This is a genomic window from Allobosea sp. RCC_152_1, from assembly GCF_041360765.1.
Lineage (GTDB): Bacteria > Pseudomonadota > Alphaproteobacteria > Rhizobiales > Beijerinckiaceae > Allobosea > Allobosea spartocytisi.
Window position 1 is genome coordinate 282572 of sequence record NZ_JBFUPU010000004.1, and the last position, 55804, is coordinate 338375.

Below are 55804 nucleotides of genomic sequence, written 5' to 3' on the forward strand. Positions count from 1 at the left end.
CACATAGACGATGACCGCAATGGCGACGCAGACACCCTGGATGACATAGGTCAGCGCCCGCACCCGCCCGACATGGACGCCGGAATAGCGCGCGACATCCTCGTTCGAGCCGACCGCGATGACATGGCGACCGAAGGCCGTGCGGTAGAGGATGAAGGCGCCGACGAGCCCGACCACCGCCATGATCAGGACCGGCACGGGCAGGCCGAAGACAGTGCCGGTATAGATCGGCCGTAGCAGCCCACGGACGTCCGGGGATTTGACGGCGATCGAGCCGCCATCGGCGAGCCAGGTCGTGACCGAGCGGAAGATCGCCATGGTGCCGAGCGTGACGATGAAGGGTTCTATCCGCCCGAGCACCGTTACCGCGCCGTTGGCGAAGCCCGCCAGGCCACCGACGAGGATCGCGACGCCCATCGCCGCGCCGATCAGCAGCGTGCCACCATCGAGCCCGCCGCCATTCAGGAACAGGATCATGATGCCGGCGACCAGCGCCGCCGACGAGCCGACGGAGAGATCGAGCCCGCCGGCCGAGATCACGAAGGTCGCGCCCACCGCGATGATCGCGATGAAGGAGGAGCGCGTCAGCACGTTCATCAGGTTGTTTGTGGTGAGGAAATTCGGGTTGAGCAGCGCGCCAAGCAGGAGCAGGGCGGCGAGCGCGATGAAGGGCGCGACCGCCGCCATGTCGATCTCGCCGAAGAATCGGGCCAGGCCGCTGCGGCCGCCATCCTTGTCGAGGTCGAGTGGCCGGGCTTCGTCGGTCATGGCTGGGCTGCCCTCATGGATGCGTCACCCGCCATGGCGTTGACGCCGGTGGCATGGACGACGATTTCGTCCTCGGTCATCGCCTCGCCCGCGACCTCGCCGACGAGGCGGCCGGCGCGCATCACCAGGACGCGGTGGCAGATGCCGATCAGTTCCTGCATCTCCGAGGAGATGACGATGACCGCCTTCCCCTCCGCCGCCAGCTTTGCGATGAAGCGATAGATCTGCTGCTTGGTGCCGATGTCGATGCCGCGCGTCGGCTCGTCGATGATGACGATCTCGGGCGCGAGCAGCATCATCTTGGCGAGCAGCAGCTTCTGCTGGTTGCCGCCCGAGAGCTGGCCGGCGAGCATCTCCTTGCGCCTCGCCCGGATATCGAAGGCACCGATGGCGGCGTCGAGCTCGCGCTCTTCGGCCTGCCGGTCGATGAAGCCATGGCGCAGGAAGCGGCGCAGCGCCGCGAGCGTCAGGTTGACCCGCAGGTTCTGGCCGAGCAGCAGGCCCTTTCCCTTCCGGTCCTCGCTCAGATAGACGACGCCGGCCCGCATGCTCTCGCGCACCGATCCCAGGCGGATCGGCCTGCCTTCAACCGAGACCGCGCCGTGAGCGGGACGCAAGCCGGTGACGCCCTCGATCAGCTCGGTGCGGCCGGCGCCGATCAACCCGGCGAAGCCGAGGATCTCGCCCTTGCGCAAGGTGAAGGAGATATCGGCCGCGAAGCCGGGCACGGAGAGATCGCGAACCTCCAGGGCGATAGCGCCGGGCGGCGCCTCGCTGCGCTGGGGATAGAGCTGCGCCATGTCCCGGCCGACCATCAACCGGGCCATCTCGACGGGTGAGAGGGTGTCCGCGTCGCGCGTCGCGATCAGCCGGCCGTCGCGCAGCACGGTGATGCGGTCTGCGATGGCGGCGACCTCGGGCAGGCGATGGGAGATGTAGAGGATGGCGACGCCGCGCGCCTTCAGAGCGCGGATGACCTTGAGCAGCGCCTCGGTCTCGATGGGGGTCAGCGACGCCGTCGGCTCGTCGAAGATGACGACACGGTGGGGCACCGCGAGCGCGCGAGCGATCTGAACGAGCTGGCGCCGGGCGATGGAGAGGCGGGACACCAGCGCCCTCGGGTCGATCTCGACGCCGAGCTGGCGCAGCGCCGCGGCGGCCTGCGCGTTCATGGCGCGGTCGTCGACCATCAGGCCGCGCTTCAATTCGCGGCCGAGAAAGATGTTCTGCGCCACGGTGAGATGCGGCGCGAGCAGGATTTCCTGATGCACCAGCACGATGCCGCGGCTCTCGGCATCGACGGGGCCGGCGAAATGCACGGCCTCGCCGTCGATCTCAATCGCCCCGCGCGTCGGCGCGAGATGGCCGGAAATCAGCTTCATCAGCGTCGATTTGCCGGCTCCGTTTTCGCCGATGACGGCATGGACCTCGCCGGTCGCCAGCGCGAGCCCGACATCGGTCAGCACCTCGACCGGGCCGAAGGCCTTGGCAACGCCCCGCGCCGCCAGCACGGGCGGGCTGGCGCCCGGCGGTGCGCCACCGTGATGGATCAGAGGCTCGTCCATCGCCCGCCCGCCCTGGAGGAGGCGACCGCCGCCTCGATGAAGGCCATGCCGGCAAGCCCGTCCTCGACCGTCGGATAGGTCACGGCCGGATCGGGCTTGGCGCCGCCACGCGCGGCGATGATCGCGTCGGCCGCTTCGCTGTAGATCGTCGCGAAGCCTTCGAGATAGCCTTCCGGATGGCCACTCGGGATACGCGTCACCCGCGCGGCTTCGGAGAGGGCGCCGGCGCCGCCGCGCGTCAGCAGGCGCTTGGGCTCGCCAAAGGGCGTGAACCAGAGCTGGTTCGGGTTCTCCTGCGCCCATTCGAGGCCGCCCTTGCTGCCATAGACGCGCAGCTTCAGCCCGTTCTCGTTGCCGGGCGCGACCTGGCTCGCCCAGAGCGCGCCCTTGGCCCCGCCCTCGAAGCGCAAGAGGATCTGGACATCGTCATCGAGCGCGCGGCCCTCGACGAAGCTCGTCAGCTCCGCGCAGAGCTCCTTGAGCTTCAGCCCTGTGACGAAGCTCGCGAGATTATAGGCGTGGGTGCCGATATCGCCGAGCGCGCCACCAGCGCCGGCCTGTTTCGGATCGGTGCGCCAGGCGGCCTGCTTCTGGCCGGTCGCCTCGGTCTTCTCGGTCAGCCAGTCCTGGGCGTATTCGACCTGGACCAGACGGAGCGTGCCGAGCGCGCCGCTCGCGACCAGCGCGCGCGCCTGCCGCACCAGCGGATAGCCGGTGTAGTTGTGGGTGACCACGAAGAGCCTGCCGCTCTCGCGCACAAGGGCGGCGAGATCGCGCGCCTCCGCCAGCATCGTCGTCAGCGGCTTGTCGCAGATGACGTGGATGCCGGCCTTCAGGAAGGCACGCGCAACCGGCGCATGCATGTGATTGGGCGTGACGATCGAGACGGCCTCGATGCCGTCCGGCCGCGCCGCCTCGGCCTTGGCCATCTCCTCATAGGAACCATAGGCGCGCTCTTCCGCGAGGCCGAGCTCGCGCGCCGAGGCCTTCGCCCGCTCCGGCTCCGAGGAGAGCGCCCCAGCAACCAGCTCATAGCGGTCGTCGAGCCTTGCGGCGATGCGATGCACCCCGCCGATAAAAGCGCCCTGCCCGCCGCCGACCATGCCGAGGCGGATGCGGTGGCCGTGGCCCGTCTGCCTGCCTGCTTCGATGACCATGCGCGCCTCCTCAGCCGATGCCCAGCAGGCGGCGATTAGCGGCCTCGTCGGTGCCGGCACCGGCGAAATCGTCGAAGGCGCGCTCGGTGACGCGGATGATGTGGCTGCGGATGAACTCCGAACCCTCGCGCGCGCCGTCCTCCGGGTGCTTCAGCGCGCATTCCCATTCGAGCACGGCCCAGCCGGCGAAGTCGTTCGCCGCCATCTTCGAGAAGATCGACCCGAAATCGACCTGCCCGTCGCCGAGCGAGCGGAAGCGCCCGGCCCGGTCGACCCAGTTGGCATAGCCGGAATAGACGCCCTGGCGGCCGGTCGGGTTGAACTCGGCATCCTTCACATGGAAGGCCTTGATGCGCTCACGGTAGATATCGATGAAGGCGAGATAGTCGAGCTGCTGCAGCACGAAATGGCTGGGGTCGTAGAGGATGTTGGCGCGGGGATGCTGCCCGACATGGTCGAGGAACATCTCGAAGGTCGTGCCGTCGAACAGGTCCTCGCCCGGATGCAGTTCGAAGCAGGCATCGACGCCGTTCTCGTCGAAGACGTCGAGGATCGGCCGCCAGCGCTTGCCGAGCTCGGCGAAGGCGGTCTCGATCAGCCCGGCCGGGCGCTGCGGGAAAGGGTAGAGGAAGGGCCAGGCGAGCGCGCCGGAGAAGGTCGCATGGGCGTCCAGGCCGAGATGGCGCGAGGCGCGGGCGGCGCGCTTCAACTGGTCGACCGCCCAGGCCTGCCGCACCTTGGGATTGCCGCGCACCTCCGGGGCCGCGAAACCGTCGAGCATCTCGTCATAGACCGGATGGGCGGCGACGAGCTGGCCCTGCAGATGGGTCGAAAGCTCGGTGATGGCCAAGCCGTGGGAGCGGGCGATGCCGGCGATCTCGTCGCAATAGTCCTTGGAGTCCGAAGCCTTCTTCAGATCGAAGAGGCGCCCGTCCCAGCTCGGGATCTGCACGCCCTCATAGCCGAGCGATCCGGCCCAGGCGCAGATCGCCTCGAACGAGTCGAACGGAGCGGCGTCGCCCGCGAACTGGGCGAGAAAAATCGCCGGTCCCTTGATCGTTTTCATCCCTCGTCTCCTCCCGTCGGCCTTTCGGAAACTGCCGTTCCGCTCAGCCGTCACAGCACCTGCCCGCCTCTCGGTCTTATCGCCGGCTTTGCGGTGCGCACCTCAGATTGCCATGCTCAAGGCAAGTTGTCTCGCAAAAACACGTCAATGCGGATTCGCTCCTGCCCCGGCACGATCGGCGCGCCTTCGCGGGCCGATTGCAGCACGCGCGCGACGCTGCGGGCCATGTGACCGGCATCCTGGTTGATGATCGCGTCGATGGTGCCGCGCACCAGATGGCGCCGCGCAAGAGGCGTCAATTCATGGGCGATGAAGACGACCTCCCGCGCCCGGCCCGAGGCTTCGAGCGCCGCGACGACGCCGGACTGGCCGCCGCCGGCGCTGTAGATCGCGACGAGATCGGGATGGTCGGCCAGTAGGGCGCGGGCGGCGCTTTCGACGCGACTGTTGTCGTCTCGCCCTTCACGCAGCGGCAGCACCTGCAGATTCGGATATTCGCGGGCGATGACCTGCTCGAAGCCATATTGCCGCTCGATATGGTCACGCAGCGCCAGCGAGCCGGCGATCAGCCCGACCTTGCCCGACCCATGCACGAAACGGCCGATCAGATTGGCGGCGGTGCGCCCGGCCGCGACATTGTCGATACCGACGAAATGGCTGCGCCGGCTCGACGGCAGATCGGAAACCAGCGTCAGCACCGTGACACCCGCCGCGACCAGATTGTTGATCGCCTCGACGACGGCGGGATGATCGAGCGCCACCACGGCAAAACCGTCGATCGTCGCGGGCAATTCCTCGATGGCGGCGGCCAGCAGGGGGCCGTCGAAGACGTCGACCTGCTGCACGGAGAGCTTGATCCGCTCATGCCGCAGCCGCGCGCCGGTCTCGCGCAACTCGCCCTCCAGCATCTTCATGAAGTCGTTTTCGCCGGTGGGCAGGATGATCCGGAAATCGTAGTCGCGGCCACGAGCCAGCCGCGAGGCGTGGCGATCCGGATGAAAATCGAGCGCCTTCACCGCCGCCTGGACGCGCTCGACGGTGCGGGCATGGACGCCGGAACGGCCGTTCATCACGCGGTCGACCGTGGCGAGGCTGACCCCTGCCTCGCTCGCGACATCCTGCAGCGTGGTCCGCGCCATGCGCCACCCTCCCCTTCCCAAAGCGATAAAGACGGGATTAGATGTGCGCAACTCAAAATGATGGGTCATACCTGAAATATCGAGGCATTTCTCCAAGCCTCGCAGGTGAAGGCCCGAGCTTCCAAGCCGAGGGAACGCCATGAGCTATTTCACCGATCTGCCCGCGATCCGTTTCGAGGGACCGGAGAGCCGCAACCCACTGGCCTATCGCTACTACGAGCCCGATCGCCTCGTGCTGGGTCAGCCGATGGCGGAGATCCTGCGCCCTTGCGTGGCCTATTGGCACAGCTTCTGCTGGCCCGGCAGCGACGTCTTCGGCAGCGGCACCTTCGAACGGCCCTGGCTCGGCGGGCCCGATACGCTCGCCATGGCGGAGGCGAAGGCCGATGCCGCCTTCGACTTCTTCGCCAAGCTTGGCGCACCCTATTTCGCCTTCCACGATGTCGATGCCGTACCGCTGGGTCACAGCATCCGCGAAGGCTGGTCCAATCTCGATGCCATCGCCGACCGCTTCGCCGGGCATATGGAGCGGACGGGGGTGAAACTGCTCTGGGGCACGGCCAATCTGTTCTCGCATCCGCGCTATGCCGCGGGCGCCGCGACCAATCCCGACCCGCATATCTTCGCCCATGCCGCCGCGCAGGTGCGCGCCGTGCTCGATGTGACGAAGCGGCTCGGGGGCACGAACTACGTGCTCTGGGGCGGACGCGAGGGTTATGAGACGCTGCTCAACACCGATCTGAAGCGCGAACTCGACCAGCTTGGCCGCTTCCTCGCACTGGTCGTCGAGCACAAGCACAGGATCGGCTTCACCGGCACGATCCTGATCGAGCCCAAGCCCTGCGAGCCGACCAAGCACCAGTATGATTTCGACGCCGCGACGGTACACGGTTTCCTCTCGCGCTACGATCTCGTCGGCGAGGTGAAGCTCAATATCGAGGCCAACCACGCGACGCTCGCCGGCCACAGCTTCGAGCATGAGATCGCCTATGCGCTGGCGCATGATCTGCTCGGCAGTCTCGACATCAATCGCGGCGACCCGCAGAACGGCTGGGACACCGACCAGTTCCCGAACGACCTCAACGAGATGACGCTGGTGCTCTACCGCATCCTGCAGGCGGGGGGCTTGAAGACCGGCGGCTTCAATTTCGACGCCAAGGTGCGGCGCCAGTCGATCGATGCCATCGACCTGCTGCATGCCCATGTCGGCGGGTTTGATTTGCTGGCGCGAGCGCTGCTCAACGCCGAGAGGCTGATCGTGGATGGCGGCCTCGCCGATTTCGTCTCGCGCCGCTATGCCGGCTGGGACGGCGGCTTCGGACAGGACATCCTCGCCGGGCGGCTCTCGCTCGCGGAGATCGCCGAGAAGGCGGCTGCTGGACCGGAGCCGCATCCCGTGTCGGGGCGGCAGGAGATGCTGGAGAACCTCGTGCAGCGCTTCATCTGAGGCGCGGCGATGTTCCTAGGCATCGATCTCGGCACCTCATCCCTCAAGGCCGTGCTTGTCGACACGGACGAGCGCGTCGTCGCGGAGGCGAGCGAGCCGCTCACCGTCTCGCGGCCGCAGCCGCTCTGGTCCGAACAGAGCCCCGAGGATTGGTGGCAGGCGCTCGACCGGGCGCTCACGCGGCTCAAGGCCGGATGGCCGGCGGAGATGGCGGGGGTGCGCGGTCTCGGCCTCAGCGGCCAGATGCATGGCGCGGTGCTGCTCGATGCGCAGGAGCGGGTCCTGCGCCCGGCCATTCTCTGGAATGACGGGCGCAGCGGCGCCGAGTGCCGGTTGCTGGAGGAGCGCGAACCGCGCTCACGCGCGATCACCGGCAACCTCGCCATGCCCGGCTTCACCGCGCCGAAGCTGGTCTGGGTGCAGCGGCACGAGCCCGAGATTTTCGCCGGCATCGCCAAGGTGCTGCTGCCGAAGGATTATCTGCGGCTGCGCCTGACCGGCGAGCCGATCTCCGACATGTCGGACAGCGCCGGCACGCTCTGGCTCGACGTCGCCGCCCGGCGCTGGTCGCAAGCGATGCTCGACGCGACCAGGCTCTCCGAGACGGCGATGCCGCGCCTCGTCGAGGGCAGCGAGCCCGGCGGCGTACTGCGCGATACGCTCGCAACAGAATGGGGGCTGCCTAAGGGCGTCGTTGTCGCGGGCGGGGCGGGCGACAATGCGGCCGGAGCGATCGGAATCGGCGCAATCACGCCGGGACAGGGTTTTCTGTCGCTCGGTACCTCCGGCGTGATCTTCGTGACCAGCGCCGCCTATTCGGCCAATCCCGCGCAGGCGGTGCACAGCTTCTGCCATGCCCTGCCCGGCCTCTGGCACCAGATGGCGGTGATGCTGAGCGCCGCTTCGAGCCTGAGCTGGGTCAGCGGCGTGACCGGCACGACGGAAGCGGCACTGCTGGATGAGATTGCCAACGAGACCGACCAGCCGGGCGAGGTCGTCTTCCTGCCCTATCTCTCGGGCGAGCGGACGCCGCATAACGACCCGCAGGCGACCGGACTCTTCGCCGGGCTGACCCATGGCACGCGGCGCAGCGAGCTCGGCCGGGCCGTGCTCGAAGGTGTCGGCTTCAGCTTCGCCGACGGGCTTGCCGCGCTCGAAGCAGACGGGCCGCGCATCGAGACGCTGAGCGTGATCGGCGGCGGTGCCCGCTCGGCGCTCTGGGGCGAGATTCTGGCTGCGATTCTCGACCGGCCGCTGGAATACCGCGCCGGCGGCGAAAGAGGCGGTGCCTTCGGGGCGGCGCGATTGGCGCGGCTCGCCGTCACCGGCGAGGCGCCGGAGGCGCTGTGCAAGCCGCCCGCGCTGGAGAGGGTGGTCACGCCGCGCGCCGAGTGGAGCGAGGCTTATCAGCGGCTTTATGCGCGCTACCGCGCGGCCTATCGGCGCGAGAGCGTCTGACGCTTCCAGTCAACACCAGACCTCCGCGTCATCCCGGGCTTGACCCGGGATCCATGCCAGAGCGCTTGAGATAAAGCTTCAGGCATCGATCCCGGATCTCCGCTTCGCTGCGTCCGGGATGACGGTCGAGTTTTTGCTGGGAACGGCGAGCGCTACGCGCTCAATCGTCCATCTTGAGGGCGGCGATGAAGGCTTCCTGCGGGATTTCGACCTTGCCGAACTGCCGCATCTTCTTCTTGCCCTCCTTCTGCTTCTCCAGAAGCTTGCGCTTGCGGGTGGCGTCGCCGCCATAGCACTTGGCGGTGACGTCCTTGCGCAGCGCGCGGATGGTCTCGCGGGCGATGATCTTGCCGCCGATCGCCGCCTGCACCGGAATCTGGAACATATGCGGCGGGATCAGCTCCTTGAGCTTCTCGCACATGGCGCGGCCGCGCGCATCGGCGCGCGAGCGATGGACCAGCATCGAGAGCGCATCGACAGGCTCGGCATTGACCAGGATCGACATGCGCACGAGGTCGCCCTCGCGATAGTCGGTGATGGCGTAGTCGAAGGAGGCATAGCCCTTCGAGATCGACTTCAAGCGGTCGTAGAAGTCGAAGACGACCTCGTTCAGCGGCAGGTCGTAGACCACCTTGGCGCGCGAGCCGACATAGGAGAGGTCGGTCTGGATGCCGCGGCGATCCTGACAGAGCTTCAGCACCGAGCCGAGATATTCGTCGGGCGTGAAGATCGTCGCCTTGATCCAGGGCTCCTCGATGAATTCGATCTTCATCACGTCCGGCATGTCGGCCGGGTTGTGGAGCTCGATCGACGTGCCGTCGCGCAGCTTGAGGCGATAGACGACCGATGGCGCCGTCGAGATCAGGTTGAGGTTGAACTCGCGTTCGAGCCGCTCCTGGATGATCTCCAGATGCAGCAGCCCGAGGAAGCCGCAGCGGAAGCCGAAGCCGAGCGCGGCGGAGGTTTCCATCTCGTAGGAGAACGAGGCGTCGTTCAGGCGCAACCGGCTCATGGCGGCGCGCAGCACCTCGAAATCGGCGGCATCGACCGGGAAGATGCCGCAAAACACCACCGGCTGCACCGGCTTGAAGCCCGGCAGCGGCTCGGCGATCGGCCGTTTGTCGTCGGTGATGGTGTCGCCGACGGCGGTGTCCGCGACTTCCTTGATCGAGGCGGTGAAGAAGCCAACCTCGCCAGGGCCGAGTTCCTTGACCTCCAGCATCTTCGGCTTGAACACGCCGACGCGGTCGACGCCGTAGGACGCCTTGGCCCGCATCATGCGGATGGTCATGTTCTTCTTGAGCACGCCGTCGATGACGCGCACGAGAACGACGACGCCGAGATAGGCGTCATACCACGAATCGACCAGCAGGCATTTCAGCGGCGCGTCGGGGTCGCCCTTCGGCGCGGGCAGCTTCTGGACAATGGCTTCCAGCACGCCCTCGATGTTGAGCCCGGTCTTGGCCGAGATCGGCACGGCTTCCGAGGCATCGAGCCCGATCACGTCCTCGATCTGCTGCTTGATCCGCTCCGGCTCGGCGGCCGGCAGGTCGATCTTGTTGAGGACGGTAACGATCTCGTGGTTGGCGTCGAGCGCCTGATAGACGTTGGCGAGCGTCTGCGCCTCGACGCCCTGCGAGGCGTCGACCACCAGCAGCGAGCCCTCGCAGGCCGCGAGCGAGCGCGAGACCTCATAGGCGAAATCGACATGGCCGGGGGTATCCATCAGGTTCAGGATGTAGGTCTTGCCATCCTTCGCTTGATAGTCGAGCCGCACCGTCTGCGCCTTGATGGTGATGCCGCGCTCCTTCTCGATATCCATCGAGTCGAGGATCTGCTCGCTCATGTCGCGTGCGGCGACCGTGCCGGTCTGCTGGATCAGCCGGTCAGCCAGCGTCGACTTGCCGTGGTCGATATGGGCCACGATCGAGAAGTTGCGGATGTTGTCGATGGTACGGGTGCTCATGCGCGCGCCATAGCAGTGAAGCCGCGTTGCGCCAAGCGGTTGCGCGATTCAGGCGGCATCAAAGCCATGTGCTGGCGCGAGAACCACACCGGTCATCCCGGACAAGCCGCAAAGCGGGCCGATCCGGGATCCATCCCTGAACCGTCATCGGAAACGCCCCGGCATGGACCCCGGGGTCTCCCTTCGGTCGACCGGGATGACGGCGGAGGTTTTGGAGACTTAAGAAAGCATCTTGCCAATTCTAATATGTAAGAATTATTCTCACATTCATGGAATTCGAGAGCGACACCGATATCGACCGCCGGCTGGGTGAACGACTCAAGGCCGCCCGGCAGCGCCACGGCCTGACGCTGGACGAGCTTGCCCAGCGCACCGGCGTCAGCCGCGCCATGATTTCGCGGATCGAGCGCGGCGAATCGAGTCCGACCGCGACGGTGCTGGTCCGGCTCGGCTCCGGGCTCGGGCTGTCGCTCTCCGCCCTGCTGGAGGACGAGGCCGGCACCGGGCCGCTGTCGCGCCGCGCGTCGCAACCGGTCTGGCGCGATCCGGCAAGCGGCTATCTGCGCCGCAACGTCTCGCCGCGCGGAACCGGCTCCAGCTTCGAGATCGTCGAGGTGGAATTGCCGGGGGGTACTGAGGTTCGGCTCGACAGCGCTGCCGGGGCGCCGGCGCTGGACCAGCAGATCTGGGTGCTGCGCGGCCGGCTCGACCTGACGGTCGAAGGCACAAGTCACGCTCTCGCCGAAGGCGATTGCCTGCAGATGCATCTGCGCGGCCCGATCACTTACCGCAATCCGGGCGTCGAGCCCGTGCGCTACGCCGTCATCCTCACCGCGGGCAGCGGTACTTTTCCGGGACATGCCGCATGAACGCTCTCCCCACGACCACCGACATCGCCATCGACATCCTCGACGCTCCGGCCGCCGAAGCGGCCTTGCCGGCGCTGGCAGACATCCTGCGCGACTGCGTCGCCAACGGCGCCTCCGTCGGCTTCATGAACTGGAATACGGCCGCCGATTACGAGCGCTTCTGGCGCGATGTCGCGGCTGGCGTCGCGGGAGGACAGATCGTGCTGTTCGTCGCCCGCAATGCGGACGGGATCGTCGGCACGGCGCAGCTTCATCTGATCGGCAAGCCCAACCAGCCGCATCGCGCCGAGATCGCCAAGGTGCTGGTGCATTCCCGTGCGCGCCGGCAGGGGATCGGCGAGGCGCTGATGAGCCGGGCCGAGGCCATCGCCCGAGAAAGGGGACGCAACCTGCTGGTGCTCGACACGGATGAGAACGGTGCCGCGCGAAGGCTCTACAACCGGCTGGGCTGGACGGAGCTCGGCACCATCCCGCGCTTCGCGCTGATGCCGGACGGGGCCGAATGCGGCTCGACGTTTTTCTACAAGGATCTCGTCTGAGGACAGGCGTCATGCTCGGGCTAGACCCGAGCATCTCACGCCCGGAAGAGGCTCCGGCGTCCTCTGGGAGAGTTTCTCGGGTCACCGCTGCGCGCCCGCCCGAGAATGAAAGGCGGTCGCTCGGGCTGCCTCAGCCTTCCTTGGCCTCGCCGCGCACATAGGGCTCGACCGGGCCCTTGAGGGTGATCGTCATCGGCCGGCCGAAGCGGTCCTTGGCGGCGCCGGCCGCGACCTTCACCCAGCCTTCCGAGACGCAATACTCCTCGACATTGGTCTTCTCGACGCCCTTGAAGCGAATGCCGATGTCGCGTGCCAGCACGTCAGCATCATAGAAGGGGCTGTCCGGATTGACGGAGAGACGGTCGGGAAGCTGGTCGGACATGGCGGAACCTGCAATGCGGAAACGGTTGCTTTCCGCGCTCGATAGCCGCTTCCGCCCTCAAAGCCAACTCAGCGCTTCGCCCGGCCGCCCGCCTGCTCGATCAATTCAGCCACGGCTGCCTGTCCCCTCGCGCGAGCATGGGCAAGCGGCGTCAGGCCGTCGCGATCGGCGAGGTTCGGATCGGCGCCTGCGGCGAGGACGAGCCTCGCCACCTCCTGATGGCGCGGGCCGCCATCGCCGAGGATTACGATTTCCAAAAGGCAGGTCCAGCCGAGATCGTTGACGTGATTGACGTCGATGCCGCTGGTCAGGAGCAGCTTCACGGTCTCGACATGGGCGCGCTCGCAGGCCGGGATCAGCGCATTGCCGCCATAGCGGTTGCGCAAGCGCAGATCGGGCTTCAGCGGCAACATCGCCGCGATGATGTCCGTGCGGCCGGAGGCACCGGCGAGCAGCCAGGGCGTGTCGCGGTTGGCGGCCTGCGTGTTGGGGCTCGCACCGGCGGCGAGCAGGGCCCTGGCCATTTCGACATGGTTGCCGGCGACAGCGAGGAGGAGCGCCGTGCGGCCTTGCGAGTCGCGCATTTCGAGATCGGCTCCCTTCGCGATCAGGGCCTCCACCTCGGCCGTTCTTCCGGATTCGGCAGCGGCGAGCAGATCGGAGGCGGCATGAGCGGCAGCGGTCGTCATCAGGCAAGCTCCAAGGGCTAAAGCCCGCAGCCAGCGCGTCACCGGCTGCCGTCCAGCAGGCGGCCGACGACCTTGGCGGTATAGTCGACCATCGGGACGATGCGGGCATAGTTCAGCCGCGTCGGGCCGATGATGCCGACGACGCCGACGATGCGCTGCTCGGCATCGCGGAAGGGCGCCGCCACCATCGAGGAACCGGACATCGAGAACAGCTTATTCTCCGAGCCGATGAAGATGCGGACGCCGTCGCCTTCCTCGGCGCGGGAGAGCAGGTCGATCACGTCGGTCTGGGTCTCGAGATCGCCGAAGAGCATGCGGATGCGCTCCAGATCCTCCTGCGCCCTGAGATCGTCGAGCAGATTGGCCTGGCCGCGCACGATCAGGTGGCGATCGCCGCTCGGGCCCGAGGAGGTGGCGATGCCGCTTTCGACGAGGCGGGCGGTGAGCGCGTCGAGCTCACGCTCCATCAGCGCGCGCTGCGCCCCGATCTCGCCACGCACTTCGCCGAGCGTCTTGCCGAGGATGCGCGCGTTGAGGAAGTTCGCGGCTTCCGTCAGGGCCGAGGCGGGCAGGCCCGGCGGCAGGGCGAGCAGGCGGTTTTCGACCGCGCCGTCTTCCGAAACCAGCACCACCAGGGCACGGGCAGGATCGAGCCGGACGAATTCGATGTGCTTCAGCCGCGGATCGGCCTTGGTGGTGACGACGACGCCGGCGCCGCGCGAGAGGCCTGACAGCAGCGCGGAAGCCTCCGTCAGGGTCTGGTCGAGGCTGTGATGGCTCGCCGCCGCCCGGATCTGGGCCTCGATCCGCTTGCGCTCGTCGGATGTGAGGTTGCCGACCTCCATCATCGCATCGACGAAGAAGCGCAGCCCCCGTTCGGTGGGCAGGCGCCCCGCCGAGGTGTGCGGCGCATAAATCAGCCCGGCAAGCTCGAGGTCGGTCATGACGTTGCGCACCGTCGCGGGCGAGAGCGCCATCGGCAGCAGGCGGGCGATGTTGCGGGAGCCGAGCGGCTCGCCGGTCGTCAGGTAGCCGTCGACGATCTGGCGAAAGATCTCGCGCGAGCGCTGGTCGATCTCGACCAGGCTGCTCGTCGTCTCCGGGCGGGTTGTATGAGCGCTCATGAACCTCGGCTGCGAAATCGCGCACGTGCCCTATTGTCGGCATGGCGGGCGCGCGGATCAAGAGGGCTATATGGCTCGCCCTGCCTTGCCCGGTGACGTGGGAGAGCCTACAAGCCGCCTCTCCCCGCAAGACAGGATCATTTCATGCGACCCTCCAAACGCGCCGCCGACGAGATGCGCAAGGTCACGCTCGAACGCGGCGTGGTGCGCTATGCCGAGGGCTCCTGCATGGTGACGTTCGGCGAGACCAAGGTGCTTTGCGCCGCGACCGTCGAGGAAAAGGGTCCGCCCTGGCTGCGCGGCACCGGCAAGGGCTGGGTCACCGCCGAATATTCGATGCTGCCGCGCGCCACGCATGAGCGCACGCGCCGCGAGGTCACCTCCGGCAAGCCCTCCGGCCGTACCCAGGAAATCCAGCGCCTCGTCGGCCGTTCGCTCCGCGCCGTGGTCGACCTGACCGCGATCGGCGAGCGCCAGATCGTCGTCGATTGCGACGTGATCCAGGCCGATGGTGGCACCCGCACGGCCTCGATCACCGGCGCCTGGGTCGCGCTGCACGATGCGCTGAAATGGATGGAAGGCCGCAACCTGCTCAAGGGCACCAATCCGCTGAAGGACCATGTCGCCGCCGTCTCCTGCGGTATCGTCGCCGGGCAGCCCGTGATCGATCTCGACTACGTCGAGGATTCCGGCGCGCAGACCGACGCGAATTTCGTCATCACCGGCTCCGGCGGCCTCGTCGAGGTGCAGGGCACGGCCGAGGGCGCACCGTTCTCGGAAGAAGAACTGCTCGCGCTGCTCAAGCTCGCCAAGGGCGGCGTTTCCAAGCTCGTCGCGCTGCAGAAGGCCGCGGTGGCCTGACGATGACCACCCACCGCCTCCTCACCGGCAAGGTCGTGATCGCGACCCATAACCAGGGCAAGCTGCGCGAAATGCGCGACTTGCTGGCGCCTTACGGCATCGAACTGGTCTCGGCTGGGGAGCTCGGCCTGCCCGAGCCGGTCGAGGATGGCTACATGTTCTCAGAGAATGCGGCGATCAAGGCGGTCGCCGCGACCAAGGCGAGTGGATTGCCCGCGCTCTCCGACGATTCCGGCGTCTGCATCGACGCGCTCGACGGCGCGCCCGGGCTGTTCTCGGCCAACTGGGCCGGGCCGGGCAAGGATTTCGCCCCGGCGATCGCCCGCGTCCAGATGGAACTCGCCAAGCGCGGCGCCCATGCGCCCGAGCAGCGCAAGGCGCATTTCGTCTCGGCGCTGGTCATCGCCTGGCCGGACGGGCACCAGGAATTGTTCGAGGGCCGCGTCTACGGCACGATCACCGAGCGGGTCCGGGGCGCGGGCGGCTTCGGCTACGATCCGATCTTCCTGCCTGATGGCCATGACAAGACCTTCGGCGAGATGACGGCTGAGGAGAAGCACGGCGTCCCGGCCGACGGTTCGCCCGGCCTGTCGCACCGCGCGCGCGCCTTCCATGCGCTCGCCGCCGCCTGCCTGAGGAAGCCGGCGTGAGCGCCGGGGCCGCCCTTTCCCAGCGGCCACCGCTCCTGCATCCGACTGCGGATGCGGGCTTCGCCGTCTATGTGCACTGGCCCTTCTGCCTGGCGAAGTGCCCCTATTGCGACTTCAACAGCCATGTCCGGCTGCAGCCACCCGACCAAGCCCGCTACATCGCCGCCTTCCGTCGCGAGATCGCGCATCGGGCCGCGCTGGTGCCGGGCCGCACGGTGTCCTCGATCTTTTTCGGCGGCGGCACGCCCTCGCTGATGGAGGGCCGCACCGTCGGCGCGATCCTCGACGCCATCGGCGAGCATTGGGCGGTCGATACCAACTGCGAAGTGTCCCTCGAAGCCAATCCGACCAGCGTCGAGGCCGGGCGCTTCCGCGATTTCCGGGCGGCCGGCGTCAACCGCGTCTCGCTCGGCGTGCAGGCGCTGAACGATGCCGATCTCAAGGCGCTCGGCCGGATGCATTCGGCTGAGGAAGCGCTGGCGGCGGTGGCGATCGCGCACCAATATTTCGAGCGCTATTCCTTCGACCTGATCTATGCCCGCTCGCCCTTGCAGACTCCGGCCCTTTGGCGCGCCGAGCTGGAACTGGCGATCAGCCATGCGGCCGAGCATCTCTCGCTCTATCAGCTCACGATCGAGCCTGGCACGGCGTTCGAGCGATTGTTCCGGGCCGGCAAGCTCGCCATTCCCGACCACGATGCCGGTGCCGCGCTTTACGAGACGACGCAGGAGATCACGGCCAAGCACGGCCTGCCGGTCTATGAGATCTCCAACCATGCCCGGCCGGGTGCGGAATGCCGGCACAACCTCGTCTACTGGCACTATGGCGAATATGCCGGCATCGGCCCCGGCGCCCATGGCAGGCTGGTGACGGCGGAAGGCCGCATGGCGCATTCGACCGAGAAGCGGCCGGAAATCTGGCTTGAACGGGTCGAGGCCGAAGGCCATGCGCTGGTCGAGGACGAGCGCTTGAGCGAAGAGGCGCAGGGCGACGAATACCTGCTGATGGGGCTTCGCCTCGTCGAGGGGATCGATCCCACGGTGTTCAAGGCGCTGTCAGGACGCGAACTCAACGCCAAGCGCATCGCCAGCCTGATCGACGAGAAGCTGCTGATGCACCGGCAAGGCGGCCGGCTTGCGGCAACGCCGGACGGCGCATTGCTGCTCGATGCGCTGGTGGCCGATCTGGCGGCCTAAAACAGGGCATCATTCTCGGGCGGAGCGCAGCGCAGACCCGAGAAGCTCAGGCAGGACGAGACTCCGGAACCTCCGCGTCATGAGATGCTCGGGTCAAGCCCGAGCATGACGGCTGTGCCGCGCTCAGTCCTTCCCCAGCCGCACGCCCGTCTTCGGATCGAAGACATGGACCTTGCCGGGATCGACCGTGATCCAGAGTCGGCCTTCCTGCGCCGGGACGTCGCCCGTCGCCGCCTGCATCACGAAGGGCTGGCCTGCGAGCTTGCCGTGGAAGAGCTGGGTCGCACCGAGCTCCTCGATGAACTCGACGTCGAAGGGCAGCGAACCGGCATCATCGTCGGAGACGATCTCGATATCCTCCGGCCGCAGGCCGACCTCGACCGGCATCTGCGGCGGCAGGTCGTCGCGCAAATCATGCACCTGCAACACCGTGTCGCCCAGCGCGACGATGCCGTGGCCGTCGACGAGGCCCGGCAGGATGTTCATCGGCGGCGAGCCGATGAAGGTGGCGACGAACTTGCTCGCCGGCTTGCGATAGACATCCGCCGGCACGCCGATCTGCTCGACCCGGCCGGCATTCATCACCACGAGCTTGTCGGAGAGCGTCATCGCCTCGACCTGGTCGTGGGTGACGTAGATCGAGGTCACGCCGAGCGCGCGCTGCAGCTTCTTGATCTCGACGCGCATCTGCACGCGCAGCTTGGCGTCGAGGTTGGAGAGCGGCTCGTCGAAGAGGAAGACCTGCGGCTTGCGCACGATGGCGCGGCCCATGGCGACGCGCTGGCGCTGGCCGCCGGAGAGCTGGCGCGGCCGGCGCTCCAGGAAGGGCTCGATCGCGAGGATGCGCGCGGCTTCCCGCACGCGCTTGTCGATCTCCTCCTTCGGCGTGCCGCGGTTGCGCAGGCCGTAGGCCATGTTGTCGTAGATGTTCATATGCGGGTAGAGCGCATAGTTCTGGAACACCATGGCGATGTCGCGGTCGGCCGGCTCGATCTGGTTGACGACGCGCTCGCCGATCGCGACCTCGCCCGACGAGATCGTCTCCAGCCCGGCGACCATGCGCAGAAGCGTAGACTTGCCGCAGCCGGAGGGGCCGACGAGCACGCAGAAGCCGCCATCGGGGATGTCGAGGGAGACGCCCTTCACGGCCTCGACGCCGCCGGCATAGACCTTCTTGACGTTGCTGAGAGTGACCTGAGCCATTCGCGGATTACTTCTCGGTTTCCACGAGACCCTTCACGAAGAGCCTCTGCATGGCGATGACGACGAAGACGGGTGGCAGCATTGCCAGCATGGCGGTGGCCATGGCGAGCTGCCACTCCGTCAGGGCGTCGGCGGTGACGATCATCTTCTTGATGGCGATGACGATGGTCTGCATCGAGTCCTTCGTCGTCACCAGAAGCGGCCAGAGATACTGGTTCCAGCCATAGATGAACTGGATGACGAAGAGCGCCGCGATCGTGGTGATCGAGAGCGGCAGCAGCGTGTCCTTGAAGAACTTGAAGGGGCCCGCGCCGTCGATCTTGGAGGCTTCGAGCAATTCGTCGGGAATCGTCATGAAGAACTGACGGAAGAGCAGCGTGCCGGTCGCAGAGGCGATCAGCGGGATGGCGAGGCCCTGATAGGTGTCGAGCATGTTCAGATCGGAGACGATCTTGAAGGTCGGGAAGATGCGGACCTCGACCGGCAGCATCAACGTGACGAAGATGATCCAGAACGCCGTCATGCGGAACGGGAAGCGGTAATAAACCACCGCATAGGCCGAGAGCACGGAGATGAAGATCTTCCCCAGCGCGATCGCCATCGCCATGATGAAGGAGTTCAGCAGCATGTGCACCACCGGCTCGCGCGTCGTGCTGGACGTGCCGATGAACAGGATGCGGTTGTAGTTCTCGAAGAAATAGGGCCCGGGATAGAGCGGCATATGGCCGTTGATCACGGTCGAGGCGTCCCAGGTCGAGGCGACGAAGGTCAGCCAGACCGGGAAGGCGACGATCAGCACACCGATCGTCAGGATGATGTAGGCGAGCATGTCGCCCAGGCGGCGGTCCTCGACCATCAGGCGGCCCTCCCCATCTCGCGCAAGAGCCCGGCCAGCGCCTCGGCGCAGGCATCGAGGCAGGCCCGGCCCTTTTCCACGCTCGCACGGCGGGCATCGCCGATCACGCCGGTCTCGGTCATCTCACGGAAAGAACGGTGGCGCGACACGGTCGGGCGGCCGGGCGCGCCGTCTCGCGCGCCGTGAGCCTCGCCCAGCCTGTCGTCGCGGACCGAGCCTGGCGCCAGCACCATCATCATCGAGGTCTCGACCTCGCAGGCGTGCTGCACCCCCTGCTGGTCTTCCAGCAGCGACGGGAGCGCGTCCTGCGCCAGCAGGAAATAGGTGGTCGCCTCGACATGCAGCCGCGTCTCGCGGGCGAAGTCGGGCAGGAAGGCGGTGAGCGCGGCGATGTTGCCGCCATGGCCGTTGACGATCAGCACGCGGTGGAAGCCATGGCGCTCGATGCTCTTCAGTAGGGACAGGAGCACCGCGCGATAGGTCGGGATGTCGAAGGTGAAGGTGCCGCCGAAGGCCATGTGGTGCTCGGCCATGCCGCACCAGAGCGTCGGCGCGACGACGAGCTCGACATCATCAGCGCGCTCGGCCGCCGCCTTGCAGACGCCGCCGCAGAGCACCGTGTCGACGCCGACGGGCAGATGCGGGCCGTGCTGTTCGATCGAGGCGACCGGCAGGACGACGACGGCATCGACCGCCGCCTTGGCCCGCAACTCCTCGGCGGTCAGGTCCATCCAGAGCACGGAGGCCATCAGTAGCTCACCTTGCGCTCGATGAACTTGAACTGGACCGCCGTCATCGCGATGACCATGACCAGCAGCACCACGGACTGCGCCGCCGAGCCGCCGAGATTGGAGCCGCCCTTGCCGTCGGCGAAGACCTTGTAGACCAGCGTCTCGGTCGCGCCCGAGGGGCCGCCGCCGGTGACGGAGTCGATGATGCCGAAGGTGTCGAAGAAGACGTAGACGATGTTGACGGTGAGCAGGAAGAAGGTCGTCGGCGAGAGCAGCGGGAAGACGATGGTCCAGAAGCGGCGCATCGGCTTGGCGCCGTCGATCACCGCCGCCTCGATCACGCTCTTCGGGATCGACTGCAGGCCGGCGAGGAAGAACAGGAAATTGTAGCTGATCTGCTTCCAGGTGGCGGCCAGGATCACCAGCAGCATGGCGTGGTTGCCGTTGAGCCGCGGATTCCACGCAATGCCCAGGGATTGCAGGCCTCGCCCGAGCATGCCGAGCGAGGGATCGAACATGAAGAGCCAGAGCACGCCGGCGATGGCGGGCGCCACCGCATAAGGCCAGATCAGCAGGGTCTTGTAGATTTCGGCGCCGCGGATCTGTCGGTCGGCCATCACCGCGAAGAGCAGGGCGATCGACAGCGAGAACACGCAGACGAAGGTCGAGAAGATGAGCGTGTTGAAGAAGGCCCTGAGATAGCCGGGGTCGGCGAAGAGGGTCTGGTAGTTCTCGAACCAGACGAATTGCGTCGCGGTGCCGAAGGCGTCCTCGAGCAGGAAGCTCTGCCAGACCGCCTGGGTCGCCGGCCAGTAGAAGAACACGATGGTGATCGCGAGCTGCGGCAGAAGCAGCAGGAAGGGGATCGTCAGCCCCTTGAAGTATGCGTTCTTCTGCATCGGCTTCCCTGGAACGAGACGGCCATCCCGGACGGAATCGGTCCGGGATGGCCTTGGATATGCAAGCGCCGACCGCTCAGCGGGCCGCGGTCCGCTCGAACTGGCGCAGCATCTGGTTGCCGCGTTCGGCAGCCGCGTCAAGCGCCGCCTGCGGCGACTTCTGACCGTTCAGCGCCGCCTCCAGCTCCTCCGACCAGATGTCGCGGATCTGCACGAGGCTGCCATAGCGCAGGCCCTTCGAGTTGTCGGTCGGGGTCTTGTTGGTCAGCTCGAGGATCGGGGTCTCGAGATAGGGCTTGTCCTTGTAGAAGCCGGACGCCTTGACCTTCTCATAAGCGGCCTTGGTGATCGGCAGATAGCCCGACTCGGTGTGCAGCTTCGCCTGGCGGTCGACGTCGGAGAGGAAGGTGAAGAACTTGGCGACGCCCTTGTACTCGTTCGCCGACTTTCCGCCCATCACCCACAGCGAGGCGCCGCCGATGATCGAGTTCTGCGGCGCGCCCTGCACATCGGGGTAGTACGGCATCGGGGCGTTGCCCCAGTCGAACTTCGCATTGGCGACGACGTTGCCATAGAAGCCCGAGGAGGTCAGGAAGATCGGGCATTCGCCCGAGGTGAAGCGGCCTTCGCCATTGTTGGTGCGGCCGGAATAGTCATAGGTCTTGTCCTTCTGCATCTCGACCAGATTGGTCCAGTGCTTGAGGAAGACCGGGTCCTTGTTGAAGGTCATCACCGCATCGGTGCCGGCCATGCCGTTGACCTTGGTCGACAGCGCAATGTTGTGCCAGGCGCCGAACTGCTCGATATTGGCCCAGGTCGCCCAGGCGTTCGAGAAGCCGCATTTATCGTAACCGGCGGCCTTGAGCTTCTTGGCGTCCGCGAACACCTCCGGCCAGGTCTTCGGCGGCTTGGCGGGGTCGAGGCCGGCCTTCTTGAAGGCGTCCTTGTTGTACCACATCACCATCGAGGACGAGTTGAACGGCATCGAGAGCATCTCGCCCTTCGCCGTCGAATAATAGCCGCTGATCGCCGGGAGATAGGCGTTCGGATCGAATTTTTCGCCGGCTTCCTTCATCATCTCATGGACCGGCTTGATCGCGCCCTTGGCCGACATCATCGTGCCGGTGCCGACCTCGAAGACCTGCAGGATGTGCGGCGCCTGGCCGGCGCGGAAGGCGGCGATGCCGGCGTTCAACGCATCGGGATAGGAGCCCTTATAGGCCGGAACGACCTTGTATTCCTTCTGCGAGGCATTGAAATCATTGGCGAGCTTGACGACGACGTCGTTGTTGGCGCCGGTCAGCGCGTGCCACCACTGGATCTCGGTCTGGGCAAAAGCCGGCGAAGCACCGGCGAGCGCGAACGCCGCCGCGCTCATCAGGATACGGGATTTGATGCTCATGGGTCGATCTCCCTTCCGCGGGCGGACCCCGCCGCGGTTCTTGTCGTTGGTGCGCAAGCTAGCATGAAGCGCGGGCGACATTTCAATGACAAATCGATGACGCCCGGCGCAATCCACCTATGGTCGCGAACCGGCTTGCGCATTTGCGCATAAGCGGCTGTTCTCCGGCTACCGAACGATTTCTCTCCTGGACGACGCCATGCCCGATCTCCACCTCTCCGTCGCAGCGACCCTGCCGCAGGATGCCGCAACCGCCGTCCTGGCCGGCCGGGTCTGGCGGCCCGATCTCGGCGGCCCGGCGGTGGTCACCGTCCGCAACGGGCGGGTGATCGACGTCAGCGCCCATTTCCCGACCAGCCGCGATCTATGCGAATCGACCGATCCGGCCAAGGCGCTGCGCGCGGTCGAGGGCGAGGCGATCGCCTCGCTCGCCGACATCCTGGCTAACACGCCCGTGGATAGGCGCGACCCCTCGAAGCCCTGGTTGCTCTCGCCGCTCGACCTGCAGGCGGTCAAGGCCGCCGGCGTCACCTTCGCCGTCTCGATGCTGGAGCGCGTGATCGAGGAGAAGGCCCGCGGCAACCCGGCCGCCGCCGCGACGATCCGCGAGGAGATCGGCAAGCTCATCGGCGACGACCTGTCCAAGCTGAAGCCCGGATCGCCCGAGGCGATGCATCTCAAGGAGGTGCTGATCAAGCAGGGCGCCTGGAGCCAGTATCTCGAGGTCGGCATCGGTCCGGACGCCGAGATCTTCACCAAGGCGCCGGCGATGTCGACCGTCGGGACCGGCGTCGATGCCGGCCTGCATCCGGCCTCGAGCTGGAACAATCCGGAGCCGGAGATCGTGCTGATCGTCGCCTCGACCGGCACGATCGTCGGCGCGACGCTCGGCAACGACGTCAATCTGCGCGATGTCGAGGGCCGCTCGGCGCTGCTGCTCGGCAAGGCCAAGGACAACAATGCCGCGGCCGCGGTCGGCCCCTTCATCCGCTTCTTCGACGCGGGCTTCACGCTCGACCACGTCCGCAGGACGACCGTGACGCTGACCGTCGCGGGCGAGGACGGCTTCACGCTCGAAGGCTCCTCCTCGATCGCCAAGATCAGCCGCGACCCGGCCGATCTGGCGGCGCAGATGATCGGCCCGCATCACCAGTATCCGGACGGGGCGGCGCTCTATCTCGGCACCATGTTCGCGCCGATCAAGGATCGCGGTGCGCCGGGCGGCGGCTTCACCCATAAATACGGGGATATCGTCACCATCGCGGCGCCCGAGCTCGGCAGCCTCGTCAACCGGATGAAGCGCACGGATGAATGCGAGCCCTGGACCTATGGCGCCTCGCATCTGATGCGCCATCTCGCGAAGCGCGGGCTGCTTTGAGGCCATAACCTCGGGCGGCAGGGGGCCGTGTCGGCAACCGCGTCAGCTTGCTGGTAAGGTTTTTCTGTCAGAGAGCGCGCGACCAGGAGGTTGGCGTTGGCGGTGGGCGACATCAGGACCGGGCTCCCCCGCGGCGAGGGCGGCAACCTCGCCGGGCGCCTGTTGCGCAACCCTCTCGTCTGGATCGCGGCCTTCGTCGTCGCGGTCATCGCCGCCCTAAGCCTGCCGCTCAGGCTGCCGCTCGGCCCGAATGCCTGGGACACGGTCGTCTATCTCGACGCGATCCAGCGCATCCATGTCGGGCAGGCGCCGGGGCTGGACTTCTTCGCGCCGGTCGGGCCGCTCGGCTATTATCTCGCCGCCGGGCTCGATGCGCTCTTTCCGGCCGCGCAGCCGATGCTGCTGGTCAGCTGGGCGCTGCTGCCGGTGCTGCTGCCGCTCACCGCGCTGCTGATGGTCGATCTCGCGCCAAGGGCGCGCGGACAGGCGCTCGCACTGCTCCTGCCGCTGCTGATGTTCGCCGCGCTGCCGATCAACCTGCACGCGCTCTACCCGTCGCCCGGCTTCGACGGCTACGGTTATTACAACCGCCATGTCAGCCTGCTGCTCTATCTGCTGATCGCGACGCTGCTCTTCGCGCGCCATCGCGCCTTGCGGATCGGCCTCGTCGCCGCGCTGATGCTGAGCCTCTTCCTCGTGAAGATCACCGGCGCGGTGACGGGCACGCTCATCGTCGGCTATGCGCTGATCGCCGGGCGAATGCGCCTGCTCGACGTCGCCATCGCCGCCGGCCTCGTCATCGCGGCCTTGGCCGGGCTCGAGCTGGCGACGGGCATCGTCTCAGCCTATCTCGCCGACATCCTGCAATTGCTCGGCCTCAACACCGGCGCGTTGCTGCCGCGCTTCCTCACCGTCGCTTCGGTCAAGTTCAACGTGGTCGGCCCGGTGCTGCTGCTGCTCGGAGCGCTCGCCCTCGCATCCTGGCGGAGCGGCCTCCCCGCCTCCCTCGCCGGCTGGCGGGCGCTGGCCGACAGCCCCCTCGGCTGGCTCGCAGCGGGATTCGCGGCGCTGACGTTCTTCGAAACACAGAACACCGGCTCGCTCGAATTCATCGGGCTCTGGCCGATCCTGCTCAGCCTGCTCCGCGACTGGTGGCAGCGTCGCGACGACCCGATGCGCCCGCTGGTACTGGTGCTGGCGCTCGCCGTGAGCCTGCCGACGGCGGTGATCTATGTCGAGCGCAGCATGCGGGCCTTGCTGGGCGCGCCAAGCTATGCCGCGCTCGACCTGCCCGAACTCGGCCCGCTCGGGCGCGTCAGCGTGAAGCCGGACATCAAGGCGCGAGCCGTGGCCATGCTCGATCACTACGCGACCCATCAGGCGACCTATGACGATCTCGTCCGGCGCGACCTGCCGCCGTCCTATATCCTCTATTCCGAGATCGATTATCAGGCGACCTGGCTGCTGGAAGTGCAGCAGGCCGTGCGCGCCATCCGGAGCTGGGAGGCGGCGAACCGGCGCAAGCTCAACGGCTTCTTCACCCTCGACTTCGTCGATCCGATGAACCGCCTGCTCGACCGCACACCACCGCGCGCCGTGCCGGTCGGTGCCGATCCCGGTCGCAGCACGCCCGAACTCGACTCCGATACGCTCGCGGAACTCGCACGCACGGACGCCATCCTGGCGCCGAAATGCCCGCCGACCACGGCCCGCGCCATGCTGCGCGAGCATTTCGGCAAGGCGCTCGAAGGGCGCGAACGCATCGCGCTCGCGCCCTGCTGGGACATGTATCTGCGCAAGTAGCGCGGCTCAGCCGGCGGCGGCTTGCCCCGCCTCCCAGCCGAGGATGGCGCGCTTGCGCGTCAGCCCCCAGTGATAGCCGGTGAGCGCACCGGACTTGCCGATGACGCGGTGGCAGGGCACGACGAAGGAGATCGGGTTCTTGCCGACCGCCATGCCGACTGCGCGCGCCGCGCTCGGCTTGCCGATATGGCTGGCGACATCGCCATAGGTGGTGGCGCAGCCGACCGGGATCCTGAGCAGCGTCTCCCAGACCCGCACCTCGAAATCCGTGCCGATCAGCACGACGCGTAGCGGCGTCTCGGCCGCCCAGGCCTTGGGATCGAAGATGCGGCCGGCATAGGGCGCCGTCAGCGCGGGGTCGTAATGGTAATCGGCATGGGGCCAGCGCCGCATCATGTCGGCCAGAGCCTCGGCCCGGCCGCCGACGACCTTGCCGCCATCGACGCTGTTGGAGACCCAACCCAGACCCGCAAGGCCGCGATCCGTGACCACGATCAGCGCTTCGCCGAACGGCGAGGCATGGAAGCCGTAGGACAGCTTCAGCCCGTCGCCGCCGAGCTTCCACTCGCCGGGCGACATCGCCTCATGGGTGACGAAGAGATCGTGCAGCCGGCCGGGTCCGGAGAGCCCGACTTCCAGCGCCGTGTCGAGAACGCTGGCGGAGGAGGCGAGCAAGCCCTTGGCATGGTCGAGCGTGATCGCCTGCAAAAAGGCCTTGGGAGTGAGGCCGCACCAGCGCCGGAAGAGATGGTGGACATCGGTCGGCGTTGCGCCCGCCGCATCCGCGATCGCCTCGATCGTCGGCTGCTCGCGCCAGTTATGGGTGATGAAGGAGAGAATGCGCCGGACGGTGTCGTAGTCCGAGCCCGGTGCCGCGGCGGGGAAATCCGCCTCGTTGGGCATGGCTTCGGCCGCGCGGGACAGCACCGCATTGGAGAAGCGCGTCGGGGTCATCGCCGTTTTCATCGGAGCCTGGGCGTTCATGGCTAAATCCTCGCATCTGTCATCTTGATGCGAATCTAGGGCGCCAACCATGCCGCTCCCACCCGAAAGCTGACAAGGCCCGGCAGCCGAACCTCACCGAGGCGGATCATATTCCGGCCCGCGCCGCGCCCGCGCCAGCGCCGCGCCGAGCGCATCGGCGAAGCCCGCCCGCTCCTGCGGCGAGAGCGCGGCGGCGACCGGGACGCTGCGCCCGCGCGAGACGAGCGTGAGGCCGAGCAGGCCGTAATCCTCGTCGGCCTGTTTTTCGAGCCGGGTCCAGGCCGGATTGGAGCGCCAGACCGCCTCGCGGCCATGATGCGAGACCTTGCGCAGGAAGACCTCGAGCGGCGTCACGACGATGCGCTCGAAGGCGCGGGCATGACGGAAATTGACGTGGAAGGCGATGAACAGCGCGAGAACGTCGATGCCGAAGAAGCCGGCGACCGGCCAGGCGCCGAGCACGACGAAGGGAATCGAGGAGACCACACTCGCCAGACAGACCAGCGTCATCACGATGCGGAAGCCGTGCTGGCCGAGCGAGCGGTGCGGCGTGATGGTCGCGTCGAAGACCGGGCGCCGGGCGGCGTCGCGGCTGTCGTCGACGAGGCTCTTGTCGAGGTCCATCGGCGGATTATAACGCGGGCATGGATCAGCAGAACAGGCCCTTGCGCAAGGCCGCGCCCGCAAAGCGCATCACGTTACCGCGCGCCCGCAAGCCGGCCGAGATCCGCGAGATCTTCGAGCGTTTCCGGGCGGCCAATCCCGAGCCCAAGGGCGAGCTGGAATCGGTGAACGCCTTCACGCTGCTGGTCGCGGTGGTGCTCTCGGCACAGGCGACCGACGCCGGCGTCAACAAGGCGACGCGCAAGCTCTTCGCCATCGCCGACACGCCGGAAAAGATGCTGGCGCTGGGCGAGGAGACGGTGCGCGAGCATATCCGGACGATCGGGCTCTATCGCAACAAGGCGAAGAACGTGATCGCGCTCAGCGAGAAGCTGATCGCCGAATTCGGCGGCGAGGTGCCGACCACGCGCGAGGCGCTCGAAAGCCTGCCCGGCGTCGGCCGCAAGACGGCCAATGTGGTGCTCAACATCGCCTTCGGCGAGACCACCCATGCCGTCGACACCCATGTCTTCCGCGTCGCGAACCGGCTGCGGATCGCGCCGGGAAAGAACGTGCTGCAGGTCGAGCTCGGGCTGGAGAAGGCGGTGCCGCCGGAATTCGGCCGCCACGCCCATCACTGGCTGATCCTGCACGGGCGCTACACCTGCAAGGCGCTGAGGCCCGAATGCGGGCGCTGCATCCAGAACGACCTCTGCGACTCCGCGGACAAGCGCGTCACCTGACGCTTCGTCAGACCTCCCTTAGTCTGCTTGACAGCCCATCGGCGCTGGGCTGAGCTTCATGGGCCGGACGCCCTGGAGGCTCGGAGAAGCCTGAGAGTCTGCGGCAGAGGAAGCTCAGGAGGTCAGTGATGAAGCGTTTCGTCCTTGCGGCGAGCATCGCCGTTGCCGCCATGTCCATTCACGCAGGCGCCTTCGCGCAATCGAAAGGCCCCGTCGTCGGGGTCAGCTGGTCGAATTTCCAGGAAGAACGTTGGAAGACCGACGAGGCCGCGATCAAGGCCGCGATCGAGAAGGTCGGCGGCACCTATCTTTCCGCCGACGCGCAATCCTCCCCCGCCAAGCAGCTCACCGATGTCGAAAGCCTGATTTCCCGCGGCGCCAAGGCGCTGATCATCCTGGCGCAGGACGCGCAGGCCATCCGTCCCGCCGTCGAGAAGGCGGTGAACGAGGGCATCAGCGTCGTCGGCTATGACCGGCTGATCGAGATCCCGCAGGTCTTCTACCTGACCTTCGACAATGTCGAGGTCGGCCGGATGATGGCGCGCGAGATCCAGAAGGCGAAGCCCGCGGGCAATTACGTCTTCATCAAGGGCTCGAGCCAGGACCCGAATGCCGGCTTCCTCTACCAGGGCTCGGTCGAGGTGCTGAAGCCCGCCATCGATAGCGGCAAGATCAAGAATGTCGGCGAAGCCTTCACCGATGGCTGGCTGCCCGCCAATGCCCAGCGCAACATGGAGCAGATCCTGACGCGCAACCAGAACAAGGTCGATGCGGTGATCGCCGCCAATGACGGCACGGCGGGCGGCGCCATCGCGGCGATGGACGCGCAGGGGCTCGCCGGCTCGGTGCCGGTCTCCGGCCAGGATGCGGATCGCGCCGCGCTCAACCGCGTCGCTTTGGGCACCCAGACCGTGACGATCTGGAAGGATGCGCGCGAGCTTGGCCGCAACGCCGCCGAGATCGCAATCAAGCTCGCTGGCGGCAGCAAGCTTTCCGAGATTCCGAAATCGATGAGCTGGGACCAGGGACCGTCCAAGCAGAAGATGACCGCGCTGTTCCTGACGCCCGTGCCGGTGACGAAGGAAAACCTCAACGTCGTGATCGACGCCGGCTGGGCGCCGAAATCCGCGGTCTGCCAGGGCGTCGCGCCCGGCAAGGTCAAGGCCTGTGACTGAAGCCACCCCGGCGCCGGCAAACCCGGCGCAGGAGCGCCGCAGCCTTTCCGACCATCTGCGCGAGATCGAGTTCGATCCGCGCATGATCGGCATGGTCGCGGCGCTCGCCGTGATCTGGCTCGGCTTCAACTGGCTCTCGGACGGCGCCTTCCTGACCGCGCGCAATCTCTGGAATCTCCTGGTCCAGACCTCCTCCATCGCCGTGATGGCCTGCGGCATGGTGCTGGTCATCGTGACCCGCAACATCGACCTCTCGGTCGGCTCCATGCTCGGCTTCGTCAGCATGGTGGTCGGGCTGGTGCAGGTCAGGCTCCTGCCCGGCCTCTGGGGCTTCGAGCATCCGCTGACCTGGCTGGTCAGCCTGATCGTCGCCATCTGCCTCGGCGGCATGGTCGGGCTGCTGCAGGGAGCGCTGATCGCCTATCTCGCCATCCCCTCCTTCATCGTGACGCTGGGCGGGCTGCTGATCTGGCGCGGCGCGGCCTGGTGGGTGACACAGGGGCAGACCATCGCCCCGATGGATTCGCGCTTCCGCCCGCTCGGCGGCGGCGTCGAAGGCGCCATCGGCACCAGCGCCTCCTGGGCGATCGGCATCGTGGCCTGCATCGCGATCTGCGTCGCCGCCGCGCTGATCCGGCGCCGGCGCAAGCGCTTCGGCTTCACGCTGCGCCCGCTCTGGGCGGAAGCCCTGATCGCCGCCCTCGGCTGCGGCGCGGTGATCGCGACCGTGACGATGGCGAATTCCTACGCGCTGCCGGCGGGCATCGCGCGCCGCCTCGTCGAGGCGAAGGGCGGCATCTGGCCGGAGGGCGGGCTCACCATCGGCCATGGCCTCGCCGTGCCGGTGCTGGTCGCGCTCGGCGTCGGCATCGCCATGACCTTCGTCGCCAACCGTCTGCGCTTCGGCCGCTATGTCTTCGCCATCGGCGGCAATCCGGAGGCGGCGCAGCTCTCGGGCGTCAACACCCGCAAGGTGCTGATGCTGGTCTTCGGCCTGATGGGCGCGCTGGTCGGCATCTCCGCCTGCATTTCCACGGCCCGGCTGAACGCCGCGACAAATGCCGCCGGCTCGCTCGACGAACTCTATGTCATCGCCGCGGCGGTGATCGGCGGCACCTCGCTCGCCGGCGGCGTCGGCACCATCGTGGGCGCGATGCTCGGCGCGCTGGTGATGCAGTCGCTGCAATCAGGCATGGTGCTGATCGGCGTCGACGCGCCCTTGCAGAACATCGTCGTCGGCATCGTCCTGGTCATCGCGGTCTGGCTCGACGGGCTCTATCGCAAGCGTTTGGGGTGAGGAGGCGCCGATGAGCATCGCAGAGCCGGCCGATCTCGCCGACACCCATCCTGGCCAGGGCATCCCTCTCATCGAGATGCGCGACGTCTCGATCGCCTTCGGCGGGATCAAGGCGGTCGACGGCGCCAGCATCGACCTGATGCCGGGCGAGGTCGTCGGGCTGCTCGGCCATAACGGCGCCGGCAAGTCGACGCTGATCAAGATCCTGTCCGGTGCCTACCGGGCCGATGCCGGCACGATCCGGGTGAATGGCGAGGAGGTGACGGTCGCGAGCCCGCGCGACGCCAAGCGCCACGGCATCGAGACGATCTACCAGACGCTGGCGCTCGCCGACAATGTCGATGCCGCCGCCAATATCTTCCTCGGCCGGGAATTGCTGACCGGCTGGGGCACGCTCGACGACGCGACGATGGAATCCGAGACCCGCAAGGTGATGGGCCGGCTCAACCCGCATTTCCGGCGCTTCAAGGAGCCGGTGAAGGCGCTTTCCGGCGGCCAGCGCCAATCGGTCGCGATTGCCCGCGCGATCTATTTCAACGCCCGTGTGCTGATCATGGACGAGCCCACCGCCGCGCTCGGCCCGGCCGAGACGAAGCAAGTGGCCGAGCTGATCCTGCAGCTCAAGAAACAGGGCATCGGCATCTTCCTGATCAGCCACGATCTGCACGATGTCTTCGACCTCGCCGACCGCGTCACGGTGATGAAGAACGGCAAGGTCGTCGGGACGGCCCGCACGGCGGACGTCACCCAGGACGAGGTGCTGGGCATGATCATCTCGGGCAAATGCCCGCCGGCGGCGGTAGCCGGCCCCGGCGCGCTGCGGAATTAGACCGCGCGGGGGCCAGTTCCGCCAGGAAGAGCGCGAAGCTCCTCAGGCCGTTGCGTGCGGCTCGTGATGGTAATCCCAGACCGCCCAGGCCGAAACCGCCGCGGTCAGCAAACCGAGGACGATATGGGTCCGGAAGGCGGCGGGATTGCCGGTGAAGCCGAGCATCCAGGGCGAGGCCACCAGCCAGAGCCCGAGTGCCAGGTTCAGCCATTCCTCCCACTCGGCGAAGGCCGTGAGCGCGGCGACCGCGACCAGGGCGAGCACCACGGCGACGATCCAGGCATTGCGCGTCGGCATGAAGTCGCCGACAAAGCCCATGAACCAGGGTGAGAAGAACAGCAGCGCGGCAAGGATCAGGTTTAGCCAGTCCTGCGACCGTCTGATGTTCGTATTCGCGGTCAACATGATCACCTCCATCGGTGAAGATCATCCAACCACTACGCCTCGCGCACGAGGCGCTTGGTCGATTTATTATACGCCGAGCCGGCAATATTTCAAGAACAGACGAGGAACGACCGCGCCGACCCCGCGCACTGCGGTGCCGGCGCAGGCACGATCTCACTTCGCGTCGAGCAGATCCTTCACCGACAGCAGGACGAGTTCGTTGTCGTCGGCCTTCTTCGGGTCGCGCGAGGAGGAGAAGGGCAGGTTGTTGTCGTTGCCGACGACGATCACGCCATTCGCCCGGTCGACCACGTCGACGTTCTCGATGGTGAAGAACGGGAAGGTGAAGACACCGCCCTTCGTGCCCTGCTTCGCCTTGCCGTCGGGATCGGCGATCTTCATCAGGTCGATATAGCCGATACGGCGCACGGGCTTGCCGACATTGGCGTCGGTCATCTCGATCTTGACGATCCGCTTGTGCTTGGCGATGTCGTGGAAGCAGTCCGGGCCGCGGCTTCCCGGCGCGCAGGCCTTGTCGGCGGTGCCCTCGCCGTTGTCGCGCTCGATGATCAGGCCCGTCGTGGCATCGATCATGTTGAAGTCGCCAATGGCGAGACCCTTGGCTTCGAGCGGGAAGAACCAGGAACGGCCGGTCCACTTCTCGTTCTGGACGTCGAATTCGAGGATGCGGAGGACTTCCTTGCCGTCGACTTCCTCGTTGCCCTTGGTTTCCGCGTTCCAGAGCGGGCCTTCGAGCAGCGGGTAGAGGAAGCGGCCATCCGGCGACTGGGCCATGCCCTCGAAGCCCTTCGAGCGGCGGACATTGAACTCGACCGGCAGGTTCGGCGCGGCCGGGGTGGTGACGGCGTAGTGATCGGGCGAGCGGGCCGGCTTGCCGTCGACCAGCGTCTCGAACACGGCCTCGACCTTGCCATTGGCGTCGACGCGGATGAGATAGGGGCCGAACTCCTCGCCGATCCAGTATTTGCCACCGATCGGCTGGATCGATTCCGGATCGAAATCGGCGCCGGTCAGGTAGCGCTTCTCGGTGCCCTCATGGACGATGCGGAAGGGGACCTTCTTGTCGGGATCGTGCAGGAAGGTGGTCGAGACACGTTCGAGCGCGCCCTTGCCGAAATCGGCCTTCAGGCGATGAAAGAACAGCATCGCGTCGGGCGAGTTCACCTTGGCGCCGAAGCCGTTATCGGTCAGCACGAGGAACTCGTTGTTGCCCAGCGAACGGATGCCGGAGAAGCCCTGGACCGGCTGGCCGGCGAAGGGGGTCGAGAGCCCCGTCGGGCGCCCGCCCGAGGTGCCCATCACCGTGCTGACGGCCTCGACGCGCTTGCCCGGCGTGACGAACTTGCCGGAAACCTTGAGATCGGCCGGCGCATCGGCGGGGGCGGGGATGATCGTCTCGGCCGGCAGCAGCGCCTGGCTCAGAAGCTTCGCGGGAAATTCCTTCGGAGACTCCTGCGCTCCGGCGAGCATGGTGGACGACAGAAGCAGGATAATGGCGAGCGACGAGCGCATGAAATTCTCCGGGCTGAAAAGGACCAGCCGGCTTCGCGCGCCCGGATGGCACCCCGACAACAACGGGGTGACGGTTCGGTGAAGGCGCCAGATGGCGCTACGGCATCGGCCGCTTCCGAAAACCGGATTCGACTTTTCGGGCCAGTGCTCAGTAGCCCCGGGCCGGATCGACGGCATGCAGCAGCGGCTCGCCCGCCTCCAGCCGCCTGATCTGCGCCGCGACCAGCGTGGCGATCGCCTCCGGCTCGGACATCGCCGCGTTATGCGGGGTGACGGTCACGCCCGGATGGCTCCACAGCGGCGACTCCACCGGCAGCGGCTCGGTCTCGAACACGTCGAGCGTCGCACCCTTGAGCGTGCCGGCATCGAGCGCGGCGATGATGTCATCGGCAACCTGAAGGCCGCCGCGGCCCGGATTGATCAGGAAGGGCCCGCCGAGCCGGCCGTCCTGCGCGAGCCCCGCAAAAAGCCCGGCGTTGAGGATGCCGCGCGTCTCGGGCGTCAGCGGCACCAGGCTGACGAGGATGTCGGTCCGCGCCAGGAAATCCTTCATGCCATCCTCGCCGGAGAAGGTCTGCAGCCCTTCGACGCTCTTCGGCGAGCGGCTCCAGCCGGCCACGTCGAAGCCGATGATCTTGAGCTTGGCCACAGCATCGAGGCCGAGTTCGCCGAGCCCCATGATGCCGACACGGACGGAACGGGCCGCCGGCTGGTTGCGGTCGTCTTCCCAGAGCTTCGCCTGCTGCTGGCGCATGTAGCGATGCTGCTGGCGCAGATACATCAGGCAATGCAGCACGACATATTCGCTCATCCGCGTCGTCAGGTCGGGGTCGACCACGCGTGCGATCGGCACTTCCGGCAATTTGTCGTCGGCGAAGAGGAAATCGACGCCGGCACCGAGCGAGAAGATCGCCGCGAGGTTCGGCAGGCCGGTCAGGCTGCCGGCCGGATGCTTCCAACTCGCAACATAATGCACGGCGCGGCGGTCGAAGGGCTCGCCCGGCACCACGATCGGCATCTCCGGCAGCAGCGCCTGGAAGCGCGCCCGCCAGTCCTCGACATGCCAGCCCGTCATGGCCAGAAGCAAACTCATGCCCGTGTTCTCTCCGTGATCCGTCCGGCGACCAGCTCGCCCTGCGCCGCACCCTCTCCGATCCGATAGGCCTTGCGCAAGCGCTCGCTTGCCGCAAGGAAAGCGTCCTCGCCGCGCGCATGGACGATGGCGAGCGGACGGTCCGGCCCGAGCGTCGCGCCGATGCCGGCCATATCGGTGAGGCCGACCGCATGGTCGATGCCGTCCTGCGGCCGCAACCGGCCGCCGCCCAGCGCCACGACCGCGAGGCCGACGGCGCGGGTATCGATGCCCGAGACCATCCCGGCCGTCTCGGCGAAGACCGGCTTCACGACCGGCGCCGCGGCGAGATGCTTTGCCGGCGCTTCGAGCAGATCGGCAGGGCCGCCCAGCGCCACCACCATCCTGGCGAAGCGCTCGGCCGCGGCACCCGAGGCGAAGGCATCCTCGATCCTGCCACGCGCTTCGTCGAGGTTCGCCGCCAGACGGCCGAGCAGCAGCATCTCGGCGCCGAGCGCGACCGTGACCTCGTGGAAGCGCGGCTCGCGCCGGCGACCGGTCAGATGGTCGAGCGCATAGGCAACCTCGAGCGCATTGCCGGCGGCGCTGGCGAGCGGCTCGTCCATGTCCGTGAGCAACGCTGTGGTCGGCAGGCCGGAGTCGTTGGCGACGCCGACGAGCGCCTGCGCCAGGGCGCGCGCCTTCGCGGGTTCCGGCAGGAAGGCGCCGGAGCCGAACTTCACGTCCATGGCGAGGCCGTGCAGGCCAGCGGCGAGTTTCTTCGACAGAATCGAGGCCGTGATCAGCGGCAGCGATTCCACCGTCGCGGTGACGTCCCGGATGGCGTAGAGGCGCTTGTCGGCCGGGGCGAGATCGGCGGTCTGGCCGATGATGGCGCAGCCGGCCTCGCGCACCACCTTGCGGAACAGGGCGAGATCGGGCTGCGTCACATAGCCCGGCACCGCGTCGAGCTTGTCGAGCGTGCCGCCGGTATGGCCGAGGCCGCGGCCGGAGATCATCGGGACATAGCCGCCGCAGGCCGCGACCGCGGCTGCCAGCGGCAGGCTCACCGTATCGCCGACGCCGCCGGTCGAGTGCTTGTCGAGGGCGGGGCCGGGCAGATCGTCCCAGTTCAGCACCGTGCCGGAATCGCGCATGGCGAGCGTCAGCGCCACGCGCTCCTTCTCGGTCATGTCGTTGAAGAACACGGCCATGGCGAAGGCCGCCGCCTGCCCCTCGCTGACCGAGCCGTCGGTCAGCCCGGCGATGATCTGGCGGATATCGGCATCGGGCACTTCATGGCCGTCGCGCTTGGCCGCGATGATCTCCTGCGTCAGCCGCATCAGTAAGTCCCCGGTGCGGCCTCACCGGCCGCGGCGCCGTCGATCGCCGCGAGCAAGGCGCCATGCAGGCCGCTCGCGCCGAAGCGGAAGGTTCGCGGCGTCGCCCAGTCCGGCCCCATGATCGCATCGGCGAGGTCGAGATAGCCTTTGGCGTCGGCGAGTGTGCGGATGCCGCCGGAGGGTTTCAGCCCGACCGGCCGGCCGGCCATGGCGATGACGTTGAGCATGACGCGCGCGGCGGGGATGCTCGCCGAACGGGCGGTCTTGCCGGTCGATGTCTTGATGAAGTCCGCGCCCCAGGCGATGGCGAGCTCGGCCGCCGTCCTGACCTTTTCGAGATCGGGATATTCCCCGGTCTCAAGGATGACCTTCATCAGCTTGTCGCCGCAGCGCATCCTGACATTGCGAAGCATCGCGGTCGCCGCCGTCGTATGGCCGGCGAGCACGGCCTGCCAGGGCAGGACGAGGTCGATCTCGTCGGCGCCGGCCTCCAGCGCCTCCTCGGTCTCGCGGATGACCGGCGCGATCGGCGTCCCGCCCTCCGGGAAATTGACGACCGTCGCGATCCGCACCGGACCGTCGCCCAAGGCCTCGCGCGCCGTCGCGACGAAGCGCGGCCAGAGGCAGACCGCCGCGACCGGAACCGGTCCGGAGACGGCGCGGCGGCAGAGATCGCGGGCGCCGTCCTCGGTGGCGTCGTCGGCGAGGTCGGTCAGGTCGAGCAGCGCGAGCGCGCGTCTGGCGAAAGCGTCGTCCGACATGGTTCAAAGCTCCGACAGGAAGGCGCGCAGCAGGCGGCGCAGCGAGCGCGAGGCCACCGCGGCGACATCGCGCGTCTCGCCGTGGTGAGGGGCGCCACCATGGAGGCCGGCGCCCATATTGGTGACGATGGACAGGCCGGCGACACGGAGATCGTAGCGCCGCGCCAGGATGACTTCCGGAACGGTCGACATGCCGACGAGATCGGCGCCGAGCGTCTTCGCCATGCGGATTTCCGCCGGCGTCTCGAAGCTCGGCCCGGTAAACCACATATAGACGCCCTCGCCCAACGGCACGATCGCGTTCGCCGCGGCGCGCTTCAGCCGCCCGCGCAGCAACGGATCATAGGCATCGACCATCGGCACGAAGCGGCCGTCGCCCCGATCGCCGACGAGCGGATTGGGGCCGTTGAGGTTGATGTGGTCGGTGATGAGCGCAAGGCTGCCCGGCCCCATCGAGGGCGAAAGCGAGCCGGCCGCATTGGTCAGGATCAGCGGCGGCGAGCCGAAGGCGGTGAGCAGGCCGAGCGGCACGCGCATCACCGCGGAATCGCCGCCTTCGTAATAATGGGCGCGGCCCTGATAGATCAGCACCTTGCGGTCGAACAGCGTGCCGTAGCAGAGCTGGCGGGCATGGCCGGACACCTCGCCATGCGGAAAGCCCGGAATATCGGCATAGGGAATCGTGACGGCGTCCTGCACATCGTCGACGATCGAGCCGAGCCCGGTGCCGAGCACCAGGGCGCATTCGATCGGGCCGTCGATCCCCCTGTCGATCAACACCGATGCCGCTTCGTCGAAAGCCGGATCGACCGCCATGCAAACCCTCTCCCGGCCGTCCATGCGGCCGCCGCAAATCACCGCGGCAAATTGGCCGGTCCGAAGGACGCTGGCAACAACTGCTCCAGCGTGAAACGCGCGCGGATGCCTTCGGGTCCGGCGATGGCGACCGGAGTCTCAGGGCTCGCAAATTCGCGGATGCGCTGGCGGCAGGCACCGCAGGGCGTGACCAGCTCGTCCCCCTCGCCAAAGACGAGGATGGCGCGGATCGCCGTGCCGCCGGCCGCGATCATCGCGGCGATGGCGCCGGCCTCGGCGCAGGTCCCGGCCGGATAGGCGGCGTTCTCGACATTGCAGCCGGCATGGACCGTGCCGTCATCGGCCAGCAGCGCCGCCCCGACCTTGAAGCGCGAATAGGGCGCGTAGGCGCGCGGCTGGAGGCGGGAAGCGGCTGCAAAGAGCGCGTCGAAATCGGGATCGGCGGCCAAGTCAGCGGTCCTTCATGTCAGCGTTCCTTGACATAGGGTATCCCGGAAGCCTTTGGCGGTGTCGCGCGGCCGATGAAGCCGGCGAGCAGGATAATGGTCATCAGATAGGGCAAAGCCTGGATCGCCTCCACCGGAACCAGCCCGATGCCCGGCAGCGTCACGCCCTGAAGCCTGATCGCGACCGCATCGAGCAGTCCGAAGAGCAGGCAGGCGCCGAGCGCCGGCCAGGGCCGCCAATTGGCGAAGATCACGGCTGCGAGCGCAACGAAGCCGCGCCCCGCCGTCATCTGCGGCAGGAAGCCGGCCGATTGCGCCACGGCGAGATAGGTGCCGCCGATGCCGCAGAGCAGCCCGCAGATCGCGACCGCCGCATAACGCAAGCCGGCCACCGAGATGCCGGCCGTATCGACGGCGGCGGGGTTCTCGCCGACGGCGCGGATGCGCAGGCCGAAGCGGCTGCGCCTCAGCACAAGCGCGGTGGCCAGCACGCAGAGAAAGGCGAGATAGGCCGGCGCGGCATGGCCGGAAACCACCTCGTCATAGAGAAGGCCGAGCACCGGCACATGCTCGCGCGCCCATGGGCCGAAGGGCAGCGACAATTCACCGAAGCGGGCGGCCCCTTCGAGCGGCGGCGTGCGCCCGCCCTGCCCGTACCAGGCATTGCCGAGGACGACGGTGAGCCCCGCCGCCAGCATGTTGATGGCGACGCCGGAGACGATCTGGTTGCCGCGCCAGGTGATGGCGGCGAAGCCGTGCAGCAGCGCCAGCAGGACCGAGGCAAGAATGCCGGCGCCCAGCCCCACCCAGGCCGAGCCGGTGGCGAGGGCCGCGACCGCAGCGGCGAAGGCGGCGATCAGCATCTTACCCTCGAGGCCGATATCGACGACGCCGGCCTTCTCCGACCAGAGCCCGGCAAGCGCCGCGCAGATCAGCGGGATCGAGAGCCGGACCATCGAATCGAGCACGACGGCAAGGGTCTGGAGCCACTCCATCAGCCGGCTGCCCCGCGACCGAGCGCCGTCGCCACCAGCCGGCGGAACAACCCGTCGAGCGCTCCGGCGAAGAGGATGAGCACGCCGCCGATCACCACCACCATGTCGCGGGTGATCGCCGGCTTGTCGAAGGAAAGCTCCGCCCCGCCCTGGTAGAGCACGCCGAAAAGCAGCGCCGCCAGGCCCACCCCGACCGGATGGCCGCGCCCCATCAGCGCGACGGCGATGCCGACGAAGCCGTAGCCCGCGGTGAAATCGAGCACCAGCCGGTGCTGCACGCCGAGCGCCTCATTGACCGCGAGTCCGCCGGCGAGCGCGCCCGAGATCGCCATGGCGATCATGGTGACCGCGGCGGGCGAGATCCCCGCATAAGCGGCGGCGCGGGGATTGGCCCCGACGGTGCGGATCGCATACCCCAGCCGCGTGCGCCAGATCAGCAACCAGACCGCGACCAGCGCCATCAGGGCGAGCAGGAAGGCGCTGTTGAGCGGCGTCGGCGGCAGCTTGATTCCGAGCGGTGCGAGGAGCTGGTGCATCGGCGTCAGCACGGCCTGTGCCGGGAAATCCGCTGTCTCGGGCTGCATCGAGCCGATCTTACCGATCACTTCGCGCAGCAGATAGACGATCAGCGTCGCGGCGACGAAGTTCAGCATGATCGTGGTGATGACGACATGGCTGCCGCGCTTCGCCTGCAGCCAGCCGGGGATGAAGGCGTAAGCCGCACCGCCCGCAGCCGCCGCGAGGATGGCGAGCGGCGCGGCGAGGAAGCCCGCCACGGAGAGGAAACCCGGCATGGCCGAGAGCGCCCCACAGGCCAGCGCCGCGCAGATGCCGGCGACGGTCGCCTGCCCCTCGCCACCGATATTGAACAGCCCGGCATGGAAGGCGACGGCGACGGCGAGCCCCGTGAAGATGAAGTTCGTCGCGTAGTAGAGCGTGAAGCCGATACCTTCCGCGCTGCCGAGCGCGCCGCGCAGCAGCAGCGCCGTCGCCTCCAGCGGGTTCTCCCCGATGCCGAGGACGACGAGGCCGGCGACCAGCAGGGCCGCCGCCACCGAGACGAGCGGCACCAGCGCAGTGTCGGCCCAGCGCGGCAGTTCGACCGGGGCGGCGCTCATGCGGCTTCGTCCGTGACGCCGGCCATCAGCAGGCCGAGATCGCGCTCATCCGCCGTTTCTGCTGCGCGTTCCCCCGTGATCCGACCACCGCAGAGGGCGATGATTCGGTCGGAGAGCGCCATCACCTCCTCGAGCTCGACCGAAACCAGCAGGATCGCGACGCCGGCATCGCGCAACTCGATCAGCCTGCGGTGGATGAACTCGATCGCGCCGATATCGACGCCGCGCGTCGGCTGGCCGACGAGCAGCACCTGCGGATGCCGCTCGATCTCGCGGGCGAGCACGATCTTCTGCTGGTTGCCGCCGGAGAATTTCGCGGTCTTCAGGGCGGGATCGGGCGGGCGCACGTCATAGGCCGCGAAGGCCGTCAGCGCATGCGCCTCGATCCGCGACGGCGACAGGAAGGGCCCGGTCCGGAAGGCCGGATCGCCCTGATAGCCGAGGATCGCGTTCTCCGCCGCGCTGAAGGCGGTGACGAGGCCGCTGCGATGGCGATCCTCCGGGATATGCATGAGACCGCGCTCGCGCAGCCGCGCCGGATGACGATCCGCCGCCGCGAGGATCTGGCCGCCCAGGCGAATGACGCCACGCGTGGGCTGGACCAGCCCGGCGAGCACCTCCAGCAACTCGCTCTGGCCGTTGCCGGCGACGCCGGCGATGCCCACGATCTCGCCGGCATGGAGGGTCAGGCTCACATCCCGCAGTGTCTCGGTGCCGCGCGCGTCGCGGCAGGACAGGCCGACCGCTTCGAGAACGGCAGCGCCGCGCTCGCGCGGCGGCTTCTCGACGCGCAGCAGTACGCGCCGGCCGACCATCGCCTCGGCCAGCGCCGGCGGCGAGGTTTCCGCCGTCCGGAACCCGGCGACCATCTCGCCGCGCCGCATCACCGAGACCGTGTCGGTGGCGTCCATGATCTCGCGCAGCTTGTGGGTGATCAGGATCACCGTCTTGCCCTGCGCCTTCAGCGCCCGGAGCAGGGCGAAGAGCTGATCGGCCTCGGCTGGGGTCAGCACGGCGGTCGGCTCGTCGAGGATCAGAATCTGCGCCCCGCGATAGAGCGCCTTCAGGATCTCGACGCGCTGCTGCAGGCCGACGGACAAATCGCCGACCGTGGCATCGGGGTCGATCGCGAGCCCGTATTCGCGCGACAGGCGGGCCAGTTCCGCCCGCGCCTTCGCCAGCCCGCCCTTGAGGCTGACCCCGCCCTCGGCGCCGAGCACGACGTTGTCGACGACGCTCAGCGTCTCGACCAGCATGAAATGCTGATGGACCATGCCGATGCCGGCCGCGATCGCATCGGCGGGGGAGCGGATGCGACGCGGCTCGCCCGCGATCCTGATCTCGCCGGCATCGGCCTCGTAGAAGCCGTAGAGGATCGACATCAGCGTCGATTTTCCGGCGCCGTTCTCGCCGACGATGCCGTGGATCGAGCCGGCCGCGACCGCAAGCGAAACGTCCCGGTTCGCCGCGACCGCGCCGAAGCGCTTGGAGATGCCGACGAGCTCGATCGCGGGAGGGGAAGGCACGAGGCTCAAGAGTGCGGCCCGCGCCTCACATCGTGCATTTCTGGTCGGACATGTAGTCGTGGACCTGGACCGTTCCGGCGATGATGGCGGCCTTGGCCTTCTCGGCGGCGGCCTTCATCTCGGGCGTGATCAGCGCCTTGTTGTTGTCGTCGAGCGCCCAGTCGATGCCGCCTTCCTTGAGGCCGAGCACGGAGATGCCGGGCTTCCAGGAGCCGTCGCGCGCCGCCATGAAGGAGTTGTAGGCGGCAACGTCGACGCGCTTGAGCATCGAGGTCAGGATCTTGCCGGGATGCAGCGCGTTCTGGTTGGAATCGACGCCGATGCCGAGCTTGCCGGCATCGGTCACGGCCCGGAGCACGCCGATGCCGGTGCCGCCGGCGGCGTGGTAGACGACGTCGGCGCCGCGGTCGATCTGCGACTTGGCGAGTTCGCCGCCCTTCACCGGGTCGTTCCAGGCTGAAGGCGTCGAGCCGGTCATGTTCTGGAAGATCTCGGCGCCGGGCTTGGCCGCCTTGACGCCCTGGATGTAGCCGCAGGCGAATTTGCGGATGAGCGGGATGTCCATGCCGCCGACGAAGCCGAGCTTGTCGGTCTTCGAGGCCATCGCCCCGAGCAGGCCCACAAGATAGGAGCCCTCATGCTCCTTAAAGACGATCGACTGCACGTTGGGCAGCTCGACCACCATGTCGATGATGGTGAATTTCAGGTCCGGGAACTCGGCCGCGACCTTCTGCAGCGCGGTCGCCTGCGAGAAGCCCACCGCGATGATCGGCGAATTGCCGTCACGGGCGAAGCGGCGCAGGGCCTGCTCGATCTGCGCATCGTTCGTCGGCTCGAAATCGCGGAACTCGACGCCGGTTTCCTTCCTGAACTTGTCGGCGCCGATGAAGACGCCCTCGTTGAAGGATTTGTCGAACTTGCCGCCCTTGTCGTAGACGATCGCCGGCTTGATCGGCTGCTGCGCGAAAGCCGCCGCCGAAAACACCATGCCGGCCAGCGCCGCCGCGAAAGAACCCAAACGCATCGCATAGTCCCCTGTTGAAGCCGGGTGCCGTTAGCCGGCCCTCGATGGTGCCACGATGACATGGCTCGGCGGCGCGGCCAAGCTGGCGATGAGGTCAACTCTTTCGCAGGCGCGGCAACGCGATGCGATTGCCGAAGAAGGCCATCCGGTCCTATTCTGGGAGATGATGCTGAACGACGACGAGATCGAGCGCTATGCGCGCCATATCGTCCTGCCGGAGATCGGCGGGCCGGGGCAGCAGAAGCTGAAGAACGCCCGCGTGCTGGTCGTCGGCGCCGGCGGGCTCGGCGCGCCGCTGATCCAGTATCTGGCCGCGGCCGGCATCGGCAAGATCGGCATCGTCGACGACGACGTGGTCTCGCTCTCGAACCTGCAGCGCCAGACCATCTTCACCACCGACGACATCGGCAAGCGCAAGGCCGTGGCGGCCGCGAACTTCATCCGCCGGCTCAACCCGAATGTCGTGGTCGAGGAGCATGTCACCCGCATCGACCCGCACAATGCCCGCGCGATGATCGCCTTCTACGATGTCGTCGCCGAGGGTTCGGACAGTTTCGCCACGCGCTATGCCGTCTCCGACGCCTGTTTCCACGAGCACAGGCCGGTGGTGATGGGGGCGCTCGGCCGCTTCGACGGCTCGCTGACCACGATCCGCGCCCATGAAACCGGCCCGGACGGGCGGCCGAACCCGACCTGGCGCTGCCTGTTCCCGGATGCGCCGCCGCCGGGCGCGATCCCGACCTGCGCGGAGGCCGGCGTGCTGGGCGCGCTGCCCGGCATCATCGGCTCGCTGATGGCGCTGGAGGTCGTGCGTGCCGTCACCGGCTTCGGCGAACCGCTGGTCGGCAAGCTCCTGCTGGTCGATTCGCTGACGATGCGCTTCGAGACGCTGCGCTATGGCTGGGACGAGACGAACCCGCTGAACGGGACGAACGTCGCGGCCTGAACGCCATCAATTAACGGCGCCGTGATCCCGGACAAGCCGCAAAGCGGCGCCGATCCGGGATCCATTCCGGAGCGCTTCCGGCCGAGATTCAGGCACGGATCCCGGGTCTGCGCTTCGCCCGGGATGGCCATGTCAGAGGTCTAAGGGAACCTCTCAGCGTTTCGCTTGGATCACATCCCAGAGCTGCGCCGCCAGGTCCGGCCCGCCCAGCTTCTTGATGGCGCGCACGCCGGTCGGGGCGGTGACGTTGATCTCGGTGAGCTTGCCGTGGATCACGTCGATGCCGACCAGCAGCAGGCCGCGCCGGCTGAGCTCGGGGCCGATCGCCTCGCAGATCGCGAGCTCCTGCTTCGACAGATCGGTCGGCCGCGCCGCGCCGCCGCGCACCATGTTGGCGCGGAGATCGCCGACCGCCGGCACGCGATTGACCGCGCCCGCCGCCTTGCCGTCGATCAGGATGATGCGCTTGTCGCCTTCCGTGACCTCCTTGATGAAGCCCTGCACCACCCAGGGCTCACGGAAGAGATTGCTGAACAGGTCGAAGAGCGAGCCGAAATTCGGATCGCCCTTGCCGGTCTTGAACACGGTCGCGCCGCCATGGCCGTAGAGCGGCTTCATGACGATCTCGCCGTACTCGTCGCGGAAGGCCTCGATCTCGGCCCTGTCGCGGGTGATCAGCGTCGGCGGCATCAGCTCGGGGAAATGGGTGACGAAGATCTTCTCGGGCGCGTTGCGCACCTCGGCCGGGTTGTTGACCACCAGTGTTTTGGGGTGGATGCGCTCCAGCATATGGGTGGTGGTGACATAGGCCATGTCGAAGGGCGGGTCCTGCCGGAGCAGCACGACGTCGAGCTGGGAAAGGTCGACCTTCTCCTCGGCCCCCAGAGTGAAATGATCGCCCTCGACGTCGCGCACCGTGACCGGGCGGATCGGCGCCGTGACCTTGCCGTCGCGCAGCGAGAGCTTGTCGGGGGTGTAGGTGTAGAGCGTGTGGCCGCGCGCCTGCGCTTCCAGCATCAGGGCGAAGCCGGTATCGCCGGCGATCCGGATGCGCTCGATCGGGTCCATCTGGATGGCGACGGAGAGAGTCATGGGCGGGCTTCCTGTTGCGGCCCGTTCTTATCGGGCTGCCGGTCGGGTTCCTGCAAGTAGGTGGCCCTGCGTCACAGGACAAGCGCGAAGGCGGCCGGCACATGGCGCGGCCAGCGCCAGGGCGCCAGGAAGACCGCATCGGCCCTGAGATCGTAGCCCATCGCCCAGGGGTTGCGGGCGAGCCATTGCCGGACGCGCCGCTCGACGAGGCGCTGCTTTTCCGTTGTCACGGCCGTGAGCGCATCCTCGATTCGGCCGCGCGCCTTGACCTCGACGAAAGCGACGGTGCGCCCGCGCCGCATGACGATATCGATCTCGCCGCCCTTGCCGCCGAAGCGCCGCTCCAGCAGCCAATAGCCCTTCGCCATCAGCCAGAGGATGGCGAGCCATTCCGCCCGACGGCCCGAAAGGCCGGAACGCCGCGCCCGGCGGCTGCGCAATGCCGAGCGCGTCGCAGGTTCTGTCACGGATCGTCGCGGGTGAGTTCGAGGGCGCGCGCATAGACCTTGCGGCGCGGCTGGCCGGTCTCCGCCGCGACCTGCGCCACCGCCTCCTTCAGCGAGACCTTCGCCAGCGCCGCGCGCAGCCGTTCATCGATCGCCTCGTCGCTGGGAACGAGATCGACGGCGCCCGGCGGGCCGATGATGACGACGATCTCGCCGCGCGCCTCCTCCTGCGTCTCGTAATGCGCGGCCAGCTCGGGGAGGGTGCCGCGCCTGACCGTTTCGTAGAACTTGGTCAGTTCGCGCGCGACCGCCCCCGGCCTTGCGCCCAACACAGCGGCGGCATCGGCCAGCATCTCGGCGAGACGACGGGGCGATTCGAAGAAGACCAGCGTGCCGGGAATGGCGGCGAGCTCGGTCAGCCGGGTGCGGCGCCCTCCCGATTTTGGCGGCAGGAAGCCCTCGAAGAAGAAGCGGTCGGTCGGCAATCCGGCCAGCACCAGCGCCGCCAGCACGGCGGAGGGGCCGGGAATACCCGTAACCGGCAGGCCTTCCGCCACCAGTTCGGCCACGAGCTTGTAGCCGGGATCGGAAACGAGCGGCGTCCCGGCATCCGAGATCAAAGCGAGCTTGCCGCCTTCGCGCAGCTTCGCCAGCACCTTCGGGCGCATCTGCGCGGCGTTGTGCTCGTGATAGGGCAGGAGCGGCGTCGAGATGCCGTAATGCGCCAGCAGCGTCTTCGAGGTGCGGGTGTCCTCGGCCAGGACCGCATCGGCGGCGGCGAGCGTCGCGAGCGCCCGGAAGGAGATGTCGCGCAGGTTTCCGATCGGCGTCGCGACGATGTGCAGCCCCGGTGACAGCGGCTCGGCCTCGGCCTTGAGACCGAAGGCGGTGTAGCTGGCGGGGCGGGGCGGAGCGGCGTTCGACATGGCCGCAAGCTGCCACAGCGCCCCCGGCCGCGCCATGGCGTGCGTGCGACGGGCCCGATGCAACCCATAGTTAACAACTTGAAAATAGCATGTGGCACTGGCACGAGAGTCCCGCGGGGGGACTGTATCACCGGGCAAGGCTTTGCCGGCCCGGTCACGACTGGAGATCGCCCGTGTTGCACCATCGGCACTTCGTACCGGTTCTGCGGTTCAAGGCGGGCGCGCTGGCCGTCTCCCTGTCCTTGCTGCTCGCGAGCTGCAGCGGTGGCCCCGCCGGCCTGCCGGGCTTCGACGGCCCCGCCTCGACGGAACCGGCCGCGCCAAGCGGCCAGACCATCGGCACCGGCAAGGTCAAGGTCGGCCTCATCCTGCCGCTCGGCGCCGAAGGCCAGGGCGGCGTGGTCGGCAATTCACTCAAGAACGCCGCCGAGATGGCCCTGGCCGAATTCCCCAACGCGGACCTGACGCTGCTGGTCAAGGACGACCGCGGCACGCCGGAAGGCGCGCGCGCCGCGGCGCAGGAAGCGATCTCGGAAGGCGCAGAACTCATCATCGGGCCGCTCTTCGCCCCGACCGTGCAGGCGGCGGGACAGGTGGCGCGGGCGGCCAACCGGCCGGTCATCGCCTTCTCCAGCGATTCCAACGTGGCCTCGCGCGGCGTCTATCTGCTCTCCTTCCCGCCCGAGAACGACGTCAACCGCGTCATCGCCTATGCCGCGCAGCAGGGCCGCAAATCCTTCGCCGCGCTGCTGCCCGACACCGCCTATGGCAAGGTCGTCGAGGCCGCCTTCCAGCAGGCGGTGGCGGCACGCGGCGCCCGCGTCGCGGCGATCGAGCATTTCGGCTCCGACCCGGCCGCGATGCGCACAGCCGTCCAGCGCCTGATGCCCTCGCTGCAGCAGGCGGATGCGCTCTTCGTTCCGGCCGCGGCCGATGCGATGCCCGCCCTCGGGCAGGCGCTGCAGCAGGCCGGCTTCGACCCGCGCAAGGTGAAGCCGCTCGGCACCGGCGTCTGGAACGACAGCGGCATCGCACAGGTGCAGGCGATCCAGGGCGGCTGGTTCGCCTCGCCCGACACGGCCGGGTTCAACGCTTTCGCGGGACGCTACCAGCAGCGCTTCAACAGCAGCCCGACCCGCACCGCGACCCTCTCCTACGACGCGGTTTCGCTGGCGGCGGCACTGGCGCGCACGCAAGGCTCGCAACGCTTCTCCGAGGCGGTGCTGACCAATGCCTCGGGCTTCGCAGGAGCCGACGGCGTCTTCCGCTTCCGGCCGGACGGGCAGGTCGAGCGCGGGCTCGCGGTGCTCGAACTGCGCAACGGCCAGATCGTCACGATCAACGCCGCGCCGCGCGATCTCGGCCCGCGTTCGCAGTAGCCTGCTGCCGTATCGACAAAAAAGGCCGGGCAAATGCCCGGCCTTTTGCATTTGAGCGCTGACAGAGCTCAGCTCGCCGGCGCGTATTTCACTGCGCAGCCATAAGCCTTGGTGCTGGCCTCGGAGACCGGCTTGCCGGCCTTCAGCTCGGCGACCGCCTGCCGGACATAGCTCTTCGCGCCATTGAGGCTCGCGGGGTTCGAGGACGGCTTGTCGTCGATCGCACCCATATAGGCGAGCGTGCCCTTGGGATCGATGATGTACATGTGCGGCGTGGTCTGGGCGCCATAAGCGCGCGCCACCTGGCTCTTCGGGTCGAGCAGGATGCCGGCGGGGGCGGCGTCGCGCTGGACGGTCAGCTCCTTCGCCTTCGCCGCCTCGACATAGCCCTGCTCGCCGGGCGGCGAGGAGATCACCGAGAGCCAGACGATGCCCTCCTTGGCCATGTCCTTCTGCAACGTCTGCATGGTGGCGCTGTTGTAGTGCTTGCGGACATAGGGGCAGTCGTGATTGGTCCATTCGAGGATCACGGTCTTGCCGGCGAATTCCTGGAGATTGCGGGTCTTGCCGTCGATATCGACCGCCTGGAAGGCCGGCGCGGGCTGGCCGACGCGGGCGGCGCCTTCAGCGAAGGCCGCACCGGTCGTGAGCGAAAACCCGGCAAGAGCGAGGCCGGCGATGAAAGTCTGTCTGGTCAGGCTTTTCATGTCTGTCTCCCTGGTTGGAATCTACGGCGTGTTGGCCGCGGTCTTATCCCGGCCCGCCGCGCGTTCGGCGGCCGCGATCACGGCATCCGGCGTCAGGAGCTGCGGCAGGATCTCGGCCTGCCCGTCCTTGCGCGCCGGATAGAACAGATAGAGCGGCACGCCGGCGCGTCCCTGCTCGGCCAGCGCCTGGGCGATGCGGGAATCGCGGTTGGTCCAGTCCGCCTTGAGATAGGTGACGCCGAGCCTGGCAAAAGCATCCTTCACCTCCTGCCGCGAGAGCGCGACGCGCTCATTGGCGAGGCAGGTGATACACCAGGCGGCGGTGAAATTGACGAAGACCGGCTTGCCCTGCGCCTGCAGGGTGGCGACGCGCTCAGGGCTCCAGGCCTGGATATCCCCGGCCCGCGCCTCCGCATTGGTGCCCGGCACGGCGTTCTCGACCGTGAACCAGCCGGCGCCGAGCGCGACCAGCACGGCCAGCACAGTCCCGAAGGCGCGGCGCGGCAGGGAGCCACGGGTGACGCCGACGAGCCAGACGACGAAACCCGCCGCCAGCACGGCGACCAGCGCCGCCAGCACGCCCTGCGGGCCGGTCTGGACCGAAGCGACCCAGATCAGCCAGATCGCGGTCGCGAACATCGGGAAGGCGAAGGCCTGCTTCAGCACCAGCATCCAGCGGCCGGGCTTCGGCAGCAGCCTGAGCAGGCCCGGCGCGAAGGAGAGCGCCACCACCGGCAGAGCGAAGCCGAGGGCCAGCGCCATGAAGACCGAGAGCGCGACCGCCGGCGGTTGCGTCACCGCATAGCCCATCGCCGCGCCCATGAAGGGCGCCGTGCAGGGCGTGGCGACGACGACGGCGAGCACGCCGGTCATGAAGGCGCCGAGGCGCCCGCCCCGGCTGGCGAGCCCGTCACCGAGGCCGACCACCGAGCCGCCGATCTCGAAGGCGCCGATCAGATTGAGCCCGATCAGCACCATCACCACGGTAAGCGCGATCACCAGCAGCGGCGACTGGAGCTGGAAACCCCAGCCGACGCTACCGCCGAGCGCACCCAGCGCAATGACGGCTCCGGCCAGCACCAGGAAGGTCAGCAGCACGCCGCAGAGGAAGATCAGGCCCTGCTCACGCGTCTCAGTGCGGCTGCGATGCGCCGTCTGGGCGAAGCCGAGCGCCTTGATGAACAGCACCGGCAGCACGCAGGGCATCAGGTTGAGGATGAGACCGCCGGCGAAGGCGAAGGCCAATGCGGCGAGCAGCGTGAGGTCGGCGCCTTCCGCCGGGACGGGAATCCGCACGACCGCCGGGCGGGGCGCGTTGGAACCGGTCTCGGCCGCTTTGGAGACCAGCGCAGGATCGGCATCGGCCACCAGCGTCAGCGCACGCGGCACGCCATCCTGCCTGAAGGTCAGGACGCCGGAGATATCAGGCTGCTCCAGCTTGAAGGCACTGGAGCGGGTCAGCGTCAGGCCCGGCACATCGCCGGCTTTCATGGGCTGGTCGGCGGCGTGCTCGATCAGCGTGTCGGAGATCGGAAAGAAGCGCAGATCGCTCGCGCCGGCCGGAAGGCCGGGCAGTGCCAAGGCGAGGTTGTCGCCATCGGCACTCAGCCTGCCACGGAAGCCGGCCGGCTTCGGCAGGGCGGCGAGCGCTGCATCGATGCGCTGCTGCGCCGCCTCATCGACTGCGCTTGCCGCGCCGACGGCCAGGTCGAGCGTGAAGCTGCCTTCCTCGGGAATGCAGATCTTTTCGCAGACCAGCCAGGTCGCGTTCGCCTTGAGCGAAAAGGTCTCGCCGGGCCTGGCATCGGCCGGCACGGTGATCTCGACCGGCAGCACGACCTCGCCCTCGAAGCCGAAATTGACCAGCGGATCGACCCGGATCGCGCGCGGCGCCGGCCAGGCGATATCGCCGGCCTTGGCGCCGGCCGGCAGATCCCACTGGATCTGCGTCGGTTCGCCGGAATCGCCGGGGTTCAGCCAATAGGTATGCCAGTGCGGGGCAAGCTTCTGGGTCAGCGCCGCGTGGAAGCGCTCGCCGGGCGCAACCGTGTCGCGGCTCGACAGCAGGGTCGCGGTGACACGCTGGGAGGTAACGGGCGCCGATTCGGCCGCAAGCGCCGCGCCCGGCAACGCCAGCCCCAGAGCCAGCAGGGCGCCGGTCAGAAACCGCCGGGCCGAAACGCCGGGTCCCCTGTCAGGTCTTTCGGAATACGGCGCCATCATCCCACTTCTGTCTGATATCATCGGTCCCAGATGCCTCAAACGACCCGTTCATGCCAATGACAAGGCGGTGAGGCAGTGTCTCGGGCGATCCTGCGCCATCGCGCCGCCGCCCGCAGCGCGCCATGATGTCGCCGCGCACCACTCCTTATCTCCCGCCTCCGCTGAAATCGCGAGATCCGAGACCATGACGATCCACCCCGCCCTCATCGCCGCCAATACGGCCGTCATCACCGGCGGCGCCTCCGGCATCGGCTTCGCCGCCGCCCGCGCCTTCGCCGGCCTCGGCATGAGGGTCGCCATCGCCGACAGCGACGAGGAAGGGTTGAAGGCCGCCGGGCAGGTGCTCGCCACGCTGGTCGGCGAGCACAACGTGCTGGCGGTCGCGACCGATGTCTCGCATCGCGAGGAGGTCGCGGCGCTGCAGGAGAAGGTGCTCGCTCGCTTCGGGCGCGTGCATGTGCTGATGAACAATGCCGGGATGCAGCAGGGCAGCGGCATTTTCGGCCCGGCTGAGACGTGGGAACGCACCCTCGCGGTCAATCTCGGCGGCATCGTCAACGGCACGCAGATCTTCGGGCCGGGCATGGTCGCCCATGGCGCGCCGGCGCTGATCGTCAACACCGGCTCGAAGCAGGGCATCACCACGCCGCCGGGCAACCCGGCCTATAACGTCTCGAAGGCCGGCGTGAAGGTCTTCACCGAGGCGCTGGCGCATGAACTCCGCAACACCGAAGGCTGCAAGGTCAGCGCCCATCTGCTGATCCCCGGCTTCGTCTTCACGCCGCTGACGGCGCGCGGGCGCGTCGAGAAGCCGGAGGGTGCCTGGACACCGGAGCAGACCGTCGATTTCATGCTGGAGCGGCTGAAGGCCGGCGACTTCTACATCCTCTGCCCGGATGACGAGACGACGCGCACCCTCGACGAGAAGCGCATGGCCTGGGCGATGGGCGACATCATCGAGAACCGCCCGCCGCTCTCGCGCTGGCACAAGGATTATGGCGAGGCGTTCAAGGCGTTCGTCGCGAAGACCTAGATCGCCGCACCGTCCGTCACGATGTCCGCGCCGAGCCCCTGCCGGACGGCGCGGACGATCTCGGCCTCCGCCGCCGCGCCACGCCTGCGCGGACGGGCGGCGTCGATGCGGTGCTCGGCGATGATCTGGCCGGGCGCGCCCGAGAGGATCACGACACGGTCGGCGAGATAGGCGGCCTCGTCGATGTCATGGGTGACGAAGAGCACGGTCTTGCCGGTGCGCTGCCAGACGCGGATCAATTCGTCCTGCAGGTTCTCGCGCGTCAGGGCGTCGAGCGCCGAGAAGGGCTCGTCCATCAGCAGGATTTCCGGCTCGACCGCGAGCGCACGCGCCAGCGAGACGCGCTGGCGCTGGCCGCCGGAGAGCTGATGCGGCCAGCGTTGCGCGAGCCCGCCCAACCCGACGAGATCGAGCATCTCCTGTGCCTTCTTCAGGCGCTCGCCACGCGATGTCCGGCCTTCCAGGCCGAAGCCGACATTGGAAATCACCTTGCGCCAGGGCAGGAGCCGCGAATCCTGGAAGACCAGGGAGACAGGGCGACGCGCATTGTCCTTCGCGTGGATGACGACCTCGCCGCCGCTCGGCTTCGCAAGGCCCGCGATGACGCGCAGCAGGGTCGACTTGCCGACGCCGGAGGGGCCGACGATGGCGAGGAACTCGCCGCGCCCGACCTTCAGGTCGAGCTTGCGCAGCACTTCGGTCTGTTCGCCGTCGCGGGTGAAGGTCAGCGACAGGCTCTTGATCTCGATCACGCTTTCCAACGCAGCACCCATCTCTGGAAGGCGACGAAGGCCGTGTCGAGCAGCCCGTAGAGCGCCGCCATCGTCAGCATGTAGACCACGACGATGTCGGTCGCGAGCAGGCTGGACGCCTGCATCATGCGCTGGCCGACGCCGGCGACGCCGAAGATCTCGGCCGCGACCACCGCCATCCAGGCCTGGCCGAGCGCCGTGCGAAAACCGACGAGGATGCCCGGCATCGCCGCCGGCAGCAGGATCTTGAACAGGCGCTGCCAGGGCGAGCGGAAGCCGAAGGCGTCCGCCACCTCGACGAGGTCGCGGTCGACACCGCGGATCGCGCCCTGCGCCGCGAAGAAACTGATCCAGAACACGCCGATGGCGATGATGAAGACCGCCGCGCCCGGTGTGACGCCAAACCAGATGATGGCGAAGGGCACCCAGGCGAGGCCGGGCACGGGCCGCAGCACGCGCACGACCCAGGCCGTCGCCTCCTCGGCAATCCGCGACATGCCGACGAGCACGCCGAGCGCGATGCCGAGGCCCGCTCCGACGAAGAGCCCGACGAAATAATGCCAGAGCGAGCCGAGGATCGCCGCGAGCCAGGCGCCCGAGGACACCTCGCGCATGAAGGCCTTGGGCAGCGCGCTCGGCGGCGGCAGGAAGGCGGGGTTCACCCAGCCGAAATAGGGCACCGCCTCCCAGATCAGCAGGAAGGCGATCAAGCCCAGAAGGGCAAGGGCCGGAGCCCGAAGTCTCTTCACAGTGGTCAGCCGCCCGCCTTGATCGCGCGCTCGTAATACTGGGTCTCGAACAATCCGTCGAACGGCAATTCCTTGTCGAGCGAGCCAAGCTTGACCTGATAGGCCTGCATGGCGCGTGCGGGCTCGATGATCTTGCGCGGATCGATCTCGAAGACGCTCGCCGGCGAGCCCAACGCCTTCCGGATCAGCTCGGGATCGACGATGCCCTTGCCGAGCGCGGCGCCGACATGCGGCGCGGCTTTGGCCGGGTCGGCCTTGATCAGCGCCGCCGCCTTGACGAGGCTTGAGACGAGGTTCTGGACGGCGTCGGGGTTCTTCGTGGCGAAGGCGCCGGAGACGGCGACGACCGTGCCCGGCTGACCCGGGAAGACCTCCTCGCCGCCAGCGACGAGCTTGATCGCACTGTTGCGGCTCTGGAGGATGGTCAGCGCCGGTTCGCGCACGCTGCCGCCGTCGACCGCGCCGGCCAAGATCGCCTGCTGGGTCGCGTCGATGCCCATCGGCACGATCTCGACATCGGCCTTGTCGACCTTCGTGACCTCCCAGAGCCAGTATTGCAGCGTGGTGTTGGGCACCGAGCCGGCCGGCTGGGTGGCGAGGCGGGCCGGCTTGCCATTTGCCGCCTTGAACGCCTTGAAGGCGGCCGCAGCCGCGGTACCGGCCGTGAAGAACTTCGACAGCGACGGCGCGGCGACGACGACATTCTCGCCGATGGCGGTCGAGGCGACGACGCGGACGTCGATGCCGCGCGAGCGAGCGACGGCCAGCGGGGCCACACCGGCGACGTAGATGTCGAGCGTACCCGAGGCCAACGCCGAGATCATGTTCGGGCCGGATTCGAAGACGGTGACCGCGCTTTCGAGGCCGCCCTGCTTCAACCAGCCCTCGCCATTGGCGACGAAGAAGGGCGCGGTGCCGACGACCGGGATGTAACCGACCCGTGCCGTGACGGCCTGGGCACGAGCCGCGCCGGCGAACGGGGCCGCCGCTGCCAGGGTCGCACCCGCGATGAGAAACTGGCGGCGATCCATCGTTCAAATCCTCTCGCAAGACGGCGCCAAAACAGCACCCATTGACAGATGGAGAAAAGGATTTTCTATCTGGATGCAAGTGATCGACATCAAAAAGAAACTTATTCTCTTATGATCGCGATCAACGGAACGAATTTTCTCCTATGACGGATTTCAGAGAATGGATGCCATCGACCGCAAGATCCTGACCGTGCTGCAGAACGACGCCAACATCTCGATCGCCGATCTGGCGGATCGGGTCGGGCTCTCGCAGACCCCATGCTGGAAGCGTATCCAGAAGCTCGAACAGGCGGGCGTCATCCTGAAGCGCGTCGCGCTGGTTTCGCCGGAGAAGATCGGGCTCGGGCTCACCGTCTTCGTGCAGATCGAGACGGCCGACCATTCCGGCCCCTGGCTCGACAAGTTCGCGCAGACGGCCGCCGCCATGCCGGAGGTGATGGAATTCTACCGGATGGCGGGGGATGTCGACTACATGCTGCGCGTCGTCGTCGCCGACATGACCGCCTATGACACCTTCTACAAGAAGCTGATCGAGACGATCCCGCTCAAGAACGTCACCTCGCGCTTCGCCATGGAACGGATCAAGGCGACGACCGCCTACAAGGTGCCGGACCTGCCGCGCCCATGAGCGGCACGGGCCAGCCTTGCCGGCGCATGACAGGCCGGCGTCGCGGATGCTAGGAAGCAGCCCGACGCCCGCGCTGCCCGAGGAGCCGCCTTGTCCGCATCCCGCTCCGTTCTCCTGATCATCGGCGGCGGCATCGCCGCCTACAAGGTGCTCGAAGTGATCCGCCGGCTGAAGGATCGCGGCATCGCCTCGCGCTGCATCCTGACCAAGGCGGGCGAGCAGTTCGTCACGCCGCTCGCCGTGTCGTCGCTGGCGGGCGAGCGCTGCTTCACCGATCTGTTCTCGCTGACCGACGAGGCCGATATCGGCCATATCCAGCTCTCGCGCTCGACCGATCTCGTCGTGGCGGCGCCGGCGACCGCCGACCTCATCGCCAAGATGGCGAACGGCCACGCCGACGACCTCGCCTCGACCGCCCTGCTCGCCACCGACAAGCGCGTGCTGATCGCGCCCGCGATGAACCCGCGCATGTGGCAGCATCCGGCGACGCGGCGGAACATGGCGCTGCTCGAAAAGGATGGCATCCTCGTCGTCGGGCCCAATAGCGGCGCCATGGCCGAGCGCGGCGAGAGCGGGCTGGGCCGCATGGCCGAGCCCCCGGAAATCCTCGCCGCGATCGAGCTCGCGCTCGCCGGAGAGAAGCCCTCGACCCGCGCCATCGGCTTCCTCGGCCGGCTGCCCGGCGGCGACCATGCTCCGGCCGCCGGCTCGCTCGCCGGCAAGCACGTCCTGATCACCTCCGGGCCGACGCATGAGCCGATCGACCCGGTGCGCTACATCGCCAACCGCTCCTCCGGGAAGCAGGGCCACGCCATCGCGGCGGCGGCGGCCGCCGCCGGGGCCCGCGTGACGCTGGTCAGCGGGCCGGTCACGCTGCCCGATCCAGCCGGGGTCGAGACCATCCATGTCGAATCCGCCCGGCAGATGCTGGCGGCGGTCGAGGCGGCGCTGCCGGCCGATCTGGCGATCTTCGCCGCCGCCGTCGCGGATTGGCGCGTGGCCGACGCCCCATCGGAGAAGATGAAGAAGGACGGCGGAGCCCTGCCACCGCTCTCGCTGGTCGAGAACCCCGACATCCTCGCCACCGTCGCGCATCGCCCGAACGGGCGGCCGGGCTTCGTCGTCGGCTTCGCGGCCGAGACGCAGCACGTCATCGACTACGCCAGGGTCAAGCTCGCCAAGAAGGGCTGCGACCTGATCGTCGCCAACGATGTCGGCGGCACGGGCGTGATGGGCGGCGACGCCAACACCGTGCATCTCGTGACAGTCGATGGCGTCGAGACCTGGCCGACCCTGCCCAAGGAAGAGGTCGCGAGCCGCCTCGTCGCCCATCTCGCCCAGAAGCTCGCCGCCGCGAAGGCGGACTGAGCTCCAAGGGGCGCGCTAGATCACTGGCGCTGCTCCGCCCGGTCGCGCGCCCGCGCCTCGGCGCTGCGTTCCGAAGGCGGGCCGTAGCCGCCGGCGCCGGGCGTGATGATCTCGACGATCTGGCCCTTTTCCAGCGCGCCGTCGCCCTTGACGAAAGGCACGACGCCCTCGCTGAAGACGAAGGAGCCGCCCTGCCCCTCGCCGCCGCCCGCCAGGCCCCAGGGCCGCGAGGTCAGGCGCGAATTGTCGACGTTCAGCCGGCACGGCGCTTCCGCCCGGTAGACGCGGCGGAGCCCCATACCGCCGCGCTGGCGGCCGTCCCCGCCCGAGCCGTCGACCAGTTCGTAGCGCAGCAGCGTCAGCGGATATTCGAGTTCCAGCGCCTCGACCGGCAGGTTCGAGGTGTTGGTCATGTGGACATGGACGCCGTGGAGCCCGTCCTTGTTGGCGCGAGCGCCGGAACCGCCGCCGATCGTCTCCAGATAGACCCAGAGCTCGCCGCTGCCCGGCTGCTCCCCGGCAAAGGTCGCCGAGGCGACCGCGCCCGAACAGGCCGCGATCACACGGTCCGGCACGGCCTGCGCAAGGGCGCCATGGATCAGGTCGACGACGCGCTGGCAGGCGGCGATGCGGCCGTTGACGGCGGCTGGATGCACGCAGTTCAACACCGTGCCTTCGGTCGCGGTGACGGTGAGCGGCCGCGCGAGCCCCGCATTGGGCGGAATGG

The 55804-nt window shown here is 67.8% G+C and carries 54 protein-coding genes (2 of these 54 cut by a window edge); 18 read left to right on the forward strand and 36 right to left on the reverse strand.

Annotation, left to right across the window (positions count from 1 at the left end; all coding sequences use genetic code 11):
* The 5 genes from AB6806_RS16045 to AB6806_RS16065 all read right to left on the reverse strand — a co-directional run.
* Window positions 1-687: the 5' portion of an ABC transporter permease gene (locus AB6806_RS16045; RefSeq protein WP_370955009.1), read on the reverse strand. Its footprint begins 261 nt before the window's first position; only the first 687 of its 948 coding nucleotides appear in the window; its start codon is at window positions 685-687; its stop codon lies beyond the left edge, outside the window.
* A gap of 77 nt (window positions 688-764) precedes the next feature.
* Entirely contained in the window at window positions 765-2333 is a 1569-nt protein-coding gene (locus AB6806_RS16050) for a sugar ABC transporter ATP-binding protein (RefSeq protein ID WP_142022327.1), read from the reverse strand.
* The gene (locus tag AB6806_RS16055; protein WP_370954918.1) at window positions 2318-3490 is read right to left on the reverse strand and encodes a Gfo/Idh/MocA family protein; all 1173 of its coding nucleotides are present in this window, start codon (window positions 3488-3490) and stop codon (window positions 2318-2320) included. The genes AB6806_RS16050 and AB6806_RS16055 overlap by 16 nt, the downstream gene beginning before the upstream one ends.
* 10 nt (window positions 3491-3500) lie before the next feature.
* Window positions 3501-4556 carry a sugar phosphate isomerase/epimerase family protein gene (locus AB6806_RS16060; protein WP_038364655.1) on the reverse strand — a complete coding sequence of 352 codons (1056 nt, stop codon included), beginning with the start codon at window positions 4554-4556 and terminating at the stop codon, window positions 3501-3503.
* 116 nt (window positions 4557-4672) lie between these two features.
* Window positions 4673-5695 (reverse strand): LacI family DNA-binding transcriptional regulator, encoded by a 1023-nt coding sequence (locus AB6806_RS16065; protein ID WP_370954919.1) that lies wholly within the window; start codon window positions 5693-5695, stop codon window positions 4673-4675.
* A gap of 139 nt (window positions 5696-5834) precedes the next feature.
* Here AB6806_RS16065 and xylA point away from each other — a divergent pair, with 139 nt between their 5' ends.
* Window positions 5835-7142 carry a xylose isomerase gene (gene xylA, locus AB6806_RS16070; RefSeq protein WP_370954920.1) on the forward strand — a complete coding sequence of 436 codons (1308 nt, stop codon included), beginning with the start codon at window positions 5835-5837 and terminating at the stop codon, window positions 7140-7142.
* A 9-nt stretch (window positions 7143-7151) separates the two neighbouring features.
* Window positions 7152-8600, forward strand: a complete 1449-nt coding sequence (gene xylB / locus AB6806_RS16075; protein WP_370954921.1) for a xylulokinase — start codon at window positions 7152-7154, stop codon at window positions 8598-8600.
* 160 nt (window positions 8601-8760) lie between these two features.
* Here xylB and lepA read toward each other — a convergent pair whose 3' ends face one another.
* On the reverse strand, window positions 8761-10566 hold the full coding sequence (gene lepA, locus AB6806_RS16080) for a translation elongation factor 4 (protein WP_038364663.1): 1806 nt from the start codon (window positions 10564-10566) through the stop codon (window positions 8761-8763).
* A 269-nt stretch (window positions 10567-10835) separates the two neighbouring features.
* Here lepA and AB6806_RS16085 point away from each other — a divergent pair, with 269 nt between their 5' ends.
* Entirely contained in the window at window positions 10836-11435 is a 600-nt protein-coding gene (locus tag AB6806_RS16085; RefSeq protein ID WP_370954922.1) for a helix-turn-helix domain-containing protein, read from the forward strand.
* Window positions 11432-11974 (forward strand): GNAT family N-acetyltransferase, encoded by a 543-nt coding sequence (locus AB6806_RS16090; RefSeq protein WP_370954923.1) that lies wholly within the window; start codon window positions 11432-11434, stop codon window positions 11972-11974. The genes AB6806_RS16085 and AB6806_RS16090 overlap by 4 nt, the downstream gene beginning before the upstream one ends.
* Window positions 11975-12104: 130 nt before the next feature.
* Here the strand turns inward: AB6806_RS16090 and AB6806_RS16095 are convergent, their stop codons facing one another.
* The 3 genes from AB6806_RS16095 to hrcA form a co-directional block, all read right to left on the reverse strand.
* Window positions 12105-12356, reverse strand: coding sequence for a DUF3297 family protein (locus tag AB6806_RS16095; protein WP_038364668.1), 252 nt, complete (start codon window positions 12354-12356; stop codon window positions 12105-12107).
* Window positions 12357-12424: 68 nt separating this feature from the next.
* Window positions 12425-13045 (reverse strand): ankyrin repeat domain-containing protein, encoded by a 621-nt coding sequence (locus tag AB6806_RS16100; RefSeq protein ID WP_370954924.1) that lies wholly within the window; start codon window positions 13043-13045, stop codon window positions 12425-12427.
* Between the two features lie 38 nt (window positions 13046-13083).
* Window positions 13084-14169: a heat-inducible transcriptional repressor HrcA gene (hrcA, locus tag AB6806_RS16105; protein WP_051988210.1), complete on the reverse strand. Its 1086-nt coding sequence runs from the start codon at window positions 14167-14169 to the stop codon at window positions 13084-13086.
* Between the two features lie 144 nt (window positions 14170-14313).
* Between hrcA and rph the strand changes: the two genes are divergently transcribed.
* From rph to hemW, 3 genes are read left to right on the forward strand one after another with little or no spacing between them, the layout of a single operon-like run.
* Window positions 14314-15030 (forward strand): ribonuclease PH, encoded by a 717-nt coding sequence (rph, locus tag AB6806_RS16110; RefSeq protein WP_112761518.1) that lies wholly within the window; start codon window positions 14314-14316, stop codon window positions 15028-15030.
* A gap of 2 nt (window positions 15031-15032) precedes the next feature.
* Window positions 15033-15680 (forward strand): RdgB/HAM1 family non-canonical purine NTP pyrophosphatase, encoded by a 648-nt coding sequence (gene rdgB / locus AB6806_RS16115; RefSeq protein WP_370954925.1) that lies wholly within the window; start codon window positions 15033-15035, stop codon window positions 15678-15680.
* Window positions 15677-16876 carry a radical SAM family heme chaperone HemW gene (gene hemW, locus AB6806_RS16120; RefSeq protein ID WP_370954926.1) on the forward strand — a complete coding sequence of 400 codons (1200 nt, stop codon included), beginning with the start codon at window positions 15677-15679 and terminating at the stop codon, window positions 16874-16876. Before rdgB ends, hemW begins: the two co-directional genes overlap by 4 nt.
* A 123-nt stretch (window positions 16877-16999) precedes the next feature.
* Here hemW and AB6806_RS16125 read toward each other — a convergent pair whose 3' ends face one another.
* From AB6806_RS16125 to ugpB, 5 genes are all read right to left on the reverse strand, one after another.
* Window positions 17000-18079 (reverse strand): sn-glycerol-3-phosphate import ATP-binding protein UgpC, encoded by a 1080-nt coding sequence (locus AB6806_RS16125; RefSeq protein ID WP_370954927.1) that lies wholly within the window; start codon window positions 18077-18079, stop codon window positions 17000-17002.
* Between the two features lie 7 nt (window positions 18080-18086).
* On the reverse strand, window positions 18087-18935 hold the full coding sequence (gene ugpE / locus AB6806_RS16130) for a sn-glycerol-3-phosphate ABC transporter permease UgpE (protein WP_112761520.1): 849 nt from the start codon (window positions 18933-18935) through the stop codon (window positions 18087-18089).
* Window positions 18935-19684: a creatininase family protein gene (locus AB6806_RS16135; protein WP_370954928.1), complete on the reverse strand. Its 750-nt coding sequence runs from the start codon at window positions 19682-19684 to the stop codon at window positions 18935-18937. Before AB6806_RS16135 ends, ugpE begins: the two co-directional genes overlap by 1 nt.
* Window positions 19684-20565 carry a sn-glycerol-3-phosphate ABC transporter permease UgpA gene (gene ugpA / locus AB6806_RS16140; protein ID WP_038364681.1) on the reverse strand — a complete coding sequence of 294 codons (882 nt, stop codon included), beginning with the start codon at window positions 20563-20565 and terminating at the stop codon, window positions 19684-19686. Before ugpA ends, AB6806_RS16135 begins: the two co-directional genes overlap by 1 nt.
* 76 nt (window positions 20566-20641) lie before the next feature.
* Window positions 20642-21967, reverse strand: a complete 1326-nt coding sequence (ugpB, locus tag AB6806_RS16145) for a sn-glycerol-3-phosphate ABC transporter substrate-binding protein UgpB (protein WP_370954929.1) — start codon at window positions 21965-21967, stop codon at window positions 20642-20644.
* Between the two features lie 199 nt (window positions 21968-22166).
* Between ugpB and AB6806_RS16150 the strand changes: the two genes are divergently transcribed.
* Both AB6806_RS16150 and AB6806_RS16155 read left to right on the forward strand, forming a co-directional pair.
* On the forward strand, window positions 22167-23345 hold the full coding sequence (locus AB6806_RS16150) for a fumarylacetoacetate hydrolase family protein (protein WP_370954930.1): 1179 nt from the start codon (window positions 22167-22169) through the stop codon (window positions 23343-23345).
* A 96-nt stretch (window positions 23346-23441) separates the two neighbouring features.
* Window positions 23442-25148 (forward strand): hypothetical protein, encoded by a 1707-nt coding sequence (locus AB6806_RS16155; protein ID WP_370954931.1) that lies wholly within the window; start codon window positions 23442-23444, stop codon window positions 25146-25148.
* Between the two features lie 6 nt (window positions 25149-25154).
* Here the strand turns inward: AB6806_RS16155 and AB6806_RS16160 are convergent, their stop codons facing one another.
* Window positions 25155-26051, reverse strand: coding sequence for a methylated-DNA--[protein]-cysteine S-methyltransferase (locus AB6806_RS16160; protein WP_133560558.1), 897 nt, complete (start codon window positions 26049-26051; stop codon window positions 25155-25157).
* Window positions 26052-26225: 174 nt separating this feature from the next.
* Window positions 26226-26756 (reverse strand): DUF2244 domain-containing protein, encoded by a 531-nt coding sequence (locus AB6806_RS16165; protein ID WP_370954932.1) that lies wholly within the window; start codon window positions 26754-26756, stop codon window positions 26226-26228.
* Window positions 26757-26776: 20 nt separating this feature from the next.
* On the opposite strand from AB6806_RS16165, the gene nth reads away from it, so the two are divergent.
* The 4 genes from nth to AB6806_RS16185 all read left to right on the forward strand — a co-directional run bounded on the left by nth (window position 26777) and on the right by AB6806_RS16185 (window position 30779).
* Window positions 26777-27478: an endonuclease III gene (gene nth, locus AB6806_RS16170; protein ID WP_370954933.1), complete on the forward strand. Its 702-nt coding sequence runs from the start codon at window positions 26777-26779 to the stop codon at window positions 27476-27478.
* A 128-nt stretch (window positions 27479-27606) separates the two neighbouring features.
* A complete protein-coding gene (gene xylF, locus AB6806_RS16175) occupies window positions 27607-28653 on the forward strand; it encodes a D-xylose ABC transporter substrate-binding protein (RefSeq protein ID WP_112761527.1) in 1047 nt (348 codons plus the stop codon).
* Complete coding sequence (locus AB6806_RS16180; RefSeq protein WP_370954934.1) at window positions 28646-29950, forward strand: sugar ABC transporter permease; 1305 nt, start codon at window positions 28646-28648, stop codon at window positions 29948-29950. The genes xylF and AB6806_RS16180 overlap by 8 nt, the downstream gene beginning before the upstream one ends.
* A 10-nt stretch (window positions 29951-29960) precedes the next feature.
* Window positions 29961-30779: an ATP-binding cassette domain-containing protein gene (locus AB6806_RS16185; RefSeq protein WP_370954935.1), complete on the forward strand. Its 819-nt coding sequence runs from the start codon at window positions 29961-29963 to the stop codon at window positions 30777-30779.
* A gap of 42 nt (window positions 30780-30821) precedes the next feature.
* Here AB6806_RS16185 and AB6806_RS16190 read toward each other — a convergent pair whose 3' ends face one another.
* The 11 genes from AB6806_RS16190 to AB6806_RS16240 all read right to left on the reverse strand — a co-directional run bounded on the left by AB6806_RS16190 (window position 30822) and on the right by AB6806_RS16240 (window position 41797).
* Window positions 30822-31184, reverse strand: a complete 363-nt coding sequence (locus tag AB6806_RS16190) for an SPW repeat protein (RefSeq protein WP_038365186.1) — start codon at window positions 31182-31184, stop codon at window positions 30822-30824.
* Window positions 31185-31337: 153 nt separating this feature from the next.
* Window positions 31338-32696, reverse strand: coding sequence for an esterase-like activity of phytase family protein (locus AB6806_RS16195; RefSeq protein WP_370954936.1), 1359 nt, complete (start codon window positions 32694-32696; stop codon window positions 31338-31340).
* 148 nt (window positions 32697-32844) lie between these two features.
* A complete protein-coding gene (locus AB6806_RS16200; protein ID WP_370954937.1) occupies window positions 32845-33789 on the reverse strand; it encodes a 2-hydroxyacid dehydrogenase in 945 nt (314 codons plus the stop codon).
* Complete coding sequence (gene deoA, locus AB6806_RS16205; protein WP_370954938.1) at window positions 33786-35111, reverse strand: thymidine phosphorylase; 1326 nt, start codon at window positions 35109-35111, stop codon at window positions 33786-33788. Before deoA ends, AB6806_RS16200 begins: the two co-directional genes overlap by 4 nt.
* Entirely contained in the window at window positions 35111-35872 is a 762-nt protein-coding gene (gene deoC / locus AB6806_RS16210; protein WP_370954939.1) for a deoxyribose-phosphate aldolase, read from the reverse strand. Before deoC ends, deoA begins: the two co-directional genes overlap by 1 nt.
* A 3-nt stretch (window positions 35873-35875) precedes the next feature.
* Window positions 35876-36688 (reverse strand): purine-nucleoside phosphorylase, encoded by an 813-nt coding sequence (locus AB6806_RS16215; protein WP_370954940.1) that lies wholly within the window; start codon window positions 36686-36688, stop codon window positions 35876-35878.
* Between the two features lie 38 nt (window positions 36689-36726).
* The gene (locus AB6806_RS16220; RefSeq protein WP_370954941.1) at window positions 36727-37137 is read right to left on the reverse strand and encodes a cytidine deaminase; all 411 of its coding nucleotides are present in this window, start codon (window positions 37135-37137) and stop codon (window positions 36727-36729) included.
* Between the two features lie 17 nt (window positions 37138-37154).
* Window positions 37155-38129 (reverse strand): ABC transporter permease, encoded by a 975-nt coding sequence (locus AB6806_RS16225; protein WP_370954942.1) that lies wholly within the window; start codon window positions 38127-38129, stop codon window positions 37155-37157.
* Window positions 38129-39247 carry an ABC transporter permease gene (locus AB6806_RS16230; protein ID WP_142022347.1) on the reverse strand — a complete coding sequence of 373 codons (1119 nt, stop codon included), beginning with the start codon at window positions 39245-39247 and terminating at the stop codon, window positions 38129-38131. Before AB6806_RS16230 ends, AB6806_RS16225 begins: the two co-directional genes overlap by 1 nt.
* Entirely contained in the window at window positions 39244-40773 is a 1530-nt protein-coding gene (locus AB6806_RS16235; RefSeq protein ID WP_142022348.1) for an ABC transporter ATP-binding protein, read from the reverse strand. Before AB6806_RS16235 ends, AB6806_RS16230 begins: the two co-directional genes overlap by 4 nt.
* A gap of 25 nt (window positions 40774-40798) precedes the next feature.
* Window positions 40799-41797: a BMP family lipoprotein gene (locus AB6806_RS16240; RefSeq protein ID WP_113253544.1), complete on the reverse strand. Its 999-nt coding sequence runs from the start codon at window positions 41795-41797 to the stop codon at window positions 40799-40801.
* 163 nt (window positions 41798-41960) lie between these two features.
* Between AB6806_RS16240 and AB6806_RS16245 the strand changes: the two genes are divergently transcribed.
* Entirely contained in the window at window positions 41961-42743 is a 783-nt protein-coding gene (locus AB6806_RS16245) for a HesA/MoeB/ThiF family protein (RefSeq protein WP_113253545.1), read from the forward strand.
* Window positions 42744-42896: 153 nt separating this feature from the next.
* On the opposite strand, the gene gshB is transcribed toward AB6806_RS16245, so the two are convergent.
* The 3 genes from gshB to rsmI all read right to left on the reverse strand — a co-directional run bounded on the left by gshB (window position 42897) and on the right by rsmI (window position 45207).
* Window positions 42897-43835, reverse strand: a complete 939-nt coding sequence (gene gshB / locus AB6806_RS16250) for a glutathione synthase (protein ID WP_142022349.1) — start codon at window positions 43833-43835, stop codon at window positions 42897-42899.
* A gap of 71 nt (window positions 43836-43906) precedes the next feature.
* Window positions 43907-44302, reverse strand: a complete 396-nt coding sequence (locus tag AB6806_RS16255) for a YraN family protein (protein ID WP_142022350.1) — start codon at window positions 44300-44302, stop codon at window positions 43907-43909.
* A complete protein-coding gene (gene rsmI, locus AB6806_RS16260) occupies window positions 44299-45207 on the reverse strand; it encodes a 16S rRNA (cytidine(1402)-2'-O)-methyltransferase (RefSeq protein ID WP_142022351.1) in 909 nt (302 codons plus the stop codon). The genes AB6806_RS16255 and rsmI overlap by 4 nt, the downstream gene beginning before the upstream one ends.
* A 173-nt stretch (window positions 45208-45380) precedes the next feature.
* Here rsmI and AB6806_RS16265 point away from each other — a divergent pair, with 173 nt between their 5' ends.
* Window positions 45381-46586 carry a penicillin-binding protein activator gene (locus AB6806_RS16265; RefSeq protein WP_038364713.1) on the forward strand — a complete coding sequence of 402 codons (1206 nt, stop codon included), beginning with the start codon at window positions 45381-45383 and terminating at the stop codon, window positions 46584-46586.
* A gap of 68 nt (window positions 46587-46654) precedes the next feature.
* On the opposite strand, the gene AB6806_RS16270 is transcribed toward AB6806_RS16265, so the two are convergent.
* Both AB6806_RS16270 and AB6806_RS16275 read right to left on the reverse strand, forming a co-directional pair.
* Window positions 46655-47293: a thioredoxin family protein gene (locus AB6806_RS16270; protein ID WP_113253547.1), complete on the reverse strand. Its 639-nt coding sequence runs from the start codon at window positions 47291-47293 to the stop codon at window positions 46655-46657.
* Between the two features lie 21 nt (window positions 47294-47314).
* Complete coding sequence (locus tag AB6806_RS16275; protein ID WP_142022481.1) at window positions 47315-49513, reverse strand: protein-disulfide reductase DsbD family protein; 2199 nt, start codon at window positions 49511-49513, stop codon at window positions 47315-47317.
* Between the two features lie 187 nt (window positions 49514-49700).
* Here AB6806_RS16275 and AB6806_RS16280 point away from each other — a divergent pair, with 187 nt between their 5' ends.
* Window positions 49701-50549 (forward strand): SDR family NAD(P)-dependent oxidoreductase, encoded by an 849-nt coding sequence (locus tag AB6806_RS16280; protein WP_038364714.1) that lies wholly within the window; start codon window positions 49701-49703, stop codon window positions 50547-50549.
* Here AB6806_RS16280 and AB6806_RS16285 read toward each other — a convergent pair.
* Genes AB6806_RS16285 through AB6806_RS16295 form a run of 3 tightly spaced genes read right to left on the reverse strand, consistent with a single transcriptional unit; the run spans window position 50546 to window position 53081 of the window.
* Window positions 50546-51322, reverse strand: coding sequence for an ABC transporter ATP-binding protein (locus tag AB6806_RS16285; RefSeq protein ID WP_142022352.1), 777 nt, complete (start codon window positions 51320-51322; stop codon window positions 50546-50548). The two genes, AB6806_RS16280 and AB6806_RS16285, sit on opposite strands and share 4 nt — an antisense overlap.
* A complete protein-coding gene (locus AB6806_RS16290) occupies window positions 51298-52050 on the reverse strand; it encodes an ABC transporter permease (RefSeq protein ID WP_038364715.1) in 753 nt (250 codons plus the stop codon). Before AB6806_RS16290 ends, AB6806_RS16285 begins: the two co-directional genes overlap by 25 nt.
* A gap of 5 nt (window positions 52051-52055) precedes the next feature.
* Window positions 52056-53081, reverse strand: a complete 1026-nt coding sequence (locus AB6806_RS16295) for an ABC transporter substrate-binding protein (protein WP_370954943.1) — start codon at window positions 53079-53081, stop codon at window positions 52056-52058.
* A 160-nt stretch (window positions 53082-53241) separates the two neighbouring features.
* Here AB6806_RS16295 and AB6806_RS16300 point away from each other — a divergent pair, with 160 nt between their 5' ends.
* Together AB6806_RS16300 and AB6806_RS16305 are read left to right on the forward strand one after the other, a co-directional pair.
* The gene (locus tag AB6806_RS16300; RefSeq protein ID WP_370954944.1) at window positions 53242-53709 is read left to right on the forward strand and encodes an Lrp/AsnC family transcriptional regulator; all 468 of its coding nucleotides are present in this window, start codon (window positions 53242-53244) and stop codon (window positions 53707-53709) included.
* Window positions 53710-53799: 90 nt separating this feature from the next.
* Window positions 53800-55077 (forward strand): phosphopantothenoylcysteine decarboxylase domain-containing protein, encoded by a 1278-nt coding sequence (locus AB6806_RS16305; protein WP_370954945.1) that lies wholly within the window; start codon window positions 53800-53802, stop codon window positions 55075-55077.
* Between the two features lie 20 nt (window positions 55078-55097).
* On the opposite strand, the gene AB6806_RS16310 is transcribed toward AB6806_RS16305, so the two are convergent.
* Window positions 55098-55804, reverse strand: partial view of a hydantoinase B/oxoprolinase family protein gene (locus AB6806_RS16310; protein ID WP_370954946.1) — the final stretch only. Its footprint extends 898 nt past the window's final position; 707 of the gene's 1605 nt are visible here — the last part of the coding sequence; the start codon falls outside the window, past its right edge; it ends in the stop codon at window positions 55098-55100.

What these genes read in the sequence shown, in the direction of transcription:
- AB6806_RS16300 (WP_370954944.1), top strand. Translation starts at nt 53,242, where the DNA reads ATGGATGCCATCGACCGCAAGATCCTGACCGTGCTGCAGAACGACGCC.
- AB6806_RS16190 (WP_038365186.1), bottom strand. Translation starts at nt 31,184, where the DNA reads ATGTTGACCGCGAATACGAACATCAGACGGTCGCAGGACTGGCTAAAC.
- AB6806_RS16245 (WP_113253545.1), top strand. Translation starts at nt 41,961, where the DNA reads ATGATGCTGAACGACGACGAGATCGAGCGCTATGCGCGCCATATCGTC.
- AB6806_RS16125 (WP_370954927.1), bottom strand. Translation starts at nt 18,079, where the DNA reads ATGGCTCAGGTCACTCTCAGCAACGTCAAGAAGGTCTATGCCGGCGGC.
- lepA (WP_038364663.1), bottom strand. Translation starts at nt 10,566, where the DNA reads ATGAGCACCCGTACCATCGACAACATCCGCAACTTCTCGATCGTGGCC.
- AB6806_RS16090 (WP_370954923.1), top strand. Translation starts at nt 11,432, where the DNA reads ATGAACGCTCTCCCCACGACCACCGACATCGCCATCGACATCCTCGAC.
- xylA (WP_370954920.1), top strand. Translation starts at nt 5,835, where the DNA reads ATGAGCTATTTCACCGATCTGCCCGCGATCCGTTTCGAGGGACCGGAG.
- AB6806_RS16215 (WP_370954940.1), bottom strand. Translation starts at nt 36,688, where the DNA reads ATGGCGGTCGATCCGGCTTTCGACGAAGCGGCATCGGTGTTGATCGAC.
- AB6806_RS16165 (WP_370954932.1), bottom strand. Translation starts at nt 26,756, where the DNA reads ATGGACCTCGACAAGAGCCTCGTCGACGACAGCCGCGACGCCGCCCGG.
- AB6806_RS16150 (WP_370954930.1), top strand. Translation starts at nt 22,167, where the DNA reads ATGCCCGATCTCCACCTCTCCGTCGCAGCGACCCTGCCGCAGGATGCC.
- AB6806_RS16280 (WP_038364714.1), top strand. Translation starts at nt 49,701, where the DNA reads ATGACGATCCACCCCGCCCTCATCGCCGCCAATACGGCCGTCATCACC.
- AB6806_RS16065 (WP_370954919.1), bottom strand. Translation starts at nt 5,695, where the DNA reads ATGGCGCGGACCACGCTGCAGGATGTCGCGAGCGAGGCAGGGGTCAGC.
- rph (WP_112761518.1), top strand. Translation starts at nt 14,314, where the DNA reads ATGCGACCCTCCAAACGCGCCGCCGACGAGATGCGCAAGGTCACGCTC.
- deoA (WP_370954938.1), bottom strand. Translation starts at nt 35,111, where the DNA reads ATGCGGCTGACGCAGGAGATCATCGCGGCCAAGCGCGACGGCCATGAA.
- AB6806_RS16160 (WP_133560558.1), bottom strand. Translation starts at nt 26,051, where the DNA reads ATGCCCAACGAGGCGGATTTCCCCGCCGCGGCACCGGGCTCGGACTAC.
- xylF (WP_112761527.1), top strand. Translation starts at nt 27,607, where the DNA reads ATGAAGCGTTTCGTCCTTGCGGCGAGCATCGCCGTTGCCGCCATGTCC.
- AB6806_RS16050 (WP_142022327.1), bottom strand. Translation starts at nt 2,333, where the DNA reads ATGGACGAGCCTCTGATCCATCACGGTGGCGCACCGCCGGGCGCCAGC.
- ugpB (WP_370954929.1), bottom strand. Translation starts at nt 21,967, where the DNA reads ATGAGCATCAAATCCCGTATCCTGATGAGCGCGGCGGCGTTCGCGCTC.
- AB6806_RS16055 (WP_370954918.1), bottom strand. Translation starts at nt 3,490, where the DNA reads ATGGTCATCGAAGCAGGCAGGCAGACGGGCCACGGCCACCGCATCCGC.
- ugpE (WP_112761520.1), bottom strand. Translation starts at nt 18,935, where the DNA reads ATGGTCGAGGACCGCCGCCTGGGCGACATGCTCGCCTACATCATCCTG.
- deoC (WP_370954939.1), bottom strand. Translation starts at nt 35,872, where the DNA reads ATGTCGGACGACGCTTTCGCCAGACGCGCGCTCGCGCTGCTCGACCTG.
- AB6806_RS16270 (WP_113253547.1), bottom strand. Translation starts at nt 47,293, where the DNA reads ATGAAAAGCCTGACCAGACAGACTTTCATCGCCGGCCTCGCTCTTGCC.
- AB6806_RS16100 (WP_370954924.1), bottom strand. Translation starts at nt 13,045, where the DNA reads ATGACGACCGCTGCCGCTCATGCCGCCTCCGATCTGCTCGCCGCTGCC.
- AB6806_RS16095 (WP_038364668.1), bottom strand. Translation starts at nt 12,356, where the DNA reads ATGTCCGACCAGCTTCCCGACCGTCTCTCCGTCAATCCGGACAGCCCC.
- AB6806_RS16230 (WP_142022347.1), bottom strand. Translation starts at nt 39,247, where the DNA reads ATGAGCGCCGCCCCGGTCGAACTGCCGCGCTGGGCCGACACTGCGCTG.
- AB6806_RS16185 (WP_370954935.1), top strand. Translation starts at nt 29,961, where the DNA reads ATGAGCATCGCAGAGCCGGCCGATCTCGCCGACACCCATCCTGGCCAG.
- gshB (WP_142022349.1), bottom strand. Translation starts at nt 43,835, where the DNA reads ATGACTCTCTCCGTCGCCATCCAGATGGACCCGATCGAGCGCATCCGG.
- AB6806_RS16275 (WP_142022481.1), bottom strand. Translation starts at nt 49,513, where the DNA reads ATGGCGCCGTATTCCGAAAGACCTGACAGGGGACCCGGCGTTTCGGCC.
- AB6806_RS16195 (WP_370954936.1), bottom strand. Translation starts at nt 32,696, where the DNA reads ATGCGCTCGTCGCTCGCCATTATCCTGCTTCTGTCGTCCACCATGCTC.
- AB6806_RS16060 (WP_038364655.1), bottom strand. Translation starts at nt 4,556, where the DNA reads ATGAAAACGATCAAGGGACCGGCGATTTTTCTCGCCCAGTTCGCGGGC.
- ugpA (WP_038364681.1), bottom strand. Translation starts at nt 20,565, where the DNA reads ATGCAGAAGAACGCATACTTCAAGGGGCTGACGATCCCCTTCCTGCTG.
- AB6806_RS16135 (WP_370954928.1), bottom strand. Translation starts at nt 19,684, where the DNA reads ATGGCCTCCGTGCTCTGGATGGACCTGACCGCCGAGGAGTTGCGGGCC.
- rdgB (WP_370954925.1), top strand. Translation starts at nt 15,033, where the DNA reads ATGACCACCCACCGCCTCCTCACCGGCAAGGTCGTGATCGCGACCCAT.
- AB6806_RS16285 (WP_142022352.1), bottom strand. Translation starts at nt 51,322, where the DNA reads ATGGGTGCTGCGTTGGAAAGCGTGATCGAGATCAAGAGCCTGTCGCTG.
- hrcA (WP_051988210.1), bottom strand. Translation starts at nt 14,169, where the DNA reads ATGAGCGCTCATACAACCCGCCCGGAGACGACGAGCAGCCTGGTCGAG.
- AB6806_RS16240 (WP_113253544.1), bottom strand. Translation starts at nt 41,797, where the DNA reads ATGCGTTTGGGTTCTTTCGCGGCGGCGCTGGCCGGCATGGTGTTTTCG.
- AB6806_RS16200 (WP_370954937.1), bottom strand. Translation starts at nt 33,789, where the DNA reads ATGAGTTTGCTTCTGGCCATGACGGGCTGGCATGTCGAGGACTGGCGG.
- rsmI (WP_142022351.1), bottom strand. Translation starts at nt 45,207, where the DNA reads ATGTCGAACGCCGCTCCGCCCCGCCCCGCCAGCTACACCGCCTTCGGT.
- nth (WP_370954933.1), top strand. Translation starts at nt 26,777, where the DNA reads ATGGATCAGCAGAACAGGCCCTTGCGCAAGGCCGCGCCCGCAAAGCGC.
- AB6806_RS16085 (WP_370954922.1), top strand. Translation starts at nt 10,836, where the DNA reads ATGGAATTCGAGAGCGACACCGATATCGACCGCCGGCTGGGTGAACGA.
- AB6806_RS16225 (WP_370954942.1), bottom strand. Translation starts at nt 38,129, where the DNA reads ATGGAGTGGCTCCAGACCCTTGCCGTCGTGCTCGATTCGATGGTCCGG.
- AB6806_RS16295 (WP_370954943.1), bottom strand. Translation starts at nt 53,081, where the DNA reads ATGGATCGCCGCCAGTTTCTCATCGCGGGTGCGACCCTGGCAGCGGCG.
- xylB (WP_370954921.1), top strand. Translation starts at nt 7,152, where the DNA reads ATGTTCCTAGGCATCGATCTCGGCACCTCATCCCTCAAGGCCGTGCTT.